53 protein-coding genes (2 of these 53 cut by a window edge) are annotated in these 56,193 nt (G+C 63.7%); 12 read left to right on the top strand and 41 right to left on the bottom strand.

Annotation, left to right across the window (positions count from 1 at the left end; translation table 11 throughout):
* The 7 genes in view from mads8 to mads1 are tightly spaced (at most 28 nt apart) and all read right to left on the bottom strand, a layout consistent with a single transcriptional unit that may run on beyond the window.
* A protein-coding gene (gene mads8, locus F1599_RS20585) for a methylation-associated defense system ATP-binding protein MAD8 (RefSeq protein WP_150084277.1) crosses the window boundary here: on the bottom strand, positions 1 to 2,239 show its 5' end (the start). The gene continues 3,221 nt to the left of window position 1, outside the view; only the first 2,239 of its 5,460 coding nucleotides appear in the window; the start codon lies at positions 2,237 to 2,239; its stop codon lies beyond the left edge, outside the window.
* The gene (gene mads7, locus F1599_RS20590; RefSeq protein WP_134235662.1) at positions 2,236 to 3,879 is read right to left on the bottom strand and encodes a methylation-associated defense system protein MAD7; all 1,644 of its coding nucleotides are present in this window, start codon (positions 3,877 to 3,879) and stop codon (positions 2,236 to 2,238) included. Before mads7 ends, mads8 begins: the two co-directional genes overlap by 4 nt.
* 5 nt (positions 3,880 to 3,884) lie before the next feature.
* Positions 3,885 to 8,021, bottom strand: coding sequence for a methylation-associated defense system protein kinase MAD6 (gene mads6 / locus F1599_RS20595; protein WP_150084279.1), 4,137 nt, complete (start codon positions 8,019 to 8,021; stop codon positions 3,885 to 3,887).
* Entirely contained in the window at positions 8,021 to 9,436 is a 1,416-nt protein-coding gene (gene mads5, locus F1599_RS20600) for a methylation-associated defense system restriction endonuclease subunit S MAD5 (RefSeq protein ID WP_150084280.1), read from the bottom strand. Before mads5 ends, mads6 begins: the two co-directional genes overlap by 1 nt.
* Positions 9,433 to 11,454 (bottom strand): methylation-associated defense system DNA methyltransferase MAD2, encoded by a 2,022-nt coding sequence (gene mads2, locus F1599_RS20605; RefSeq protein WP_150084282.1) that lies wholly within the window; start codon positions 11,452 to 11,454, stop codon positions 9,433 to 9,435. The genes mads5 and mads2 (F1599_RS20605) overlap by 4 nt, the downstream gene beginning before the upstream one ends.
* On the bottom strand, positions 11,451 to 13,454 hold the full coding sequence (mads2, locus tag F1599_RS20610; protein ID WP_024889607.1) for a methylation-associated defense system DNA methyltransferase MAD2: 2,004 nt from the start codon (positions 13,452 to 13,454) through the stop codon (positions 11,451 to 11,453). The genes mads2 (F1599_RS20605) and mads2 (F1599_RS20610) overlap by 4 nt, the downstream gene beginning before the upstream one ends.
* 28 nt (positions 13,455 to 13,482) lie before the next feature.
* Positions 13,483 to 13,734: a methylation-associated defense system helix-turn-helix domain-containing protein MAD1 gene (gene mads1 / locus F1599_RS20615; protein WP_223819789.1), complete on the bottom strand. Its 252-nt coding sequence runs from the start codon at positions 13,732 to 13,734 to the stop codon at positions 13,483 to 13,485.
* Positions 13,735 to 13,845: 111 nt separating this feature from the next.
* Between mads1 and F1599_RS26635 the strand changes: the two genes are divergently transcribed.
* The 3 genes from F1599_RS26635 to F1599_RS20630 all read left to right on the top strand — a co-directional run bounded on the left by F1599_RS26635 (position 13,846) and on the right by F1599_RS20630 (position 17,428).
* Positions 13,846 to 14,196, top strand: coding sequence for a helix-turn-helix domain-containing protein (locus F1599_RS26635; protein ID WP_024889609.1), 351 nt, complete (start codon positions 13,846 to 13,848; stop codon positions 14,194 to 14,196).
* Between the two features lie 93 nt (positions 14,197 to 14,289).
* Positions 14,290 to 16,023 carry an ATP-dependent nuclease gene (locus F1599_RS20625; RefSeq protein WP_150084284.1) on the top strand — a complete coding sequence of 578 codons (1,734 nt, stop codon included), beginning with the start codon at positions 14,290 to 14,292 and terminating at the stop codon, positions 16,021 to 16,023.
* A complete protein-coding gene (locus tag F1599_RS20630) occupies positions 16,010 to 17,428 on the top strand; it encodes a UvrD-helicase domain-containing protein (protein ID WP_150084285.1) in 1,419 nt (472 codons plus the stop codon). The genes F1599_RS20625 and F1599_RS20630 overlap by 14 nt, the downstream gene beginning before the upstream one ends.
* On the opposite strand, the gene F1599_RS20635 is transcribed toward F1599_RS20630, so the two are convergent.
* The 9 genes from F1599_RS20635 to F1599_RS20670 form a co-directional block, all read right to left on the bottom strand.
* Positions 17,425 to 18,174 (bottom strand): TIGR03747 family integrating conjugative element membrane protein, encoded by a 750-nt coding sequence (locus tag F1599_RS20635; protein ID WP_150084287.1) that lies wholly within the window; start codon positions 18,172 to 18,174, stop codon positions 17,425 to 17,427. The two genes, F1599_RS20630 and F1599_RS20635, sit on opposite strands and share 4 nt — an antisense overlap.
* A complete protein-coding gene (traD, locus tag F1599_RS20640; RefSeq protein WP_150084289.1) occupies positions 18,171 to 20,327 on the bottom strand; it encodes a type IV conjugative transfer system coupling protein TraD in 2,157 nt (718 codons plus the stop codon). The genes F1599_RS20635 and traD overlap by 4 nt, the downstream gene beginning before the upstream one ends.
* 10 nt (positions 20,328 to 20,337) lie before the next feature.
* Positions 20,338 to 20,889, bottom strand: a complete 552-nt coding sequence (locus tag F1599_RS20645; protein ID WP_058875860.1) for an integrating conjugative element protein — start codon at positions 20,887 to 20,889, stop codon at positions 20,338 to 20,340.
* Complete coding sequence (locus tag F1599_RS20650) at positions 20,886 to 21,464, bottom strand: transglycosylase SLT domain-containing protein (protein ID WP_058875861.1); 579 nt, start codon at positions 21,462 to 21,464, stop codon at positions 20,886 to 20,888. Before F1599_RS20650 ends, F1599_RS20645 begins: the two co-directional genes overlap by 4 nt.
* Positions 21,449 to 22,138: a TIGR03759 family integrating conjugative element protein gene (locus F1599_RS20655; RefSeq protein ID WP_395896791.1), complete on the bottom strand. Its 690-nt coding sequence runs from the start codon at positions 22,136 to 22,138 to the stop codon at positions 21,449 to 21,451. The genes F1599_RS20650 and F1599_RS20655 overlap by 16 nt, the downstream gene beginning before the upstream one ends.
* 71 nt (positions 22,139 to 22,209) lie before the next feature.
* Positions 22,210 to 22,857: a hypothetical protein gene (locus tag F1599_RS20660; RefSeq protein ID WP_150084292.1), complete on the bottom strand. Its 648-nt coding sequence runs from the start codon at positions 22,855 to 22,857 to the stop codon at positions 22,210 to 22,212.
* Positions 22,854 to 23,438, bottom strand: coding sequence for a PFGI-1 class ICE element type IV pilus protein PilL2 (gene pilL2 / locus F1599_RS20665; RefSeq protein ID WP_150084294.1), 585 nt, complete (start codon positions 23,436 to 23,438; stop codon positions 22,854 to 22,856). Before pilL2 ends, F1599_RS20660 begins: the two co-directional genes overlap by 4 nt.
* Positions 23,390 to 23,569 carry a hypothetical protein gene (locus F1599_RS25995; protein ID WP_190286419.1) on the bottom strand — a complete coding sequence of 60 codons (180 nt, stop codon included), beginning with the start codon at positions 23,567 to 23,569 and terminating at the stop codon, positions 23,390 to 23,392. The genes pilL2 and F1599_RS25995 overlap by 49 nt, the downstream gene beginning before the upstream one ends.
* 48 nt (positions 23,570 to 23,617) lie before the next feature.
* Positions 23,618 to 24,214: a helix-turn-helix domain-containing protein gene (locus F1599_RS20670; protein ID WP_150084296.1), complete on the bottom strand. Its 597-nt coding sequence runs from the start codon at positions 24,212 to 24,214 to the stop codon at positions 23,618 to 23,620.
* A gap of 111 nt (positions 24,215 to 24,325) precedes the next feature.
* On the opposite strand from F1599_RS20670, the gene panE reads away from it, so the two are divergent.
* Positions 24,326 to 25,252, top strand: a complete 927-nt coding sequence (gene panE, locus F1599_RS20675) for a 2-dehydropantoate 2-reductase (RefSeq protein ID WP_150084298.1) — start codon at positions 24,326 to 24,328, stop codon at positions 25,250 to 25,252.
* 93 nt (positions 25,253 to 25,345) lie between these two features.
* On the opposite strand, the gene F1599_RS20680 is transcribed toward panE, so the two are convergent.
* From F1599_RS20680 to F1599_RS20700, 5 genes are all read right to left on the bottom strand, one after another.
* Positions 25,346 to 27,616, bottom strand: coding sequence for a helicase-related protein (locus tag F1599_RS20680; protein ID WP_176392681.1), 2,271 nt, complete (start codon positions 27,614 to 27,616; stop codon positions 25,346 to 25,348).
* A 99-nt stretch (positions 27,617 to 27,715) separates the two neighbouring features.
* On the bottom strand, positions 27,716 to 28,021 hold the full coding sequence (locus F1599_RS20685; RefSeq protein WP_019486119.1) for a hypothetical protein: 306 nt from the start codon (positions 28,019 to 28,021) through the stop codon (positions 27,716 to 27,718).
* A 102-nt stretch (positions 28,022 to 28,123) separates the two neighbouring features.
* Positions 28,124 to 29,233: a DUF6094 domain-containing protein gene (locus F1599_RS20690; protein WP_150084517.1), complete on the bottom strand. Its 1,110-nt coding sequence runs from the start codon at positions 29,231 to 29,233 to the stop codon at positions 28,124 to 28,126.
* A gap of 78 nt (positions 29,234 to 29,311) precedes the next feature.
* Entirely contained in the window at positions 29,312 to 29,962 is a 651-nt protein-coding gene (locus F1599_RS20695) for a hypothetical protein (RefSeq protein WP_150084300.1), read from the bottom strand.
* 430 nt (positions 29,963 to 30,392) lie between these two features.
* A complete protein-coding gene (locus tag F1599_RS20700; RefSeq protein ID WP_150084302.1) occupies positions 30,393 to 30,674 on the bottom strand; it encodes a hypothetical protein in 282 nt (93 codons plus the stop codon).
* A 158-nt stretch (positions 30,675 to 30,832) separates the two neighbouring features.
* Between F1599_RS20700 and F1599_RS20705 the strand changes: the two genes are divergently transcribed.
* Positions 30,833 to 32,503 carry a hypothetical protein gene (locus F1599_RS20705; RefSeq protein WP_150084303.1) on the top strand — a complete coding sequence of 557 codons (1,671 nt, stop codon included), beginning with the start codon at positions 30,833 to 30,835 and terminating at the stop codon, positions 32,501 to 32,503.
* Between the two features lie 410 nt (positions 32,504 to 32,913).
* Here the strand turns inward: F1599_RS20705 and F1599_RS20710 are convergent, their stop codons facing one another.
* The 12 genes from F1599_RS20710 to F1599_RS20770 form a co-directional block, all read right to left on the bottom strand.
* Positions 32,914 to 33,741 carry a DUF932 domain-containing protein gene (locus F1599_RS20710; protein WP_095377276.1) on the bottom strand — a complete coding sequence of 276 codons (828 nt, stop codon included), beginning with the start codon at positions 33,739 to 33,741 and terminating at the stop codon, positions 32,914 to 32,916.
* A 90-nt stretch (positions 33,742 to 33,831) separates the two neighbouring features.
* Complete coding sequence (locus F1599_RS20715; RefSeq protein ID WP_095377275.1) at positions 33,832 to 34,443, bottom strand: DUF3275 family protein; 612 nt, start codon at positions 34,441 to 34,443, stop codon at positions 33,832 to 33,834.
* A gap of 55 nt (positions 34,444 to 34,498) precedes the next feature.
* Positions 34,499 to 35,050 carry an STY4534 family ICE replication protein gene (locus tag F1599_RS20720; RefSeq protein WP_150084305.1) on the bottom strand — a complete coding sequence of 184 codons (552 nt, stop codon included), beginning with the start codon at positions 35,048 to 35,050 and terminating at the stop codon, positions 34,499 to 34,501.
* 344 nt (positions 35,051 to 35,394) lie between these two features.
* Positions 35,395 to 35,760, bottom strand: a complete 366-nt coding sequence (locus F1599_RS20725) for a DUF3085 domain-containing protein (protein WP_150084307.1) — start codon at positions 35,758 to 35,760, stop codon at positions 35,395 to 35,397.
* Between the two features lie 65 nt (positions 35,761 to 35,825).
* Entirely contained in the window at positions 35,826 to 36,623 is a 798-nt protein-coding gene (locus F1599_RS20730; RefSeq protein WP_150084309.1) for a GTPase, read from the bottom strand.
* Positions 36,624 to 36,913: 290 nt separating this feature from the next.
* A complete protein-coding gene (locus F1599_RS20735; RefSeq protein ID WP_116824695.1) occupies positions 36,914 to 37,627 on the bottom strand; it encodes a DUF5983 family protein in 714 nt (237 codons plus the stop codon).
* A 250-nt stretch (positions 37,628 to 37,877) separates the two neighbouring features.
* The gene (locus F1599_RS20740) at positions 37,878 to 38,270 is read right to left on the bottom strand and encodes a hypothetical protein (RefSeq protein WP_003141051.1); all 393 of its coding nucleotides are present in this window, start codon (positions 38,268 to 38,270) and stop codon (positions 37,878 to 37,880) included.
* 25 nt (positions 38,271 to 38,295) lie between these two features.
* A complete protein-coding gene (locus tag F1599_RS20745) occupies positions 38,296 to 38,532 on the bottom strand; it encodes a hypothetical protein (RefSeq protein WP_016446173.1) in 237 nt (78 codons plus the stop codon).
* A gap of 777 nt (positions 38,533 to 39,309) precedes the next feature.
* Positions 39,310 to 41,325: a DNA topoisomerase III gene (locus tag F1599_RS20755; protein ID WP_150084311.1), complete on the bottom strand. Its 2,016-nt coding sequence runs from the start codon at positions 41,323 to 41,325 to the stop codon at positions 39,310 to 39,312.
* Between the two features lie 294 nt (positions 41,326 to 41,619).
* Complete coding sequence (locus F1599_RS20760) at positions 41,620 to 42,000, bottom strand: single-stranded DNA-binding protein (protein ID WP_134553408.1); 381 nt, start codon at positions 41,998 to 42,000, stop codon at positions 41,620 to 41,622.
* Positions 41,997 to 42,545 carry a DUF3158 family protein gene (locus F1599_RS20765; RefSeq protein ID WP_124136598.1) on the bottom strand — a complete coding sequence of 183 codons (549 nt, stop codon included), beginning with the start codon at positions 42,543 to 42,545 and terminating at the stop codon, positions 41,997 to 41,999. Before F1599_RS20765 ends, F1599_RS20760 begins: the two co-directional genes overlap by 4 nt.
* Positions 42,542 to 43,330: a PFL_4669 family integrating conjugative element protein gene (locus tag F1599_RS20770; RefSeq protein ID WP_108080538.1), complete on the bottom strand. Its 789-nt coding sequence runs from the start codon at positions 43,328 to 43,330 to the stop codon at positions 42,542 to 42,544. Before F1599_RS20770 ends, F1599_RS20765 begins: the two co-directional genes overlap by 4 nt.
* A 237-nt stretch (positions 43,331 to 43,567) precedes the next feature.
* Here F1599_RS20770 and F1599_RS20775 point away from each other — a divergent pair, with 237 nt between their 5' ends.
* Positions 43,568 to 44,785, top strand: coding sequence for a phospholipase D family protein (locus tag F1599_RS20775; protein ID WP_150084313.1), 1,218 nt, complete (start codon positions 43,568 to 43,570; stop codon positions 44,783 to 44,785).
* Positions 44,786 to 44,836: 51 nt separating this feature from the next.
* Here F1599_RS20775 and F1599_RS20780 read toward each other — a convergent pair whose 3' ends face one another.
* The 7 genes from F1599_RS20780 to F1599_RS20810 form a co-directional block, all read right to left on the bottom strand.
* Entirely contained in the window at positions 44,837 to 46,030 is a 1,194-nt protein-coding gene (locus tag F1599_RS20780) for an STY4528 family pathogenicity island replication protein (protein ID WP_134552249.1), read from the bottom strand.
* A 3-nt stretch (positions 46,031 to 46,033) separates the two neighbouring features.
* Positions 46,034 to 46,594, bottom strand: coding sequence for a DUF2857 domain-containing protein (locus F1599_RS20785; RefSeq protein ID WP_029578160.1), 561 nt, complete (start codon positions 46,592 to 46,594; stop codon positions 46,034 to 46,036).
* A gap of 17 nt (positions 46,595 to 46,611) precedes the next feature.
* The gene (locus tag F1599_RS20790) at positions 46,612 to 48,249 is read right to left on the bottom strand and encodes a ParB family protein (RefSeq protein WP_032963678.1); all 1,638 of its coding nucleotides are present in this window, start codon (positions 48,247 to 48,249) and stop codon (positions 46,612 to 46,614) included.
* On the bottom strand, positions 48,242 to 48,490 hold the full coding sequence (locus F1599_RS20795) for a hypothetical protein (protein ID WP_024889634.1): 249 nt from the start codon (positions 48,488 to 48,490) through the stop codon (positions 48,242 to 48,244). Before F1599_RS20795 ends, F1599_RS20790 begins: the two co-directional genes overlap by 8 nt.
* Entirely contained in the window at positions 48,474 to 49,340 is an 867-nt protein-coding gene (locus F1599_RS20800) for a ParA family protein (protein ID WP_024889635.1), read from the bottom strand. Before F1599_RS20800 ends, F1599_RS20795 begins: the two co-directional genes overlap by 17 nt.
* Positions 49,341 to 49,380: 40 nt before the next feature.
* The gene (locus F1599_RS20805) at positions 49,381 to 49,599 is read right to left on the bottom strand and encodes an AlpA family transcriptional regulator (protein ID WP_150084315.1); all 219 of its coding nucleotides are present in this window, start codon (positions 49,597 to 49,599) and stop codon (positions 49,381 to 49,383) included.
* Between the two features lie 110 nt (positions 49,600 to 49,709).
* Positions 49,710 to 50,471 carry a hypothetical protein gene (locus F1599_RS20810; RefSeq protein ID WP_150084317.1) on the bottom strand — a complete coding sequence of 254 codons (762 nt, stop codon included), beginning with the start codon at positions 50,469 to 50,471 and terminating at the stop codon, positions 49,710 to 49,712.
* A 645-nt stretch (positions 50,472 to 51,116) separates the two neighbouring features.
* Between F1599_RS20810 and F1599_RS20815 the strand changes: the two genes are divergently transcribed.
* From F1599_RS20815 to arsH, 5 genes are read left to right on the top strand one after another with little or no spacing between them, the layout of a single operon-like run.
* Complete coding sequence (locus F1599_RS20815) at positions 51,117 to 51,440, top strand: ArsR/SmtB family transcription factor (RefSeq protein WP_032958199.1); 324 nt, start codon at positions 51,117 to 51,119, stop codon at positions 51,438 to 51,440.
* 4 nt (positions 51,441 to 51,444) lie between these two features.
* Entirely contained in the window at positions 51,445 to 51,942 is a 498-nt protein-coding gene (locus F1599_RS20820; protein WP_150084319.1) for an arsenate reductase ArsC, read from the top strand.
* A 7-nt stretch (positions 51,943 to 51,949) separates the two neighbouring features.
* The gene (arsB, locus tag F1599_RS20825; RefSeq protein ID WP_041104364.1) at positions 51,950 to 53,035 is read left to right on the top strand and encodes an ACR3 family arsenite efflux transporter; all 1,086 of its coding nucleotides are present in this window, start codon (positions 51,950 to 51,952) and stop codon (positions 53,033 to 53,035) included.
* A gap of 13 nt (positions 53,036 to 53,048) precedes the next feature.
* Positions 53,049 to 53,471 carry an arsenate reductase (glutaredoxin) gene (arsC, locus tag F1599_RS20830; RefSeq protein ID WP_150084321.1) on the top strand — a complete coding sequence of 141 codons (423 nt, stop codon included), beginning with the start codon at positions 53,049 to 53,051 and terminating at the stop codon, positions 53,469 to 53,471.
* Positions 53,464 to 54,186 (top strand): arsenical resistance protein ArsH, encoded by a 723-nt coding sequence (gene arsH / locus F1599_RS20835; protein ID WP_032958192.1) that lies wholly within the window; start codon positions 53,464 to 53,466, stop codon positions 54,184 to 54,186. The genes arsC and arsH overlap by 8 nt, the downstream gene beginning before the upstream one ends.
* A gap of 643 nt (positions 54,187 to 54,829) precedes the next feature.
* Here the strand turns inward: arsH and F1599_RS20840 are convergent.
* Positions 54,830 to 55,762, bottom strand: a complete 933-nt coding sequence (locus F1599_RS20840) for a LysR family transcriptional regulator (RefSeq protein WP_150084323.1) — start codon at positions 55,760 to 55,762, stop codon at positions 54,830 to 54,832.
* A gap of 133 nt (positions 55,763 to 55,895) precedes the next feature.
* Here F1599_RS20840 and F1599_RS20845 point away from each other — a divergent pair, with 133 nt between their 5' ends.
* Positions 55,896 to 56,193: the 5' portion of a (R)-mandelonitrile lyase gene (locus F1599_RS20845; RefSeq protein ID WP_150084325.1), read on the top strand. Its footprint extends 191 nt past the window's final position; only the first 298 of its 489 coding nucleotides appear in the window; its start codon is at positions 55,896 to 55,898; its stop codon lies beyond the right edge, outside the window.

Genomic DNA, 56,193 nt, shown 5'->3' on the forward strand with positions numbered 1-56,193 from the left:
CAGAGGGCTCGGCCAAGCCGAGCGCTGAACAGATTTCCGCCATCAGACCACGGGAATTTTCCTCGGTCGTCGGGGCGTAGAGCGCCCAGAAAGCATTCAGGTTGTCCACCGGAGTGAAGATGCGGCCATCCTCGACGGGAATACCGACCGGATAGGCAGAGGGCACAAGGCCATCCAACAGCGCGGAACGGACGTGAGGAATGTGATCCTTTCCGCCTGACTTGATCTTCTCAATCCAATCCTTACCCAGGGCGACCCAACTGCTCAGCCACAAGGCACGAAGCGGATGGGTTGGGGAGACCAAAACAGCCTCCCGGTGCCTTCCACCGAAGTCGGTCAAGATGACATGAATGGAATCGACGGCCAGCACATTTTTGAGCGCTTGCAAGTGTTGCTGACGCTCGGCACCAGAAGTCGTCTCGGCCTGACGGATGAGGTTCCTGACCAAGTCAAGGTAGCTTTCAGCATACGCGAGGCATTCCCTTTCCGAGTCGCGGAACGAAAGCCCCTGCATGATCAGCTCGGCAGTGTCTTTGCGCACTGCTGCAAAAAACTCTTCGCGGGCAGCCAAGAAGGAAGCCATCGCGGCGGAAGATGGCAGCGTGAGTCCAACCTCGGAAGGCGGCTCGGCGGTATCCAGATTGATCTGCATTCGCCAGCCTGACGGGTGCTTAGGCTCCGCCAAGACGCGCTGCTCGATGGTTTTGAGCATACGCGAAAGCGGAATCTGAACCGCGCCCTCACGACCGAATTTTGCGTGTAGGGTTTCCTGGCGAGAGGTCTTCTTGGAACGACCGCCCTCGGCCCAGGCGACACCACTGATGGCGATATCATCGGGATCGCGTTCATCGCCCAGGGCAGTCAGTTGCAGCCGGAAACGCGCATGCTCCAGGCTCTGCTCAATGGGTATGGCGCGTTGCGGTGGTTCTTCCTCGATGTTGCCACCGGGCAGGACGTAGAAAGGTTCGCTCTCGTAGGAACGTCTTGCGCCCTCGGAGGCGGAATCCGCTTCCAGCGGAATCGGATCGCCATCGGCCGTCCAAGGCATTACACGGATGAAATGCCATCCTTCCTCGAATTCGATCTTATTGAGCTTGGCCAAGTTGGTCGTGCATTGCAGACGGTTCGGCGTCCAGGCCTTGACTTTCTTAGATTTTCCAACCGGGCCGTCATTCTGCGAAATGATCTGAACCGTAAAATGATCAAGCCCGCTTACCTTGCCGGGGTGAGGGCTAACCTCGAACACCACGTTCATTTTGCGGCGGTCGTTCGGCACCAGAACCTGTTGCCCGATGAGGCCGGAGAGTTGGTCGTCGGTCTCATCCTCCTGAACGACTGGCAAGTCGGTCTCCAGTACTGTCAGCAGGACCTTGTCCAGCGAAAGCTCTTCCTGGAACGTCCATTTATCGAATGAAATGCTCCACCAGCTCTTGTCGGTCGCGATGGGCGGCGTCCAGGATTCGGGCTCCTGGACTTCGTATTTTTCAAAATAGGTGAATAGTCGCGACTCCAATGCCTTGTCGCTGAGTCCCAGATCGGCGATACGACCACGAACCGACTTGTGCGAGGCCATCAGACTGCGGACGCTGCCGAGGTTACGGCGAATCTTGCCATTGACCATGCCGGGATCGGCAAAGAGCTTGAAGTCTGGAATCAACGTCAATTCATACAGGCTGGCCCCGAGGGTTTCTCCATCAATCCCGTTTTCGAGCGCAGTGAGCAGGTACCGCACGCGGGAAACATGGTCGGCAAACAGCCACTCCTCGTCGGTGAGGATGCCCAGAAGATCGCGAGCATGGCCAACCAGCGTTGTCGGGAGCCGATCAAGCAGCGAGTCGATAAGGTCCTCGTAGATACCGGCGAAGGTCAGCTCCTCGAAGGTCGCCACACCGAAAGAGTCCTCGGCGCTGGTGCGAAGCGAAGTCGGTATGAAGACCAGCAACGGCTGACGCAGCTCGCCGTTCGCGTCCGGGTTGCGCAACTCCACCAGTTTGGTGGAAGTGACTCGGAAGGGCTGGCCCTCCTGATCATGGCTGCCGAGGATAAAGATATTTCCGTCGGGTCGGGTTCGACGTAGTTCCTTGCAGACCGACTCCATTACCTCGTCATCGAGATCGGTGACCCGCATGCAGTGGCCTGGGCCACGGTCACCCAGGATCGCTTCGATACGGGGGCACAGCAGACAAGCGACCGCCGCATTCAACTTGTCCTGGGAAAGCTTGGTGAACGCATTACTCATGCGTGCCTCCCGTTTTTATCTGTTCCGTCATTTCTCTCAATCGCATAGCGGGGCGATACCTTCTGGGTCACGTAGGCATCCGACAGGTCCTCGTAGAACCCGATTTCACGCAGGCGACGCTTGAAGGCTTCGAGGTTGAGGCGCAGGGCGCGTCTGTCGAGGATGCTGCTGTTGGCCTGTGCTCCTTCCGGCAGCCGGTCGATGTGAAGGCCGTAGCGGCTTCTCAAAAAGGCCAGCAACTCTTCGATGCGAACCTCGCGGGTCACGAAACGCCCGTCATCCTGAGTGAGCACAGCCACCTGAAGGAGCACCTCAAGAAGCTTGCTTCCCAGCACAAACCGCCGAGGACTTCCCTTGGTTCGGGATTGGGCCAACAGGCCGTTCTCCTTGTTCTTCAGCAGCAGTGAGTCCAGGCACTCAGTGATGTACTGGCGGTGATACTTGCCGCGATATGCCATCAGGATTTCTATGAAGGATTCGAACTCGCCAAGGCCCATGGCGGTGACGTCCCGGATCTCCGGATCGATGTCCTCGTTTCCAGAGGCCGACTCCTCGATCAGGCTGGCCAGGCGGAACTTGAAGTAGGCTTGCCGCTCGGCGTCGTGCTCGGGCTTCAGTAGAGAAACCAGATCGCCGACGGTAAACACGCCGGCCCCTGGAGCGGTCAGCTTGCCCGTCTTCTTGCTCAGGTATTCCGCCATCTCATCGAGCTTCTTGACGACGAAATTGGCCTGCACAAAGGCAGGAATCTGGCGATAGAGCCGGTCAGTGGACTTGCGAGCCAGCTCGACCATATGCGGATTATTGACGTCCCCCATATCCACGACCAGCGCCACGGGATCAGGTGAACTCGCCAGCGCATTGTCCGAGCGCTGCTTCACCAGCTTGGGCAGTATCTGCAACAGCTTGAGGTGGTAGAGCGCCAGATGGAATGCCATCAGGGTTTTGAGGTAATCCACCAGCACCGAGCGAGGAATATGGGGCTCATAGGCCAATAGCCGCAGAATGTCGTCGGCCATGGTGTCGGCCTGATCGATTAGAAGTGGTGGAAAGCGCTCGGGCTCCTTGGAGTCCTGTGTGTCCTGAGTAACTTGAGAATCGAAGCGAAGTAGCGCTTGGGTTTCTACATCGACGACCGTGCCGGATTCATGCCTACCGGTTACATGGTCAATCCCAGGGAAAAAGAAGCGTTTTAGCGTGTCTCGGGCGGCCTGGCCCTTGCCTTTGCGGGCATAGTAGAGCATCCAATAAATCTGCTCGGCTGCCCCATAGTCACGGCAGTGCTTCGAATTTCGAAATTTGTAGGTCTCTCCATGAAGCGGGCGCGGAGAGGCGACAGCTTGATTCGACTTGCCCCGATTTACCACATCAAGAAGTTCGGTCTCTACCCACTTGTGGACAATGGAGGGATGTTCGTCAAATCCCTCAAAATACTGCTTAACCTCTTCGGACAGCATCATTTCATCTGCAAATTCTTCTGGCTGCAAAATATTTGCGCGTGGCGGTTTGCGACTGCCATAGCCATTGAATTTGAGGCGAGGAAATAGCATGGTCAGCACACGATCCATTTCTGTGTGCTGCCAATGCAAATAACTGACCTTAGGTGTTCTGAATTCCTTGTCTCTACCCTTGATTGACATGATATTCAGCCCCCTTTTTCAGAAACACCCAATGCCAATACGCCATCCTCTTTTCTGTTTATCTGGTAGAACCGGAGCCCATTCTCCGTCAGCAGAACTTCTTGATAGAGTGCAGCAGATAACAGGTTCTTGAATACCGCCAGACTTAACAGGAAACCTTCCTGCTCCTCGATGCTGGGACGGTAGCCGTTGTTGAGCCGCATCAGCATTTCATAGATGTCGAGGTTGATGCGCAGGCTGGCCTTGTGCCCGTCGCCGGAGTCGTAAAGCAGCACCAGCGCCTGAGACAGGTATTCAAGGAAAGGGTGAGCCGCTGTTTCCTGCGCGGTGCGGAGCGTGAAATGGTCGCCGCCAAAGAGACGGTAACTGCGGATGGTGCCCTTATCCACTTGGCGAACACGCAGCGCCAACTGGTTGCCCAAACGCGCCGGATCGCTCAGACCTTCGCCCCGGTTGATGGCTCGAAGAATGGCCGTAACCTCATCTGTGCTTTTTGCTCCCGGCTGCTCAATGGCATCCAGGAAGGGATCGATGCTTCCATATGGCAGCATCTCCTTCCAGCCGGTGTCGCGTCGCTCAAAGAAATGGCGACGGCGCATATGCGATAAATAATTGCGGTGCTTGGCGATCAGTCGAGCACGGTTCTTCGACGAGTAATCGCGAGGCAGATTGCGGAACAGCGTCGCCACAAGTTCATCGTCGTACCCAGCCCGCTCCGCGAACGAGAAGCGGCTCATGGCCTTGGTCTTGGGATTGAGGAAGCCAAGCTCGCGGTCCAGATCGGGATTGCTGACTTCGGCGACGTCAATTTCGCGCAGCAAGGCAATCAGCCGGTCATTGGATCCTTCCGCCCCACCAAGCCACGAGTTGAAATAGAAACCGTCAAGGATGCGATTCTGGGTTTCTTCACCGCCGTTCTGATAGAGGTGGTGAATGCCGTCGCAATCCTGGGTGCCTACCAGCATGAAGGCCAGCGCCGAACGAAGGTCGCGCATGGTGATGTGCAGTCGGCCGCGCAGGTGCGTAATGGTGTAGAGCATCTTCAGGCGCTCGATCACCTTGGGACCGGCAACCGGGTCCTGGAAGGTCCGGGCGTTGTGATAGGCGTAGCATTTGCCCTTGAGATCGCACTTGTCGCATGCCTGCCAGTATTCCTGCTGGGTCATGCGGGCGATCAGCCGCTCCAGAATCGAAGGTTGACCTTCCTCGGGTTCGGCGACCACCGAGCGCAGGTTGAGGTTGATAACCGCGATACCGCCTTCCGGAGCAGCTCCGGCCAAGCCCTGCTGGATCTGCTTGGCAAGCAACGGGAACTCTTCTTCATGCTCAAGGAAGAAGTCGACCAGCCGTCCCTCGTTGATGGCGATTAGGCGGGTCTGATTCTCGGGCCAGTCGGAGGCATCCTTGCCCGCGAAGGGAGCGAAGAACTTCTGAAGCACGGCATCGTTGCGCTCGTCGCCTTCATCCTGGCTCCCGTCGTAGTTGCTTTGGTAGGTATGCCCCTTGAGCTGGAACACAGCCCCGTTCGCGCCGCGCTGTATCTGTGCGCCCTTGCTCTCGGCAAAGGCCTCGAACTGCTGAATGAAGGCCGTCTTGCCGTCGCCGGCGTTACCGCTGATGATGACCAAACGGAACTCGCCCTTGAGCAGCGCGGGCTTGAGCTTTTCGTCCAGATAAGTCGACACGTAGGTGGCCTTGCCAACTTCGTCGAGGCCACGGGTGCCTGCGTTGGACACCTGGCTCTGGCTATAGAGCGTCAGCAGGTGGGTGACAAAGGGGTTGGTGTTTGGCTTGGTCGGCTCGAAACCCAGCTTGGACACCACCTTGGGTCCGGCACCAATCTCGCCGGTCGTCAGCACCGAGCGCAGGCGCTTGACCTCGGCCAGGGCAATCAGGAACTCCTCCGCCGACGCAAAACGGTCCTTGCGCTCAGGCGCGATCATTTTCGCCAGCACATTGACCAGCGACGAGCTGAGGTCGGCGCAGCCTTTGAACTGCTTGGGGTCCCTGGGCTGAGTCTTGATCGGCGGCGTGGGATCGTCGAATGGATACTTGCCGGTCAGGCACTCATAGAAGGAGATGCCCAAGGCATAGAGGTCACGATCCATTCGATCCGAAGCATCCGGCTCGGAGGAGTAGTCGTAATCCGGCGGCAGGTAACGGCGCGTGCCGCCACCTCCTTGAACCTCATCGTTCTCGGAGACCGCGACGTTGAAATCGATGATACGGACGCCTTTGTCCGTCCAAAGCAGATTGGAGGGCTTGACGTCCTGATGGTAAACGCCGTGCTTGTGGAGATGGGCCAGCCCCTCGGCTGCCTCGCGCACGATGCGCACGGCATCATCCAGCGACAACGCCTCGGCATCGATCAGATCGGAAACATCCAAACCTTCCACATACTCGAAGACAATGTAAGGCGTCTGCTTGGCGTCGGCCATGCGATCCGCCCAGATCACCTTCACCACATGCGGATGTTCGGGGAGATTGGTCAGGGTCTTGTACTCGCGGCGCAGCCGTTCGTACACGCTGCGACGGTCCTTGGTCACCAGTTTGATGACGCGCACCACATCGCCCAGGGAATCGAACACCTTGTAGGCGACGCCGAAGCCGCCGCTGCCCAACTTCTTCTGAATGCGGAAGCGATCCGCCAGGATGAAATCCTGCGGCAAGTTCATCAGGTTATCTGGGAGCTGTGGCACAACCACGGCCGGGCCACTCACATCCGGGCCTGAGTCGTTCTTGGCCTCTGGCAGAATCAGATCATCCAGGGCCTTGCGAGCGATGGCTGCGCTCGTGTGCCGTTCCTCCGGGTCAAACTCGCAGAACTTCTGCAACCACTCGTCGATCCCCTTGGGCAGGTCCGGCTTGTGCTCCGAGGGCTTGATGGGGAACTTGCCGTCGGCCTCCATCATCTGGTCGACGCTTTCAAAGGGCAGCTCGCCGGTCAGCAGTTCAAAAAAGATCAGCCCGGCGGCATAGAGGTCGGAGGCAATGCTGGCCTGGGTCGGGTCCTTAAAGCACTCTGGAGCCTGGTAGGTAGCATCCAGATCATCCACCACCTGATCGGCGATGGTAGAGGTGCGGTTCTTGCCCACCCTGGCGAAATCGAAATCGGTTACCCGGGCCTGGCCGCCCTTGGTCAGCAGAATGGCGTCCGGGGTCAGGTTGCGGTGGATCACCTCATGCCGGTGCGCATGGTCCAGGGCCGACAGCACGTCGCGCATCACTTGGAGCCTCTGATCGAAGGTCAGCGCCATCGAGACCTTGTTGATGTGCAGGCGCAGGGCCTGGCCAGGCAGATCCTCAGTGACCAGCACCACCTTGTCTTCATCGTCGGAGACGAATAGATCCTTCACCGCCAGCACATTGGCGTGGGTCGGCATGTGCGCCACGGCGCGATAGGCGTTGCTGATCTTCTTGAACTCTTCCTTGCGGGCAGCCTCGTCCTGGTACGGGTCGGCCAGGTAGACCCGCAGGCGGGCCATGCCGCCGCTCTTGCCCAACAGGTTGTGTTTGGCGCGGTACTCGGTGTAGCGGTCGGTGCCGCCGAGCTTCTCTTCCACTTGCCAGTCTCGGAACACCAGCGCCGCGCTCTTGGGCTTGGCGTTGCCGGTGATCGCCTTGGCGATCTGGGAATGGAAGCGGGTGATGTTATCCAGCCGGTTGTCGGGAATGCGGCTCGCGTCGCGGAAGTATTTCAGGCAGTGCTTGAAGTCAGTCACGTCCGGGCTGTCGATGCCCGCCTGATCGAACACGGCGGCGTCATCGGCAGTGAGCAACACGGCGGCATGGACATGAGCCTTGCGCAGCTCGATCTGTCCGGGATTGCTATCGCGGATGAAGCTGGCCATCACCTTCGCGTGGTGACGAAGCTTCGCGAGGGGCGAGTGAAACGGTTGCCGCCCCTGCGGATACCACTTGGAGCCATACACATCGATGTTGCCCCGCGTCCCTTTGACATCCACCAGATACACCGCGTGAGGCGCGAGGATGGCGATGTCGATTTCGAACACCTCCTGCCCTTGGCGCATCTCGAAGTTGTGGAAGATCAGCCAGCCATCGGGAAGATGATCCCGAAGGAAGCCGATGGCCTGGCGTTCAGATTCGTTCGCGGGTTGCCCGATGGGTATGACCTTCGCCATTAGCGACCTCCCTCCTCAATGGTGCGCTCGACGAGGGAGCGGGCTTGGTCTTCCAGCTCTATAGCCTTTTCCCTTGCCTCATATGCTGCGATAACAAGGTCATTACAGCGCTTCCTGATATCACTGGACGGATAAGGGATGGGAAGTGAGGGGAGCATCGAGTAATGGTGGTCTTGAAGCTTGCTGCCCACCGAAATAGAACGGAGCATCCTGAAGGCAGACTCGGAACGCATGAAGGCAAAGAGCGCACCACGCTCAATTTCTTTCTCATTGCCGATGACACGCAAGATGTCCTCTGAGTACGCATTTTCGGTCAACTTGCCGTGAATGAATGAAGCACGGCAATAAAGTTCGCTTTCCCCTAGAGTTCCCCTTGCTGCAACCAAAATCGATCCGCTTTCCACCAGCACATCATTTGGCACAAATTTTCTCGCGATCCAACGCCCTTCTGGGCGAAGCCAAAAAAGTTCTTTTTGCCCGACCAACCTGTAAGCATATTCAGGATCTGCATCGATGCGATTAAAGCGGCTACCGCGCTTGAGCGTCCCAGGAACGCACAATTCCCCCAGCGGCTTCCATGGGCCTTGCTTAATGAGTTCGCAAAGACGCTGGAAACGGGGATTGAAATTTAATGCCCGTAAAGTCTGGACTCCAGCAGTCGCTGCAAAGCCCAGATCCGATCCCCAAGAATGCCACTCGCTTGCAGTGATATCCTTCAAACCAACAGAATCGAAGTAGAGCTCCGTTGCCTCAGTTAAATTGGCCTGGTAGTTAGCGAGCAGAGCAGCAGACTGCTCAACAAGGTTATGAGCCTCCTGTTCGATAGTTTCGCCAAGGCGGGGAACCAAGAGGTCAGAAAAATGCTTTGGTTCAAGGTGAGTAATTACCGAACCGTATTTCCCAGAAACAACAAAGGGCACTCCGAATCTCGTACAAAGATATGCATTCAGGTACCCCGAAGGTATTCGCTTCGGGTCAGCAACGATTTTCAGGATATCTTGGTTTGACCAAACGCCATTCATGTCTGAGCGTGCATAGATGGTCCTACCCACCGTTCCGGAACACGTAATTAACGTCATCCCCTCATGCACTCGCAAGTAGTTGAGTTTCCTGGATTGAGCGTCCTTCTTGCTCAGAAGAGGCAATCGGCTCAAATCAGCCTGCATCATGAAAGTGGTCGTTAAAAACGGAACACCGTGTTGCGCATCATCGACATAATTCCTTTCGAACTGAGGGCCGTTGTAAATTCCCCCATCGTGACCTGCTGTCAAATCGGGAAGTACATCAGTTTTGTGTTTCTTTAGGAGCTCGCGAATTTCTACCGCACCAGCCATATAGGGACCGCAGTCGAGCCGCCGCCCATTGTTTTCCAACCAAGTGCTTGGAATCGCTTTCACTTGGAACTTTCTGCTCATAACGTCACCTCGCCGGTCGCACGGAATTCCTTGTATTTCTCTGCCACCAGCGGCAGTTCGTCATGAATACGTGGTGCTCGTTTTATGGAACGCCGAACCTCAACTTGGCCGCCATTACGCACTCGCTCAATAGTGCTCTCTTCAAAGATCAGCACTTCACCATCAGGGGCGCGTTGAAACAGCTTCCCCCGAGTATCTTCTCCAGCCCGATCCACCACGGCCATGAAGACCTTGTATTCGGGGTGTTCGGTATTGATGAGCTCTTCCTGGCTGCGGCGGCGCAGTACCAGGAGACTGGGCAAGGCGGGCGTCAGGCCATATTCCTTCACCGTGACCTTGAACGGCTCCACCGGCAGGTCAACCGAGGCCAAGACCTCGCAGTGGCGGAGAATCCACCAGCGCACGTACTCGTCGCTGGGATTGCCCAGCAAGCCATCGGGCAACAGGATGCCCACGCGGCCGGTGCCGGGCTTCACCCATTGCAGGGCGCGTTCGATAAACAGCACTTCGGGCGGCACACCGCCGATGTTTAGATTGCCGGTGTTGCGGAATCCACCTTCTTCGTCGCGCTCCCAGTTGTTGCCCAGGTCGTAGCGCTCCAGGATGGAGGTGTCGCTCACGGTGTCTTGGGTGGAGAACCAGGGGTTAAGCAGGACGATATCCATATCTCCTAGGTTCCGGCTCATCGCGCGACAAGCATCCTCAACACCGTCAAGATCCCCGTCCGGGAAGGTGCGAGCATCGATGCGGAACACACGACCGGGATTGCCGGTGGTGAACAGCAGGTTCATGCGGCTGGCCACGGCCAGGAAGGGATCGATGTCACAGCCCAGGGCATTGCTGGCCGCCCAGGCGGCGGTTTCGTTTTGCGCCTGGCGGATCTGTTCGTTGGTGGCCTCTTCAGGCGTGGTGCCCACGGCCGCCAGTTTTTTCTTGAAGATGTGCGCGGCGGTCATGGCCAGGAAGGTGCCGGTGCCGCTGGAGCAGTCCATGATGCGTTCACCGGGTTGCGGGTCGAGCATCTCCACCGCCATTTCGGCCACGTTGAGCGGCGTGGGGTAGCGGCCCTCGCGGCCGTCCATCACGCTGCGGGCAACCGCACGGAAGGCCCCGGTACGGTAACGGGGCTGGGTTTCGCTCAGGGAGTAACGGGCCAGCTCCATGACCACGCGGGCGGTCTCGTGGGGTTCCAGCGTCAGATCCCAGCCACGGGTCAGCAGGTTCGGTTGCCAGGCCTTGGCGGCGGCAATGGATTCGGTGATGCGCTGGGCAATGGCCTGTTGGCCCGCCTCGGTGAAAGGCTCGTCACCCCTGATCCAGAACTTGCGCTCACCGGTGGGCAGGGTCTCGTCATGGATCTTGGCCAGCATCAGCACGGCCAACTGCTTGAAGGAATCCTTGTGATCGAGACCAAGATTCCGGTTCAGATATTGACGGCAGCGCATCAGGGCGTCTTCCAGATCTTCCGCTTCGGCGCTGACCTGAATGACACCGCCGGTGCGATCGAGATCGGAGGTGCGTTCGCCCGGAACCGGCCAGACACCCAGCGGTTTGGGCCGGACTTCAAAACGGGTGCGCTCGACCTGGAACAGGAACTCTTCTTGACCGTTGGTCCACATGCCCAGCGTCGCGCCCGGGATCAGTTCCAGCAGCTCCTTGAGCTCGCGCAGGTCGGCGTCGGCCTCGGCAATGGAGCGGAGCTTGTCTCGCTTTTTCTGATTTTTGCAGACGATGATCCGCTGCAGGTTGTCGTTATTGTGCTCGGCATCGGGGCGGAAAATCGCGATGTCGATGCGCTTGCGCCCCTGGCCGGGGATCTGCGGGTTGTAGTTGACCTCCAGATCGTTTCGGTCAAAGCCATAGCTCTCGATGAGCTGGCGCAGAACTTTCTGCACCAGCAGCTTCTTGGCCGAGGCGCTTTCCTTGTTGCCGGTCAGGATGTCGATGAAAAAGTTATCCGGGCCGCTCTCTTCGGCAGCATCCTGCGGGGTCTCGATGATGTCGTCTTGATCGCTCACCCGTTCTGCTCCTTGAGAAATTCGCGGTACTTCTCAGCGATGACCGGCAGATCGTTGTCCTCGATCTTTTCACTGCGGGTCAGGGTCCGTTCCACGAAGCGCCCGCCGATACGGATGCGCTCGATATGCTGCTTGGGCTCGACAATCTCTTCGCCGTCCGGGGTGCGCTTGTAGAGTTTGTTACCACGGCGGTCGAAGCCAACCTTGTCGGCAACGGCCATGAAGACTGGGTATTCCTCGGCACGACCTAGGGCCTCGCGATGCTTCTCCTGGTCGTCCTTGCGGCGCAGGAACAGCAAGCTGGTGAGGATGTTGACGTTGGCTTCGGCAATGAAGGCTTCTACCGGCAGGTCGACGGAAGCAAGCACCTGCGTTTCGCGCATGATCCACCAGCGGATGTATTCCGCGGCCGGATTGCCGAGAACTCCGTCGGGAAGAACGATGCCCATGCGGCCGGTTCCCGGCTTGAGCCACTTGATGCAGCGCTCGATAAAGAGAATTTCGGGGGCAACGCTGCCCTTGAGGACGCCGGTGTTGCGGAACCCGCCTTCGCCGTCCGGCTCCCAGCCATGAGCCAGCTCGTACTGCTCCAGAATGTGCTTGTCCGTAATCGGGATGTCGGAGCCGAAGGGAGGGTTGGTGGCGATGATATCCACCGACGCCAGCGGGATCTCCTTCTTGACGCTGGGCAGGTCGGCTAGATGCCCCAGCGGAAACTCCAATGAGTTGATGTTGTAGATATGTCCACGGCCATCGCCCGCCAGCACCATGTTCATCTGAGCGGCGCGGATCAGGAACGGGTCGAAGTCGGTGCCGAAGACATTGGCGGCGGCATACTCTTTCAGCCGTTCGTGGATGTTCAGGAACTCGGTGGTGTTCTCGTTTCCGGCCTGGATGTTTTGCTCTTCGCGGAACTTCTTCAGCATGTGCCCCAAGGTCGCGACCAAGAAGCCGCCCGTGCCACAGGCCGGGTCCAGCAGAGTCTCGGTCTCTTTGGGGTCGAGCATCTCAATGACCAGCTTCACGACGCCTCTAGGAGTGAAATACTGGCCCCGGTCGCCACGCAGGTTAACGCCAACTAGCTCCTGGTAGGCCACGCCCTTGGCATCGACGTCAGTTCGGGTGAAGTCGTACTTGGCCAGTTCCGAAACGATAAAGGCCAGCGCCCGGTCGGAGAGAGTGATCTCCTCGTTGCCTCGGAAAATATTCTTGTACTGCTTCTTTACCTCGGTGAAGAGCTCCTCGATCCGGACGCGGATGGCTTTGCGCCCTTGTGGCTCGAACTGCTCCTTGGGTCCAGCCCAGAAACGGCGCTGCCAGGCCTGCCGCTGCTTGGCACGCAGGTTCTCGTCGTGCATCTTGCAGAATATTAGGTACAGGAATTGCCAGAAGGCGGCGTCCTTGGGCATGCCCTCGTTGCCATGAATGAAGTTGTGGCAACGCCGGAAGGTGATCTTCAGCATCTCGTTGTCGGCGACACGGGTATGGGCATCGGAGATGACCTCCTTAGTGCCGACCGACTCTTCGGCCATCGGCCAGTCGCCGATGGGGTTGCACTTGGTTTCGAAGCGCTTTTGCTCTTTCTCGACAAAGAAGAACTCCAGGCCGTTGGTCCACAAGCCGTACTGAACGGCATCGACCTCGCGCATGATGGTTTCGATCTCTTCGAGGTCTTTGGCGGCCTGCTCGTAATCGCGGATGCGCATGGCATTTTTGCCGACGTTCGGTTCTTGGCGGCAAATCACTGCGCGGCTGAGATTCTCAATTGTGTGGTCCTTGCCGTGGTGGAAGATGGCCACATCCACCTTCTTGCGCCCGCCAATGGAGAAATCCAGCTCCATGTCTTCCGGAGAGAATCCGTATTCATGGATCAGGGCACGAACTACCCGCTGCCGAACGAGCTCTTTCTTTGTTTCCTTGATCTGTCTGCCGGAAACGTAGTCGAGCGTGTATCCAGCTGGGATGGTGTTCTCGGCCTGCTTGTTCTTCTTTCTGCTCATATAAAAACTCCGCTCACCGAGGCTGGGGTCATTTCTGGTCTTCCTCGCCGAAATCATGGGTTGTGTGTTTCTGCTGCTCTATCCATGTATCGATGTCCTTTCGGGCGAATCGCCACTGACCTCGCACCTTGAACGCAGGTAGTTCTCCAGCCTGGGCCATGGAGTAGACCGTCTTCTCGCCGACCTTTAAGAGCGTGGCGACCTCTTTAACCGTGAACACTTCTTCCCCAAGCATCTGTTCGCTCCTGAAAAGTGACGACGTGGGCAGATTGGCCGGCATGGTCCTGGCCCAAGATCGGCAGGAAAGAGCAAACTTTACCAAACAATGGAGTAGTCTACTAAGCGTGTTAAATGTTGCACAACACTAAACACCTGAGGTAGGATGCGCGGTATGAGTAGCTTTGGAGAGACGATTCGCGACCTTCGGGTGGCACAGAGCCTTGGCTTACGCGAGGCGGCAGGCTTAGTCGGCATTTCGCCCGCCTACTTGAGCCGTATCGAGCGTGGTAAGGAGTCTCCGCCTAGGCCTGAGGTCATCAAAGCTCTAGCGAAGGTGCTGGCGGCAGATCCCGACGTGTTGTTCCGCCTATCGCCTTCGACTGACCCTGAAGTCGTCGACTACTTGCACACGCAGCCTGAAGCGATGGCTTTAGTGCGATACCTCAAGGAGGCGTCATTGCCCGCAGAGGACGTCGCAAAGTTGTTGGAGCTTGCCGAGTCGCTGTCTCGCCCTACCAAGTAGAGAACTGGGCAGGAGGCCTGCAGCAGGCGGCCCGAGTGGATAGTGAGGTGTTGCGATTTCAGTGGGAGCGGCTTCAATGCGCGGGGGATAGGCATGGCACGAATCAGAAAAATCCAGATCGCCAACTTCCGCGGCATCCAGCTGCTGACCTGGTGCCCGACGCCTGGCATCAACTGCCTGATCGGCCCGGGCGACAGCGGCAAGTCCACGGTGCTGGACGCGATCGACCTATGCCTGGGGGCCAGACGCAATGTCCAGTTCTCGGATGCTGACTTCTTCGGCCTGGACATCACAACCCCAATCAGCATCACGCTGACGCTCGGCGACCTCGATGACAGCATGAGGACGCTGGAGGGCTTTGGTGCATTCCTGCGCGGATACCACGCCAACACTGGCGTCGTCGAAGACGAGCCCTCTGCCGGCGCGGAGGTTGTGCTCTGCCTGAACCTGACGGTCGCCAGTGACCTGGAGCCCTCGTGGACCCTCGTCTCCGACCGCGCCGCACAGCAAGGCATCGTCAAGACGCTCGCATGGAAGGATCGCGTCGCCCTGGCGCCCACTCGTATCGGCGCGCTGGCGGACTTCAACCTGGGATGGCAGCGCGGCTCGGTACTGAACCGCATCTCGGAAGAGCGAGCCGACGCGTCGGCCGCCCTCGTCAAGGCCGCCAGAGATGCGCGGAGTGCCTTCGGAGACCAGGCCGAACAACAGTTGGGAGAAGCGCTGGGGATCGTCACCGCCACTGCTCAGGAGCTGGGCGTCAACATCGGCGCTAAGGCCAAGGCGCTGCTGGATTCGCATTCGGTGTCGTTCGGTGGCGGCACCATCTCCCTGCACAACGAAAGCGGCATCCCGCTTCGCAGCCTGGGCGTCGGGTCCACGCGTCTGCTTGTCGCTGGCCTACAGCGCAAGGCGGCCGGTCAGGCGTCGATCGTGCTCTCGGACGAACTGGAGTACGGGCTGGAGCCGCACCGCATCGCGAGGTTCTTGGGCTCCCTCGGCGCCAAGGAGGCCGCTGCTCCGCTTCAGGTGTTCCTCACCACCCACTCACCCGTGGCGCTGAGAGAACTGTCTGGCGGCCAGCTCTTCGTGTTGCGCCGCGGCCCCCTCGGCCATGAGGCTCGCCTGGTCGGCGCCGACAATGACATCCAGAGCACGATCCGCCTCTACCCCGAGGCCTTCCTGGCTGGCTCCGTGGTCGTGTGCGAGGGAGCCAGCGAGATAGGCCTGCTGCGCGGGCTGGACTTATACAGGCTTGACCAGGGGAATGCGTCACTGGCTGCATTGGGCGTGGCCCTCGTCGACTGCGGTGGCGGGGAGCCGGATCGACCGTATGCCCGCGCCGCAGCGTTCCAGTCTCTGGGCTACCGGGTGATGGTGCTGCGCGACGACGACAAGAAGCCCACTCCTGCGGTCGAGCAGGCTTTTGTCGAGAACGGTGGCACCGTCGTCGCCTACCGCGCGGGCCGGGCGCTGGAGGACGAGCTGTTCGGCAGTCTCACGCCGGCTGCCTGCCAGAGGCTGATCGGCTACGCCAACGAATTGCATGGCGACCTGATCGTCGAACACCTGCGCACTGTCTCGAACAACACGCTCACCTTCCAGCAGATCTGGGACGAAATCCAGAACACCGGCCTCCTGTCGGCCGAACGCAGGGCCATCCTTGGTCAGGCGGCGCGCATCCGAAAGGCTGGCTGGTTCAAGCAAATCTCGTGGATGGAGGACGTGGCGAGGACCATCGTTGCACCTGACCTGCATCTTTGCGATCAGGGATTCCGCGCTCTGATGGACCAGGTATTCGGGTGGGCCACTGATGGACCACGTTGAAATCGACCTTCGTGCAATCCAACGCGGAACCGTCACCGCACCGGCCGGCTGCGGCAAGACACAGCTGATTGCCCACGCGCTTGCCGGTCATCGGGGCAACAAGCCCATTCTCGTGCTGACACACACGAATGCCGGGGTCGCGGCCTTGCGTGGCCGGCTGGACCGCGCCGGTGTGCCAGCCAGCGCCTATCGATTGAGCACGATCGATGGCTGGGCCATCCGGCTCATCTCGACCTTTCCGGGCCGCAGCGCCCACGATCCGGAGATTCTGCGGCTGACTGCACCTGCGCGGGACTACCCGGCAATCCGCGACGCCGCCTGGAAGCTCCTGCAGGCCGGGCACGTCAGTGAGGTGCTGAAAGCCTCGTATGCGCACCTGATCGTGGATGAGTACCAGGATTGTTCGGTGCCTCAGCACTACATCGTCTATTTCCTCTCGTTGATCTTGCCGACCTGCGTGCTGGGCGACCCCATGCAGGCGATCTTCGGGTTCCGGGGCAATGCACTGGCCGATTGGAACCAGCACGTGTGCGCGCATTTTCCTGTCGTCGGGGAACTGGCAACGCCCTGGCGATGGCGCAACGCCGGCGCGGAAGCGCTGGGACAATGGTTGCTGGAGGCTCGCCGGTTGTTTGCGACGGGGCAGTCGGTGGACCTGCGTAGTGGGCCACCGGAGCATGTGACCTGGATGCAGGCCTTACCACCCAACGACCATGCCCAGCGCCTAGCCGCTGCGAGGACGGCATCGCCAACCGCTGACGGGCGCGTGCTCATCATCGCCGATAGCCGCAACCGAGCAGCACAGCAGAACTTTGCGAGCCAGACGCCGGGCGCTTCGACGGTCGAGGCCGTCGATCTGCAAGACCTCATCGCCTTCGCTAGCAACTTTGATGCGGGGGCACCGAATGCTCTCGCGCAGTTACTGGCGCTGGCGCAGAGCGTCATGACCAATGTGGGCGTGGCGGAGTTGACGCGGCGCCTGGAGTCGTTGGCAAAGGGAACTGCAAGGAATCCTCCGAACGAGGCAGAAAGCCGCGCACTGGCGTTCGGGCGCGCGCCCTCTCTCGCTGCGGCCGCCGCGCTGTTGTCGGAACTGCGGGCACTGCCGAACGTACGTGTGCATCGGCCGGCCATCCTCTACGGGGTGCTTAAGGCGCTCCGGGAAGCCTCGTCGGGGGCCGTCCCTCTGGCAGAAGCGGCCCGGCGCGTGCGGGAAGAGAACCGGCTGTTGGGGCGCCCGCTACCAAAACGCGCCGTCGGCAGCACGCTGTTGCTCAAGGGGCTGGAAGCCGAAGTCGCGGTGCTGCTTAATATCGAGGGTATGAGCGCACAGAACCTTTACGTCGCCATGACCCGTGGGTCGATGAAGGTCGTAGTGTGTAGTCCTGGTCCAACAGTCGGCTAAATGTACTTCTTGAAGCTTGCCGCCACGATGTTCACCGCCAGTCCCAGCAGAAACGCTGCAGGCAGCAGAATCATCAAAGGGTGCAATGACACTGGCAACGCCAGGTAGGTCACCCACGGCAACACCGCCAGCGGCATCAAGGCCGCCTTCGCCCGGTGATAGACGAAGCCCGATTCCCGCCCCGCGCCGAACTTGCGGATGTCGCGGCGAACCAGTCCATCGATCAAGCCGACGAAGGCCGCGAGCAGGAACAGCGGCAGCGTGAGCACCAAGACCAGCAGGCGGACGATAAACGTCAGAACGGTGAAGCCGGCGGCAATCAGATAGCGCTCGGTCCAGACATAGACCTGGGCGAGGTAATAGCGGAAGTCTCGGTGCGCGCCTGGGCTGGGTGCGCTGGCCTGCGCCGAGGCGTCGCGCGTCCAGTCCAGCAAGCCCGTCTTCACGAAAACCCACTCGTAGGTGCCCTCCACCAGCCAGCGCGCGGTGCGTCCCGGCTCCTGCACGACGGCACTCCGGGTGAAATGGGTGGAGAGCTGGTTCAGTTCGTAGTCGAGCATGCCCTGCGCGTGGCGCCAGCCCTGGTCGGGCCAGAACAGGTGCATGCCGACGCATTCGATGACGATGGACAGCAGCAGCGAGGCGACCAACACGCCGAACAGGCGCCATGGCAGCGTGACCACGCTGGCGACCAGGCTGCGCTGGCGTGCCTGCTGTCGCTCGGCGGTCGCGGCGGGCTCTTTCACGATGGCGCCTCTTCATCCGGCGTGCCTTCTTGCACTTCCTCGGCCAGATCCGCTGGCAACGCGTCGTCGTGCGACCGGGGCAGCCCGTTGCCCTCCCACCATTCCCCCGCCTCGGCGTAGTGCTGGCGCATGTAGCCGGCCAGTTGTTGCAGGTCCCGGGGCATGGCTTCGTCCGGATCGGGCGCAGGCAACGGCATGCGGACCTTCCACAGGTTACCGCCTTCGATGAGGGCGAAACACTGCCCCTTGGGCAGGCCGACCACGTGCGCAGGCTCGATGAGTGGCACGCTCGACGTGCTGATGCGGTCCTGCGCGTTGCTGGTGAAGTCGGTCGGACCGTGGATGTCGGAACTGTCGGTGGCGCCGCTGACCAGCGTGGTGGTATAGACCTCCACCTTCGGCAGTTGTCGTGTCAGCAGTTCGGCGGTGGCGGTCTCGCGCACCCGCAGCATGAACAGGTTGTTGAAGTTGCCGATGACCTGGCCGGCCTTGGCGCGATTGCCGATGCGCGCCTCGATGTCCGAGAGCGTCTGCGTATAGGCCGTGACCTGCATGCCTGCACCGCCACCCTTGTTGATGAGCGGGATGAACTCATCGCCCATCAGTTCGTTGAACTCGTCCGCATGGACATTGATGGCGACCTTGGCATTGGCCGATGCTCCAGGCAAGCCATCGTCGATGCCGTGCTTGTAGATGTGCCCCGCTACCGACACCAGGTCGCTGAACATGCTGTTGCCGACGGCCGCCGCCACTTCGGCGTCGGACAGCGCATCCAGCCCCACATAGACCACGGCACGCTTCCTGATGATCTGCATCCAGTCGAAGATCGGGCGCGGGTCAGACAGGTCGGAATAGTTCGGCGCGAGCAGTTGCGCGATCTTGCCGGTGGTGAGCTTCTCCAGCAGCGGCAACAGCGAAGCGACGATCTTGTCGAAGTAAGTGCGGTCGTAGCGCACCGCAGAGCGCAGGCCGTCGAGCACCGCGTCATAGGTTCGCGTCTGCGACAGGTACTGCTCCAGTGCCACCACCCGCTTCTCTCGCCCGACCATGTGGCGCGGGATGGTCTTGTCGTTGAGGCGTCCTTCGAGTTGGACGATCACCTCCCAGGCCTTGGGCTCGGTTCGGGCGAAGAAGTGCTGGGCGTACTCGATGAACAGCGCGTCGATGTTGACGACGTGGCGCTGGATCAGCAGGTAGTCTGGCCGCTGCCCCAGTTCCACTAGGGCACGCGCGATGATGTTGACGAAGCGCCAGGCGAACTCTCGGAACGCGGCGCTGTTGCCCTCGCCGGAAAGCTGCCCCGCAATGCGGGTGGCGACTTCCGAGATGCGCCCGAACCGGCCCACAGCGTTGTAGCGTGCCGAGATGTCGGGCCAGCCCAAGTGGAACACGTACATCTCGCCCTCGCGTCCGGCGCGCCTGGCCTCGACATACATGCGCTTGAGCAGGTCGGCATCGCCCTTGGGATCGAAGACGATCACCACCTCATGCTCGCCATGGATCTTGCGACGGATGTCCTGGGTGATGAACAGTTCGGCCAGGCGCGTCTTGCCCACGCGCGTGGTACCGAGCACCAGGGTGTGGCCCACACGCTCGCCCAGCGGCAGGGTGACGTCGGTCTCGTGCGGCTCGATGCCATGCAGACGCGGCATGCCCCCCACTGGCGGCAACGGCCGGACCGGGTTGAGCGGGCTGTCCCAGGCCAATGCCCGCGCCAGCCTAGGCAGCGGCGGCGGCGCGAACTCCAGCCGCTCCTCCAGGCGGCGCGCCAGGCGGTAGAACGTCGTCGGTTCGGCGTAGCGCCGGAACTCGGGCTTGTAGGTCTGCGTTAGCCGATGGGTGTGTCGTTGCTCCCAGCGGAAGCCACGCCCAACGAACAGACGGTACTGGCTCACTGGCACGTCACGGCTCGTCATCACGTAGCGAGGCAGACGACGGATGTGGCGGCGGTACCGCAGGATGGCCCAGGCGTCGCGCAGGCGAATCGCGCCGAAGGCCAGGAAGGCCAGCGCGCTGCCGAGGCCGAGTACCGGATTCAACGCGAGCGACCACGGTGCCACCACGCACACCACCGCGGCGCCTGCGCATACGGCAACGGTGTATAGCTCCACCGCTGGCCGCAGCAGGACTTCGACGGCGTGCGGCTGGGCCATCGGGCAGTTCTCACTGTTCGATGCCGGTGGCGGTCACCAGCACCGGGTAGTGGCGCAGCCCCAGGCGCTCGGCCAGTTCGTCCCCGGACGCCGGTGCCAGCATCAGCCCGGGCGCCAGGGCACGCAGTGACGCCAGTGCCTGCGGTGACTCGACCTGGACCACCAACCCCACGGCCCCGAGCTCGCGCAGCGCCGGGGCACGCTGGCGCAGCCAGGCATGGGAGCGCTGGTCATCACCAACCAGGAACATCGGCGTGAACCCCGGCGCCTGGATCGCCCGGGGAGCCACATCGCCAGGGGCCAAATGGGCAGAACGCACCGGCAGCATGGCCGCCTCGCCAGAAGGCCCTTCGGGCAGGCGTGGCATCTCGATCCTGGGAGATGGCCTGCTTCCGGTGCGCGGTTGCAGGTCCAGGGCCTGGTAATAAGGCAGCGCGGAGGCACCGCCATGATCCTCGACGACGATCAAGGGCGGCGATTGTGCGAAAGCGGCTGGCACGGACACGAGCGGCAGCAAGCCGATCAGCCACCGCGTAGCCGGACGGAAGATTCGAGGCTTCATGGCAGGGTTCTCCGGGTATCCGAGCCCCGCGCTGGCTCGCCCAGTACGCGGGCCAAGTGGCGGCCAACACTCTGGCGGTAGCGCGCAGCGGGTGCGCCACCAGCGGGACGGTGGTAGCGGCCGATCGTGATCAGCCAGTCCTGGCCCGGCGCGTGCTGCTCGCGCAGGATCTGCGCGGCCAGCGCCAGGTTCCGATAGGGATCGAGCAGTTCGCAGGGGTGGTCGTAGCGGTGACGCTGGTAGCCCAGGTTGATCTGGCCCAGGCCGGCGTCGATGCGGGTGCGCGGCACGTCGCGCAATGCCTGGTGCAGGCCGGCGCAGGCCTCGGTACGGGTGGCGAATCGACGCGATGCCCCGGCCACGTTGAGCGTCCAGGGCCAGGGCACGAGGCGGTCGTGGTACCGGGTGCCACTCTCCTGCAAGGCCACCGCGTACAACACCGCCGCCGGAATGCCCGCACGCTGTGCCGCGAACTGGTAGGCCGGCGGCGGAACCTCCCCGGCCTTCGCCTGGCCGAGTGCCCAGCAAGCCAGCAGCAGGAGCGCGAGACGCGCGAGGCCTACTGTCGCTGCCATTGGCCGCCGACCTGGCGCACGACGGCGGGCAGTTCGCCCTGCAGGCCGAGGGACAGCCAGCGGCCACCGTCGTGGTTGAGGGTGATGTGCCGTGCGCGCACTTTCGTCGGGTCGATACGGGCCCGGCGTGCCCAATCACGGATGCGTGCGTCGTCGGCGCGACTGCCGACGACATAGACATCGAACTCGACGCCCGACGCCTGCAGCCGCTGCACGGCCTGGTCGCAGGCGGTACAGCCATCCTTCACGAAGACGGCGGTTCGGTCGGTGCCTGATGCGATGGTGGTGCCCGCGCCGGTCGGCTTGGCACCGGGTAGGTTGACCCTCGCCATGCCCGGCGCGATCCGTTGCCAGGCGGCGTCGTAGGCACGCTGGTAGGCCAGCGTCTTCTCGACCCGCCGGGCTTCAGCCCGAACCTGCAATTCCGCGTAGCGGCGGCGCTCTTCGTCGGAACGTGCTTCGATACCGAGGGCCGTGAGCGGGTCGAGGCTGGGCGAGTAGACGCCCAGCGGCCCCTGCATCAACTCGCGATAGCGCGTCCATTCATCCGTGCGCAGCCCCCAGTCCTGCGCCCGCTGTTCGTCGCTGCGAGCGATGGCCGCAGGAGCTTCACGGCTCGGCGCCGTCCTGGCCGCGGTGGTTGCGCCGGTGGGCTGCGCGAGCGCCGCCTGCATGGCGGAGGCGGCCAGCAATGCAACCAGCAACGTCGGGGTCAAGTGGCGCGGGACCATCGGTGTGGGCCTCCTTATCGGGGCGGGATGGGCAGCCTGCGGATCTCGTCTCCCTGCCGGAAGACGGCGCCATCGCGCTCGATCCCGCCCAGTCGCCAGCCACCCTCCGACTCTCCGGCGCGCAGCAGGCGGACATCGGTCAGCCCGGTGCCATCGGCAGGCATCACCGACACGAAGTGTTCTCCCGCACGCAGTTCCACTCCGATCAGGCGGAATGAAGGCTCAACAGGCTTGGGTTGGGCCGCCACAGGTTGGGATGGCCGTGGTGCGGGCAGCTTGGGCTGGCGCGAGACCGGGCGGGCTTCCAGTCGCGCGACGCGGGTTTCCAATGCGTGCAGCGCATCGGTGGCGGCGTATTGGGCCTGCGCCAGCTCGATCGCCGCCAGCCGCTGGTCCAACGCCGCGGTGTCCTGCTCGTAGCGCGCCTGCGGCAAGGCGGCGGGCTGAGTGTGGCGTTGTTCGATCCGATGCGAGAGGCCGTCCAGTCGGGATTCGAGCAGGGACACCTGCGCGGTGGGCGCGAAGGCCTGGGTCTGTTCCGCCAGCCCGGACAAGGCCATGTGATCCACCAGCACCACCGCGCTGACGAGCAACAACCAGGTTGCGGCCGCGACCCGCAGCAGCGTCGTGCGCTGGCCCGTCGCCGAGTCCCGGATGGTCATGGCGAAACCTCCCGGATCAGCGGAGGGGGCTCCGCCGAACGGTTGATTTCCGGTGGCTTGGGCTCGTGCGGCGTATGAGCCTCCCTGAGCCTGCGGATGAAGCACACCTTCCGCTCGCCCTCGTCGACCTGCAGATCCCAGGCGGGGCCGGCCAGGGTCAAGAGCGCGTCGCGCAGCAGGACCGGGCCGAGCCGGTAGTGAGCCGCCGGCAGCGGCAAGGCCAGCAGATCGGCGGACTGCTCATCGCACAGCCGGTAGCCGGAACGCAGGACGAGGTGCCGGAGGGCATCCCCGACGGTGGCGCCCAGCGTGCCGGGGATCTCCACATCCACCACTTGTAGCAACAGGTCGTGCTGGGCCGCCGTCGGCGCGAGTTCAACCAGGGTGTAGCGGCCATACCGCGTCACCGGCACGAACTCCATCACGGCTTCGGGCGCGATGTCGGTGACTTTGGATGCGGGCGTCGGTGGCACGGCGTTCGTCATCGCGCAGCCGCTGGCCATGGCGGCCAGGAGCAAGCCGGGCAAACGGATCAGATGGCTGCGTCCGGCGATATGGAAGGGCTGGCGGGATGGGCGCATGGATCGGTGTCCTGAAACAACGAGCCATTACCATCGCCGTGCAGGCCCTTTGTCACAGCAAACAAAGCGAATCCGTCGGCTCCCGATTTGCCGAAAGCAATGCCGGCAACCACGCGGTTGCTGGGATGCATGTCGGGATCATGCCGCGGCGAATGGTCGTGCCGGGGCGATCTCGCCGCCTAACGCCGCGTCCGATCGTTGATCACGATATAGAAGACAGCCGGCTCGCCGCCTTCATTGCGGAACTCATGCACGCAATCCGAAGGAAAGAACAACGTATCTCCGGCAGCGACGTCGAAGCGCCTTCCGTCGATGACCACGGTAAGCGCCCCCTCATGCACGACGAGAAACTCCTCCACGCCCGCATGGTGCGGGGGGAACTCGACGGACTTGCCCGGAGGCAACACGTTGAAGGCCAGATCGACCGCGCCATCCTCGAACAGCGGCGAAAGAGAACGGCGTTCAAAGCCGGAAGCGGGGTCGTGATAGACCGCCTGGCGCTCCCTGCCATGCAGCCTGGGCTGGCGCGCATGGAATCCCCCCAGGAGTTGAGACAGGCTGACCTGCAGTGCGGCGGCAAGCTTGCCCAGCACCGTGGCAGTGGGAACCGAGGCGCCACGTTCGATCTTGGAGATCATCGCGCGGCTCACGCCCGACAACGCCCCGAGCCGATCAAGGGTGAGCTGCGCCTCCAGACGCAGACGTCGAAGATTGGCTGGGAGCGCTTCGGCGCGCTCACCTTGCGGCCTGGTCGGGGGAGCGGAGGAGTTCGGCATGGGCCGCGATCAAGTCAGGATGAATGCGTGGGGTCCCGATGGCGCTGAAATCGATCGCGCCACGAATTTCTACTATAGTAGAAATTCTCAAATTCAAACAGGAGCATGGCCATGCGTCTTCTGGTGCTGGGTGCAGGTGGGATCGGGGGCTATTTCGGCGGGCGTCTGGCCGCGGCCGGCGTGGACGTGCGTTTCCTGGTCCGGCCGAGACGCGCCGCACAACTCGCCGAGACCGGGCTCGTCATCAAGAGCCCTTTGGGTGACCTGACCCTTACCGTGAAAACAGTCGTCGAGGCACCGCCGTCCGTGGATGTCGTGCTGCTGGCCTGCAAGGCCTACGATCTTGAGGGCGCGATGGCCGCCATCGCGCCGGCCATCGGCCCCTCGACATGCATCGTTCCGCTGCTCAATGGGGTGCGGCATCTGGATCACCTGGATGCGCGCTTCGGCGCCAAGCGCGTTCTGGGCGGCCTGTGCCACATCGGTGTTGCGCTCGGCCCGGCCGGTGAAATCCAGCATCTCAACACGCTGCAGCGCCTCGCCCTCGGTGCACGCACCCACAGCCAGCAGGACGCGGCGCAGGCGCTGCATGAATTGGTGGAGCGCGGCGGTTTCGCACCGGTGTTGAGCCAAGACATCCTGCAGGAGATGTGGGAGAAGTTCGTATTCCTCACGACCTATGCCGGCATGACCACGCTGATGCGCGCGCCCGTTGGCGCAATCGTGCAGGCACAAGATGGCGAAGCGCTGGTGCGCCAGATGCTTGGCGAATGCGTGGCGACCGCCGCCGCCTCAGGGTACATCCCATCGCAGGACGCCTATGCCCGCATGTTCACAACGTTGTCCGAGCGCGGGTCCACCGGCACCGCATCAATGCTGCGCGATCTGCAACGTGGTGGCCCCACCGAGCATGAGCACATCATTGGGGACATGCTGCGTCGTGCGCATGAAGCTCGACTGGATGCGCCGCTGCTGAGGGTGAGCCTTGCACACATGCAGGCCTACGAGGCGACCCGCATGGCCCATGGCGGTGGATGAGGCCCTGTCTTCCGCTTCCCGGATCGATGTCACCGTCTGGATGACCAAAAAAGAACGGCTCCCGGAGGAGCCGTTGAAGTGAAGCAGTGAGGTTCAGCACACCAACTGTCGTGCCAGCGCGACTTCCACCGAGTCTCCGTCCTGATTCAGGACATCAAGCCCGGACTCCGGCACGTCGCCCGACGTGCTTTGCGACACCATGATCTTCCGGGCCATCAACCCCAGGCAGGTCATCTGCGAGGAGTTGGCGTAGCCCAGGTAGATCACGCGCACCGGCTGCTTCTGGCCGATGCGCCATGAGCGCCGGGCGGCCTGCTGCAGCGAATACACGTTGTAGCCGGACTGGAGGAATACGATGGTCGGGAACTCCAGCAGGTCCAGGCCGGTTTTCACCAGCTCGGGATTGGTGATGAGCACGTCGATGCCACGGTCCAACTGCTCGGCGATCCAGTCCTCGCGGCGGGAAGCATCCACGCTCGCGCGCAGTACCGCCACCTTGAAGCCTTCCTGCTCCAGCAGCACCCTCAAGCGCGACGTGGTGTCGCGCGTGCCGGTGTAGACCGAATAGACCAGGGTCTTGCGACCCTCTGCCTTCTCCCGCTTGCAGATCTCGATCAGCTCGCGTTCCTTAGGCATCACTTCCAGCTCGTTGAACTGAGCCGGCACGAACGCCAAGGTGCTGCGCGTGCGCGGATGCACCACCGTCTCCGACCGGAAGCAGCAGTCCGGCCAGGCCAGCAGCACGTTGAGGACCACACCGAGCAGCGTCGTGTCGCGCTTCGCCAGGGCCTGCTTCAGCTCCTGGGTCAGGCGACCCGCCAGATCGCGGTAGGCCGCGGCTTGCGCCGTGTCCATCGCGACTTCGCGGAACTCCTCGTCGTAGGGCGGCAGCACGTTGCCACCGATGTCCTTCAACTTGAGGAAGACCGTGAACGGCAGGACGCAACGCAGCACGCCCTTGGGACCGAAACCCGGCGCCTTGACCGTGCGCACCGATACCTTGGTGCCTTTGGCCGTCTTGTGCGCCGTGCCGGTGCTCTCGGAGTAGATGTCCTTCAAGACACCGTGATCGCGCATGAACGCCATCGCGGCCGACGTCATGCTGCCGCTCTTCGTCGGCCGGTAGCCGTCTTCGATCATCCGCCCCGGCAGGGCTCGGAACAGCAGGTGGAACAGGTCGTCGCCGTAGCCGCCCATCAGTGTGCCGGTGAGCAGCAGCGTCTTGCGCGCCTTGGCCGCCAACACCCCCATGGCCTGGCCCTGTGCGGAGCCGCCGTTCTTGTACTCGTGTGCCTCGTCGGCGATGAGCAGGTCGAACGTGCCTTGGGGAAGCTGCCTCTTGATGAACTCGGACGGCTGGTAGCCGCCCTCGCCGAAGCCGAACTCCATGTTGGCCATCGCGCGTTCCATGCGATGGGCTTGCCGGTCCGAGAAGACCAGCTCGCCGTTGCCATCCATCAGGTTGATGAACTCGTGGATGTTGTCCCCGAGCATCGACGCGAGGAAGGCGTCACCGAACTTCTGCATCAGCTTCTGCGCGGTGACTTCGCCTATGGTAGGAATGCGCTTCAGTGCCTTGAGCACGGTCGAGGACTGGTCGCTGGCGGACAGGCCTCTGGGACGGATCAACGACCACAGCGGTGCACGGCAGTGGCTGCACTTGCGGCGGGACTCCTCGGCTTCGAGTTCGACCGGGTTGATCGGCTCGCCGTCGAGGTCGGTGATGACATGCCCGCAATCCGGGCAGGCCCCCACGTCGCCGTGAGGCGTGCGCCGCCGAACGAAGACAGGTTTCCAGTGGAACCCCATCCGCATCCGCACGCGGCCCAGGACGAAGAACTCCTGGCCCTGGGCCGGCACGCCCAACTGCTCGCGCAGTTTCAGCAGCTTGACCAGCGTGTCCGGGCCGTTGAGCACCCAGACCTTGGCACCGGCCACCGTCTCCTGAATCTCGCGCCGCCACTTGTAGACCAGGTGGGGTGGCGAGAGCACCAGGGTACGGCGGTAGCCTTCGGCGTTGAGCACGGCTGCGGTGGCAATACCCACCGTCGTCTTGCCGCAGCCCATCTCGCCATTGACGATCGCGGCACGTTCGCCGCGGTCGACCAACAGCTCGGTGACGGCGTGGACCACATCGGCTTGCGCCGGGAACAGCTTGCGCTTCAGCGCGGCGAGGATCAATTGCCGATGCACCCGCACTTGGCCGGTGTAGACCGGAGGATTGGCGCGGTTGAGCGAGTCGAGCAACTCGTCGCCGAACTCGGACACGAAGTCCTGCAGGCTGAGCGTGAGGGGTGAAGCGGCCGCTTCGAGGAGGTCGCGCTGCACAGCGGTTTCGGGAACGGTTTCGAGATCGAGGGACATGGTGATGCTCCAGAGCAATGGGGCATGCACCTCCCCCACGGGGCGGTGACATGCCCCTGGGTGGGAAGAAAGAAGCGGCGCGAGGCCGCTGGATGTGGATCAGTATTCGCTGGGCAACAGCAGCGTGGTGACGCTGCGATCCCATTCGGTGATGATCCAGAGCTTCAGGTCGCGCGTGACCTGGTAGGACGAGAACAGACGATCCTCGCCGGACTTCAGCGCGGCATCGTTCTGCCGTTGATCGCTGTCGTCCAGGTCGCCCCAGTCGCCATGAAGATGGCGGCGCAGGTACGCGCTGGGATTGAGCCGGCCCTGTCGGACCAGCTCGTCGACGCCGGCGGTCATGACCACTTGCCCGGGCGAAAAGCGCGCTTGTGATGCGAGGTTGAGGATTGCGAGTGCCATGGTGGTTTCTCCTTCTGGAAGAAGGGGCCACGGCACCCCATCGGGGGCAACGTGACCCCGGTGGGTGGATGAAAGCGACGGCGAACCGTCAGGGAACAGGGATCAGCGGATGGTCAGCACTTCGCCCCACGTGGGCGAGCCCAGCGTCAAGTCCCATGCACGAATGACCGGCACGAACTTGTCGGTGAGGATGCGCGTCTCGGCCACGGAGCCGTCGTCGCGTTCGGTGTATTCCGTCTGGAGGGTCTTCTCCTTGTGGGTATCACCTTTGACGACGAGCACGCGCCCGCTCTTGGACTTCACTACGCCGGAGATCGCGCCTGCGGCCAAGGCCAAGGCGAGATGCCAGTGCGACAAGGCCCGCGCGGGCGGACGCAGCGATTGCTGCGCGGCGCCCAGGTGCGTATCGAGCGCCGGCCAGAGACCTTGCAGCCGGCCGACTTCATCGGCGAACTGCTCGGGCTCCATCGTCACGCGATAGAAGTGCTCCGGCTCGGCCGGGCTGGCAGGGACGGTGTACGGCAGGAACGGCCATTCGGGCGGCAGCTCCTCGGCTTCGGCGTCACCCTGTCCGATCTGCAGCAGCAGACCGCGCAAGGACTTGGCCGACTCCGACGCCTGGTCGCGTTGACGAATCCTGCGACCGAAGATCACCACCTGCTTGAACTGCGTTTCCACCGCACGGTAGATGCGCAGGTCGGCGAAGTGGCGCGTCAGCCATCCGACCAGCTCGGCATCGAGCACGTAGGACGGCACGATGAAGATCAGCACGCCGCCGTACTGCAGCAGCGGCAGCGCGCGCTGATAGAAGAGCTTCTCCAGCCGCGCACGGCCCTGGCCCTGATAGCCGATGTTGCCGTTCACGTCCTTGCTCAGGTCGCCATACGGCGGGTTCAGCCACAGCAGCCCGAAGGACTGGCGCGAGATCAGCGTGTCCATCAGGTCACCTTGGATGCAGCGATCGACCAGTTGCCGTGCGTGGCGGGCGCGCTCGGCGTCGTACTCGACGGCGAAGGCCTGGACCTGCTCGCGCCCGAGGGCGTGAGCGGCTTCGGCGATCGCCACGCCTTCGCCGGCGCAGGGATCGAGGATGGACATGGCGCCGGGAGACGGCGCCAGTGCGGACAAGGCCCGCTCCAGCGTCGGTTCGTCGGTGGGGAAGTAGCCGTTACGGATGAAATTGCGCGCCAGGCGCGGAAACATGAGTGTCATGGATTTCTCCTGGTGATGGATGAGGGAAGGCGGGCACGCGCGGCGGGCACGCGCGGCGCGCATGCCCGTGGGGATGGCTCACGCCACACGCCGAAGCGGTGCGTTCGCGGCCAGTTCGTACTGCGTGGCGCCGAGGGTGCCGTTGCGGATCAGCTCGCCCAACGCCTTCGTCAGCGCCGGGACATCGAGGGCCAGCCGATGGCCTTCCAGCGGCCCGAGGGCCAAGGGAAGACCGGTCAGCATCCGCCGTGTCTGCAACAGCTCCAGCACGGTGTCGCGCCAGTGGTCGAGCAGTGGCAGCGGGCAGGTGTCCTGCACCAGGGTCCACAGCCGGTCGAGCCGGTGAGCGGAATCCCTGGGCAGCAGCGCCAGCGCGCTGGCGTTGGCCTTGTCTGGCTTCACGCAGCGACGATCGAACAGCCACACATTCGTCAGCGAACCGAACAGCGTTCGCCGATAGGCGCGGGTGATGCGCTTTTCCAGGTTCTCGACGTTGCCGACGAAGACCTGGATGGATGCGCCCTGCTCGGTGATGACGTGGAACTGATCCAGTCCCTGTTCATCCCGGCCGAGGGTCAGGCGGGCGAGGAACTCCTGAACGGCGGTGTCGCGCGCCCAGATCGAGAGAAAGACGAGATTGCCCTGCTCGTCACCGACGTAACCGTCGGCCATGAGGTCGGGGCATTCGTCGATGCGGTACAGCGTCTTGGAAGGATGGGTGACAGGCATGCTGTGGTCCTCGAAGGAATCGGAGACAGCACCGCCCGCCGGGGCAATTGCTGCCCCAAGGGGTGGAAGAAAGCGCCGGGAACGGCTTGGCGAAGAGAACGACCTGTGCATCGCAACGCACCGTAGCCTCAAAGGTCTTGGCTACCTGGGCATGTTGTCGGCAACGCCGACGGACATGAGGGCAGATTGCTTCAGGTGATCAATGGGCCGTAGCGAAAAACCGCTTTGCAGTGTGCCCTTGTTCACCTGCTTGGCCCCGATACCCTGAGGAGGGCGCTGGCCAGCAATGCCCTCTCCTCAGTTCGCGGTAGCGCGGTTCGGCAACCCGGGCGAGACGAAGGCAGATCGCCAGAAGCGGACAGTCGCCGACGTTGCAGTCTAAACTGCCGGTAACTGCCGCTAGGAGGCACTTTGGCGTGAGCCGCGAGTGTTATGCCCCACCGAAGCCGGCTGCTCCTAAGTAATTTTTCGCAAGCGATTCGGCCTCCTCGGCTGCGCGAACGATGCTGATCTGGTCGTTCTGGACCTTTTGCTTCACCCGCATGTAGGTATTGAAGCTATCCCAGGTTTCGCCGGCTGCGTCAAGCTCATTTTCAACAATCGCCTTCACGACCTGCGGATCGCGATAGCGCTCTTGCAGACGATTAAAGGCTCGCACTTCCAGCGCTTCACCGGCAGTGCCGGAAACTGTTTTGACAACGTTCGTGAGCATATGTTTACTCCTTATGTAGGTAGGGTCGGCGCGGTATCGTCGCCGGCCCTGCATTTGCATTTGCTTCATCTGGTTGGATGACGCGTCGACGTCGGGGCGTCGACAATGCGATATTTGCCGCTCACGCCGTTCTGCTCCACCGGAAATCACGGAAACCGATGCTCATCCCCACGCCATCAGGCTACGCACGCTTGCCGACCTTCTCCGCCGTCATTGACGGCTTGGCCTCTGGCCTTGGGATTGCACGAAACAAAGAGGATGCGCTCGCCAGCCTCGGCTCGTTTGGTGGCCGGATCGACACCTATAGTGGCTCGACCCACCGTTCTGGCCTCCAAGACCGGCTCTTGGATCTGCTCGCGGGCTCGAACGAAGCGCTCCGAAGCCTTGTACAAGCCCGGCTGCTCGACGCCGAAACGGCACTGACCGATGCCAGGTCTATCCCACTGGTCACTGAGGCGACGGAGGCAGAAGGGCTGCGGCGCTTCATTGAGGTCTGGGCGGCCCCATGGATTGCTCAGATGCTTGATGCTGCCCGCCAGCACCCTGAGTCGGTGTTAGACAGCGCTCGGCAGCTGCTTGAAGCGCATGCCGCTTCACTCACGGGTGACGCCATGAGTTATTTAGCTACCTGGAAGGCTTCGGTCAAGCGAGCGATTCCTGAGGGCGTGAACGCCCCCGAGTTCCGATCGACGCTCGCCAGACTGGATCAGCGCTCTCAGCGCAAGCACTCGTCCATCGAGCAGGACCTCGCCAACCTGCGCGTTGAAATGCAGAGCAGCTACTCCTCTTCGCAGGAACTTGACGCCGCGGTTGACGCGGTTCGCCGGCTGTACCTCGCAGGCATGGCGACGATGCGGCTGTGCGCTATGGCCGCCGAGATTATTCCAGAGCGCGATCTTGTTGCGCTAGCTGCCGGTAAGTTGCTTGCAGGCCGGGACAGGGACGGGGTCTCCCCAGAGGAAGCACAGCAAAACCGCATTCGCATGTACTGGGGCTACCTCGACCCTGATTTGAATCTATTAAAGGAGTACCACCAGCTTGGCGCTCAGGTGAACGATCTGGACGAAGCGAATTTCGACAAGTTGCGTGCGGATTCGCACGCGGTCGCCTCGTCGGGCTTGTTGATGTTTGTCATCGACTACGCAGAGGGGCGCTGTCACCTTCACCATGGCCGCAATGAATTAGCACAGCAGTGCTTACATCGGGTTGTTGCGAGAGCTGACGGCCGACAACTTGGCAAAATCGCTGCGGACGCTGCGAGCATCCTAATCGCGCTGCGACTCGCTGGGCCTGGCCCGTTCATGTTCGAGGCACTAAATCCCCTGCTGCGCGTGCGAATTGACAACATGCCGCAGTCGATGGAGATGTGCATCGACTCTATTCCGACACCCTTCTCGGACTGGTCCCCCCGCCCCGAACCAAGCTTCTATGACTCGCACGTGATGGGGTGCGTGGCCTTCTTCAACGAAATTACTCACGCACCAAGTGTGTCTGCGATCTGTAATCCTCTGCAGCGCTTTGATGCAAGCTTGCAGAACCTGATCACCCAATCCCGCCAGGCTGGCGCTAGGCTGTCGGAGGTGGGACGGAAGCGACCGGCCATTGTTGGCACATCCGTCAAGCCGTATCAGCTGCTCAGGGACCACCTTTATTACCGCAATGCGCTCTTCGGGTGGAGTCCATCAGACCTGCCTGGTATGGATGCCTATGCGATGCTGCGGGCGCCCGATCAGCTTCGTCTCCTCCGCTTCGTGGATCCGGAGCAGTTCCAACTTGACCTGCAAGCGCATGGTTTAGGCCCATGGCGGCATTCTGATGATCCGCCGTAACGTCGCGAGCTCTTCGAAACGATGTCTACGCCGCTACATGTAAGCAATACTGCCTTTCGGGGCGCAAGTTCGATTCAGGCCTCACGTGCCGGTCAAATCGCGTGGCTAGACGAAGTGACCGGCGTTGAAGCGACGGGCTGGAAGCCACATGCCGATGCCGTCACACGCCGTCAGCGGTCATAAACGTGCTCGGGATCACGACGAGCCTATTGGCCTCGCCAACTGCTGCAGCCCCCCTCGAGATCGTCAGTTGGCTAGAGAGAGCAAGTGACCGATAACGCCCTGCAAAGCAGACGCTGGCCGGTGACGCTCGAATGGAAGCAACGGGTCATTTTGAGATCGTAAGCCCACCTCGCAGATCAGCGAAGGAAAAGGCGGACCATGCCGCGATGGGCACGATCCGCTGGGGGTCAGGCTTTCAGCTTGCGCAGGCCTTCCGCGAGCAGCCAGAGCGCCCGGTTGAGCCGGACGTTCTGATCGATGCCCTGGACGGGGCGCGTGCGCTGCTGGCGCCCGTTGGCGCTGCGACCAGTCAGGCCGCCTTTGACGAGATTCTCCTGGACCCGGTTGAACGTGGACCACAGGTCCGCGTGGTTGTCGTCGAAACGACGGGGACGCAGGATCTGGCTTTCCGTGATCGGCAGGGTCTTGCCGGGTTCGTCGTACTTGAGGACCAGGGCCGATCTGGCGAAGACCTCGGCCTCGCCGTCGTCGAGTGTGATGGCACGCATGGCGTCGCGCGAGTCCTGCACCTGCTCGAACCCATGCAGCACCTCGTAGGCGCCCTCGATCACGTGATCGGTGACGTTGCCCTTGTGAGGTACGCGCACGTCGGCGAACGTGTCGCCGCACACCAGGCCGTTCTGGCAGACGAAGCGGAACATGCCCGCCAGCATCTGGTAGCTGCTGGTGCCATCGTGCGAGTTGAGCAGAATGATCTCATTGGCCTCGGTGCCGTTGATCTGGCTGGCGTGGCGAAGCCGCAGCATGTGCTTGGTGTAATCGCGGCGGTCCTCCTGGCGCACACGGGTCTGGCACACCATGAACGGCTGGAAGCCTTCCTTGCGCAGTTCGGTCAGCACTGCCGCCGTGGGGATATAGCTGTACCGCCCGGAGCGGCTTTCGTGCGGGGTGTCCGCGAAGATGGAGGGTGCGACGGTGCGAATCTGGTCATCGGACAGCGGGTGATTCGACCGCAGCACTGGGGAGCGATAAGCGAAGCGGGATGAGAGTTGCATGACGATCTCCTTGGATGAGAGACCGGAGCCCCGCCCCACCGGGGAGGAACCCCGGTGGGTGGTGGAACGCCGCTGGCGCGGCGGTTGGAGTCAGGCCGTGGCGAGATGCCAGTCTTGGGACAGTGGAGCGAACTCGTAGCCCAAGGCACCGAGACGGTCGCGCTGCTGACGCAGGAAGCGGCGATCGACGGTGGCGTCGAGCTTGACGATCTCGCCCAGCGGCCAGAGCGCACCGAAGAGCGCGACGTCGTCCGCCTCGGCCGAGGCCTCGGGGGATGCGGCGGCCGGCTCGCTGCCGAACGGCGTGGTATCGACCAGGGGATCGCGCGGACTGCGCGACTTCGCCTTCGGCTTGACCGGGGGCGATGCCGGCGCGGGCGCCTGCGCTTCCTCGTCGATGGGATCGACTTCCTGCGGACTCAGCCGGCGGGCTTCGTCGCGGCTCAGGGCGTCGATGTTGGACAGCGTCATCCCGCCCAGATGGGCGCGGATCTCGATGACCATGCGGCCGTTGGCGTTGTACGTGGAGGGGCGAATCTCGACGATGGCGAAATCACCGTCGTACTTGCCCTCGCGGTACTGATCGAGTTCGGCGTTCTTCACGACGAACTCGCCGATCGAGGTCGCCAGGCGGCCGACGTTGAAGTCGCCGTTCCTGCCGTGGATGGTCTTGATGGCCAGTTGGCCGGGAATGGTGATCATGAAGGTCTCCTGCGGACGAAGAGAAGACAAGGCCCCGGGGATGGGGCCTTGCGGATCAGAACGACTCGGCAACGGCCAATGCGGGGGCATCGGCAGCGTCGTCGGCAGCATCGGCGACGGGCCTGGAAGGCTCCGGTGCCGAGGCTTGCTGCGCGGCGGGCGCGTCGGACGTCACAGGGACTTCCGGGTCCCGCTCGTCGGTCTCGGTCGGCTTGGGCTCGGCCTTGTAGACGAGCTTGCCGTCGACCTTGATCCAACTGACGAACAGCAGGCGGGCCTTGAGGCTCACCCCCTGCTCGCCGGCACGCTTGCCCTTGGAGTAGGTGAAGGTGTCGGTCCACAGGTCGCCCATGCGGAAGCCAATCATCACCTTCTTCTCGGCGTCGACCGCCTGAATGCAGCGGCGCACCAGGTGCTGCGCTTCCGAACCCGATACGCGCGTGTCGAAACGCACATACGAGACGTCGTCGCTGGGACCGTTCAGGGCTGCGATGTCGCAGGCCAGGAACGCATCGCCTTTCTTGGGCTTCACTTCGCGGATGCGATTGAGGTACCCGAGGCCGGTGATGTGCAGATCGAAGTAGGATTTTTCGTTGGAAGTGGTCATGGTGAATCTCCTGGGAACAATGAGGCGGAGACACACCCGACCCAAGGCGGGGAAGGTGTGGAACCCCCGCGTGGGTTGATGGAACAGCTTGGTGGCATCGCCATCGAGAACCGATGGCCGTTCGCGCATGGATGCCGGTGCGAACTGGGGTGATCAACGCGGTCGGAACCGCGTCGCAGCCTTGAAGATCGTGGCTGCCTGGGCATGTCGCTGACGGACGTCAGCGGAACATGGCCGGAAGCGTGGCGCCGGGATGGCGCGCAGGCGAGCGGCAATCGGCACTCGCGGCTGTCCACATTGCCGGGAAGAAAGAGGCTCCCGGAGCGGGGGCCAGGGATGGGCGGTCAGCTACCGCTGGGCGTGGGAGGAACCGCCTGCAGCGACAGGTGTGTCGTGGTAGCGGACACGTCGAGGTCGTCCTCGCTGCGCAGGATGCGCGCAAACACGCCCTCCTGCGGATCGAAGAACTCGCCAAAGTCATCGCCGCCGAACTCGGCACGCGCCAGTTCCCACCAGTCGTCGAAGCCATCGACATCCGGGTTGCAGCCGGCGGCATAGGCGATGGTCTTCTGGCGACCATCGGGTCGGCGCTCGCCGCGCTCGGCCAGGAAGTACACGCCCTGATCCTTGACCAGGATGACGCGGCATTGATTCGCCACCGCTTCGGCGAGCACGGGCCGCAGCTCCGTGCCTTTGAATCGAACAGTCATGGGTGTGATCTCCAGGGGGCAGGAAAAGAAGCTTCCCGCCGCGAGGGCGGGAAGCTGCTGAGAGGTCAGTGCCGGACAGCCTTGCGACTCGACAGGCACTGCACGCGGATGCGCCTCCAGCTCCCGTCGTCAATCAGCCGTTCCAGCGTCTCGCCGAGGGTGTCGAAGAACACCTCATCGACCCGTTCGACCAGCTCGCCGTCGCGGCGCAGCTCCACCGCGTAGAGGTCGAGGCCACGCTCATACAGCACGGTGACGCGACCCTGGAACTTCATCGTGTCGACGGTGAAGCCGATGGCCGGTGGCGTGCGGATGATGTCGGCAGGCAGCGGATCGACCCAGGTGATGTCCCGCGCACCGGCATCCACCAACAGGTGGGTGATGCGCCGGAAACCATCGGGAGCGGGCAACTGCTCCAGTTGGACGATCAGTTCCTGCAGCTCGGGGCAGCGCGGCTCGGGGATCGGCAGCTTCGCCGGTGCGGAACCGAGCACGAACCGCTTCACCGTGTAGGGCTGGCCGTCGGCGGTGAACTCGGTCTGCTCCTCGGGCGTGTCCGCCCGCTGACCGTCGAAGCGGCGTCTGACATAGGGTTCGACCTGCACCTTGGCGCCCTCGTCGGGCACTTCGGTCACGAGCGTACGATCGAGCACCGCGAACTCGGCTCGTCCCGTCTTGACGACGATGGCCTCGTCGGTGGTGGCGATGACCTTGCCCTCGAAAGGCTTCGGGTCGATGTGAAAGCCCAGCGTCGAAACCTTGGGCTGGCCGTCGAAGATGTTGAATTTGAACGAACGGACGTTGGAAGGCACATGACCGACAACGAGCGTCGGCATCTGTGCGCGGATGGCTTGGGTATCCATGGGGAGACTCCTTGTGGCAACCAAGGGACTCCCGCCCGCAAGGGAGGTCTGTCCCTTGAGGGTGAGGTGGATGGACGCGGGTGCGCCCGGAGAACGAAGCAACCAGCACGGCGAACCGCGCCGCAGTCTTGAAGGTCTCGACTGCCTGGGCATGCTGCCGGCAACGCCAGCGAACATGCGGCCAGCGTGCGGCACATGGCGGCGACCGTCCGTTGGGAATCGGCAATGCGCCGGCACCGCGTTCCGCGAAAAAGAAGAGCCCCGACGTGGGGGCTCGAATGGGTTGCGGGTTACTCGTCGTCGTAGAGCGTCAGCCCGTCCAGCACGGGCGCGTCGGCATCGAACACCAACATGCGAACGTCGGCGAGCGCAGCCAGGTGCAACACTTCCACGAGGGACTCCGGCACGCCCTTGGCCCGGTGCTCCTGCCGCAGCTCTTCGGCGGTGATGCCCTCGACATGCTGCAGGTTCGCATCCGTCCAGGGCGTGGCGATCAGCTTCACGCCGACCGCCGGGCTGTAGGGAATGCGGAAGGCCACGAACAGGAAACCGCTCGGCGTGGCGATGTCCGCCAGTTCGGCGAGGAAGCGACCGGCCTCCTCGGTGATGTGCGCCGAACTGATTTCCCAGGCACGGCTGTAGAACCCGGTCTCGAAGCGCAGGCGGCGTACCACCTCGCGCGCGGCTTCCTCGGAGTAGGTATCGCCGACGTGCAGCGGCTGGCCGGCTTCTTCGGCCATGACGGCGTAGACGAGGTTTCGGGCGATACCGTGGCTGGGGCACTGCGCGTCCAGCTCGGGCGGCACGTTCTGGCCCTCGGTGATCAGCGCGAAGTCGTCGCAGAAGACGCAGGCATGGCGCTCGACCTGGCTGTCCGGCAGGTGCGACTGCGAGACGTGCAGCGGCAGATAGCTCAGCGGGCAGTCGTCGTAGGAAATCGCCAGCAGCCGCTGCACGGACAGGCCATCGTAGCCGCGGGCGAAGGGATTGTTGGAATGGGACATGGGATTCCTCCAGCAGAGGATGGCCGAGGCAATCCCCTGCCGGGGATTGAACCCCAGCGAGTGGATGAAGTGGCAACCGGTTAGCCGGCCGCGGCGTCGGGCCGCCCTGGTGGCGGGCGGTGCAGGTCAGTGGAAGATGGTGATTCGGGACATGGCCGCTCCTGCGAAAAGAAGGAGGGACATGGCCCCGAACGAGGACGCATGTCCCTCGTGGGGTGGGATGAAAAGACGGTGGGTTGCCAGGCGCGGCTCACCAGCCGTTGTAGTGCAGCGTGAGGTCAGCGATGACCTGGCGCCGTTCCAGATCGAGGCCGCCGAAGTCGGACAGCCCCTCGAAGCCGCAACGCTTGAGCATCGCGCCGCCCTCGCGGGAGTTGTAGAAGCTCACCATCGCGGACAGGAACATGCGTTGACCGCTGCTCAGCACGCCCAGGGCGTCGTTGAGCATCAGCATGTTGGGCCGCAGGTCCCACTTGGTGGTGGCACGCTGCAGACCTTCGCGTGTGCCGTCGCCGAACCACTCGTGGCCGGCGATCTGCGCGCCGCGCTTCCAGGCCTCGAAGAAGGCCTGCGGTGCAGCGTCGAAGTGCGCCTGTTCCAGCGCCATCTGATCGAGCACGTCTTCGGGTAAAGACAGATTCATGAGAGAACTCCTTGAAGGGTGGGAATCAGGGGTGAGCGCGCTGTGTCCAGGCATGGGTATCCAGGGCGCGCTGTGCTGCGAGGTGGGTCGGGAAATACTCGACGGACTCCCGCGATACCGGTCCTTCGTCGTCTTGTGTGCCGATGTAGTGGCCGGCCGCGCTGCGCAGCACCTGTAGCGGCAAACGCTTGCCGGTCCAGGTCAGCGCCAGCGCACCACTGCGCACTGCGGTTGCAGAGGAAGATGCGGAAGGTTCAGACATGCCGTGCTCCTTGGTGGGTCGGGGAGCACGCATCCCGCAGGGGATGGGGTTCCCCTCGGGTGGTTGAGAAAAGTGCATCGTCGCCAGGCCGGCGAGCGTCCGCGGTGGGCGATGCGAAGCGGACTGGATCGGTCGACGCGGCGAACCGCGTTGCAGTCTTGAAGACCGGGACTGCCAGGGCATGCCGCTGACGACTGTCAGCAACGCATGGCGTGAGGATGGGCGCGCAGCATGGCTGTCGTCGCAAGGAAAACCGAATCGCGGACGGCCCGCTTTAGGCAGGCCCGCGTCACGGGACAAGGCAAGGACCAGGGCGCCGAAGGCCACGCGGACCTTCGGCTGGAGAGGAAGGAAAACCACCTGTGGGCTGCGTCAGCGCGGGCCGTCGTCAAAGCCGTTCGCTGCGTCAGCAATCGCACCCGGCCCGTTTCGTGGCTGGGGCCGGAAACCTTTGGCACGCATACGCGCACAAAGGGAGCCCGTTGTTCCGCCGGCGGGCACCGGCACGGAATACCCTCAGCCCAAGGGGCCTCCTCACGGCTCGCGCGGCGGCAAGGCGTCAGGAAGCCCCTCATGACGGAGGCAAGGCACACCGATCAAGGGAATGGCGGCGGGCGCGATTCGTGGAGCAATGACCTTCTCGCCCGTCGCCCGATGGCGGGCAGACGGGGCGCGCACACCGTTGCAGAAGGAGACGCGCGCTTTGGAGTCCCGCGCGGTGCGGGACGTTTGCCTCGCCGCCAGTGAAGTGGCCGGCGCGGCAGGGGGAAGCGAGGATCAGGACACCTTGGAGGCAGCGCGCCGCTTGCGCGGTGCGCTGCGCCGGCCCGTCGGGGACTCGATCGGCAACGTGCCCTTGCAGTCCGGGTAGCGCGAGCAGGACCAGAACGCGCCGCTCTTGCCCGTGCGCTGCTGCATCGGTGCGCCGCACTGCGGGCAGGCCGGCGCCGGCGGCAGCTTGAGCGAGAGCGTTGCGCCGCGATACTGCTGCACGAGCTGGCCGACCCACACGGACTGCTTCTCGATGAAGGTGTCCAGCGCCATCTGGCCGGCCTCGATCATGTCGAGCGCCTGCTCCCACACCGCCGTGGTGCCGGGGTCGGCGATGGCCGAGGGCACCGCGTCGATGAGCGTGAATGCCGCGTCGGAAGCGCGGACGGCGCGGCCTTTCTTGACCAGGTAGCCGCGACCGATCAGACCGTTGATGATGTTGGCGCGTGTCGCCTCGGTGCCGATGCCGGTGGTATCGCGCAGCTTCTGTTTCAGGCGCGGGTCGGTCACGAACTTGGCGACGGTCTTCATGGCCTTGATCAGCTCGCCCTGCGTGTAGGGTTTGGGCGGCAGCGTCTTCAGCGCCTTGAGATCCACCTTTCCGACCGGGCAGGACAGGCCCGCATGCAGGGCGGGCAGCACCTGGCTGCGCTGCGCATCCTCGCCACCGGCATCGTCCGGCCCCGGCGTCGCCAGCACCTCACGCCAGCCGATGACGGCGATCTGCTTGCCCACGGCCACCAGCGACTGACTGCCGCACGAGAACTGCGCCACCGTCCGGTCGAACTCATGGTGCGGGAGGAACTGCGCGAGGTAATGGGCGCGGATCAGCCGGTAGACGGCCAGCTCCTTCTCGTTCATGGCCGACAGGTTGGCGGGCTCCAGCGTCGGGATGATGCCGTGGTGAGCCGATACCTTGCCGTCGTTCCACGCACGCGAACGCTGTTGGCGATCCAGGCGCTCGATCAGCGGCCGCAGGCTGGGGTCGGTCTTGACCAGGCTGTCGAGTACGGTCGGCACCTCGGCCAGCATGCTCTCGGGCAGGTAGCCCGAATCGGAGCGCGGGTACGTTGTCGCCTTGTGCGTCTCGTACAGCGCCTGGGCAATGTCCAGCGTCTCCTGCACGTCGAGGCCCAACTGCTTGGAGCACACCTCCTGCAGCGTGCCCAGGTCGAACGGCAGCGGCGGTGCCTCGCGCACGCGCTCGGTGTCCACTGACACGACCTGCGCATCGCGTGCGGCGCGAATGCAATCCGCAGCCTGCTGCGCCACCGGCTGCTGAAGGCAGCGACCCGCTGCATCCGTGCTGCCTTCGGGCGGTATCCAGCTCGCGGTGAAGGACCGGCCGGCATGGGATAGCAGCACGTCCACGGCCCAATACGGCACAGAGACGAAGCGCGCGATCTCGCGATCACGATCCACCACCAACTTCAGCGTCGGCGTCTGCACGCGCCCCACCGACAGCACGCCGGTGTAGCCGGCCTGCCGACCTAGAAGCGTAAACAGCCGGCTCAGGTTCATGCCGATCAGCCAGTCGGCACGCGAGCGGGCCAGGGCCGAGTAGTACAGCGGCAGCGTCTCGGCGGACGGCTTGAGCGCACCCAGCGCCTTGCGGATGGACGCATCGTTGAGCGCCGACAGCCACAGACGCTGAATCGGCCCGCAGTAGCCGCATAGCTCGATGATCTCACGGGCGATCATCTCGCCCTCGCGGTCGGCGTCGGTCGCAATCACCAGCTCGCCCGCCTTGGCGACGAGCTGCTGCACGACCTTGAATTGCGCTGCGGTCGCCGCCTTGGGCTCGACACGCCAACGCTCAGGAAGAATGGGCAGTTGCTCGATGGCCCAGCGCTTGTATTGCTCACCGTAGCCTTCGGGTGGAACCGCCTCCACCAGATGACCGATGCACCAGGTCACGACGACACCCGCGCCGCTGTAGCAGCCATTACCGCGTTGACTGGCACCCAGCACACGGGCGATGTCCTTGCCCTGGGACGGCTTCTCGCACAGGAACACGCGCATGAAGCCTCCTTGGAAATGTGCGGTTCATCGGATGGGCGTCAGCTTGGCGGGGCCAGGAGATGCCGTCAGCAAGGAAGCTGATTGGTGCAGACACCGCTTTGTGATCGGCAGGCGGTCCGTTGCCGCAGCGGTGCGCATAGACCGCAGGAGCTGGCACAGCAAGAGCGTCGTTTCGGGAGCGCGGCTGGGACGCTGTGGACGACCTTGGAACTATCCCCTGGGGATAGCTCGCTGGTGCATCGCGGGCGTATGACGGTTGCTACAGCCGCCCTCGGGGGAACGGCGATGGGCGAATTACTGTCCGCCGGCCGGCTTGGCGCTGAGCGCCACCGACTCGATGCGGTACGGCAGGATGCCCACGCGCCGCGCCTCGACCTTGAAAGTCACGCGCTCGTTCTCGTCGGCGTCCTCCCATTCGTCGCGCACGGTGCGGCCCTCGACCAGCACCCGCATGCCTTTCTGGTACAGCGTCTTCCAGTGCTCGGCGTCGCGGTGCCACAGCTCCACGGGCGCCCAATAGCCGCCGCGGTCTTCGTAGCCGTCCTTCGTCGGCACTGGATTGTCGAAGTAGACGTTCAGGCGCAGCAGCCGGCGCGGCTCGTCGTTGCCGTTCGGAAATTCGCGGTAGTCCGGCGCAGAACCGATGTTGCCCTCGCCGACGAAGTGCGTGCTCATGGTGACTCCTTGGTGGTGGGTGGAACGGACGCGGTATGCCCGTGGACGCGCCGCAGGTAAGCCGCTTCGGCCTGCGCGGCCTTGTTGGCGCATTCCAGGGCTTGGCGAGCGATGCTGTGGGTCAGGCTGATCTGCATGTTCAGCACGATGCGCTGCAGTTCGATCGCGTACAGCTCGTCGATCAGCGAGGCCGGCGTCGCGGGGTTGGCCAGCAGGGCCTCCCACAACGCCACGCCCATGGAGGAACGGTCGAGGTTGCGCCAGCGCAGGAAGGTCGTCCCTGCGCCAGTGGCCTGCTGGGCCAGTTGCACGTCGAGCAGGCTGAAGGGATAGGCGCGCGCCTGGGGCAGCACGCGCCGCTGCGCCAGGCCAATCACGCCGTCGCGCAGCGCTGCGCACTGGCTGGCCCAGGTCTCCAGACTCCCCTTACCCTTAAAGGGCTGTAAAAGGCCTTTTAGGTAGCCTGCGTGTTCCAGCCGCTGGAAGTCCGCCTGTTCCAGCGCCACGAAGCGCGTGGAGTGGCTGATGGGGGGCGATGCTGTCATGCGCCAGCACCCTCATTGCCCGTCGCACCATCGGCTGCGCCACCCGTGGGAGCCGGCGTATCGGGCTTGATGGCGGGCGCAGCAGGCGGCGTGCCGGGCTTGGTCGTCCGCCGCGCGATGGGTGGCGCGAAACGCGAGCGGCGCGTGCCTTCCAGCACGTCCTGCGGCAGCTCGCCGAACTTCTCCAGCGCCGCTCGCGCCGCGGCGTTCTTCGCCGCGAAGTCGTCGCGCGTCGTGCCCGAGTAGCGGTACTGCTGGGCCAGTGAGAACAGGCTGCGCAGCGCGTGCGCACCATCATTGAGCCAGCGCTCCAAGGTGCTGCGGTCGATCAGCGCCGTGTGGTGCGCCAGGATGAGTTTGCGTGCCAGGTCGTCGTAGTCGGCCAGCAGGTACACCGCCATGAAGCCGAGCTGGGCGTTCACGAACAGCGGCAGCTTAACCGGCTGCATGTTCATGTTCTCGCCCAGGGACAGCGCCGCTGGCACGTCGGCCAAGGCCTGATCCACCTGTTCGCGCAGGGTCTGCAGACGGGTCTTGGTGTCGGCGAGCTTGTCCTCGATCCGCAGCATCCACCAGTCCGAGTAGGGGTCGTCCTGCTCGGCGCCGCGCTTCATCTTGTTCATGGCGCCGATGAAGCCGTTGAGACCGATGATGCCTGGGCGCCCCTCGGTCGGCGCGCGGCCGTGCCAGATGCGCGAGGCGTGGTGCGTGTGCAGCGTCAGCGACATCGCGCTGCGCAGCGATCCGAGATTCAGTTGCAGGGGTTCTGTGCGTTCGTTGGCCATGGGAGCGACTCGCGGTGAAGGGGCGAGTCGCCAGCATCGGCATCGGCCGGAAGGCCGTCAGTCAACAAACCGCAGCCCATGCGCGCCCGGTTTGTTCCGCACGGAAGGCTGTGTGTGCCGGCTATCCCCTGGGGATAGGTCTTGAGCCACCAATGCTTGATGTCGGGGCTTGAACCATGACAATGACTGGGGGCGCATCGCACCTGGGGTTGCTGCGCAGAAGAACGAGGGGAAAACATGCAGGATGGGAAAGCCGTTCAGTTGCTGTTGAACGAGGAAGAGCACGGGCACGGCCACGTGGTCGAGAAGCTGCTGAAGCGGGCGGAACGCCTGGAATGCCTGGTGGCGTTCGCGAAGACCTCGGCCCTCGGCGACTTGTTGAAGCCCTTGCGCAAGGCGCTGGAAAGCGGATTGAAGGCCAGGTTTGCGATAGGTCTGGACTTCTACCTGACCGAACCCGAAGCACTCCGACAGCTCTTTGCGCTCGCCGAGAAGCACGCGCTCGTCCTGTACCTCAGCAACGCCAGCGACACCTTCCACCCGAAGATCTACGCCTTCCAGAATGGCAAGCAATGCTCGGTGATCGTCGGCTCGGCCAACCTCACCCACGGAGGCTTCTACGGAAACTACGAGGCATCGGCCCTCATCGACGACGCGAGCGGCGCGCTGATGGCATCTGTCACGCGACACCTCGATGCGCTGGTCGCGGACAGGATTCTCGTGCCAGCGACCAAGCCCCGGATTGATGCCTACGAGCGGGAATACATCATCCACGACACTTGCCGGAAGGTGGCCAAGAAGCGCGCGCAGAAGGCGAGCCGAACCAAGGGGTCGGACTTCACGATCCTGGCCGACCTCCTGGAGCTGATGAAAAGCGACGATTCAGCGCATGGATTCACTGCGCAGAAGAACGGCCGCAAGGGAAACCTGCGCCAGGCAAGACGCAGGCTGGCAGAGCTGGCGGCCCTGAGCAGCAATGCCAGGCGGGACTTTCCGAGTAACTACGACGCGCTGATCGGCCTGTTCCATTCCGGCGGGCTGCACCGCAGCAAGAGCCGGATCGCCAACCACCCAGGGCAGTTCGTGGCCGCAGTGGCGGACATCCTTGACCGGCGCAACCTCTCGCCTGCCGAAGCGTTTACCGTTCTACATGGACATTTCGGCGCCATCACCGGAGCAGGCATCAACCTGCTGACTGAGATTCTGCACGCGCTGGACAACAAGCGGTTCGCCGTGATGAACCAGAACGCGGTGTCGGGACTGGCGCTCGCCGGCATCCGGGACTACCCACTGCATCCAACCAAGCAGAACGTCAGTGCGGAAAGCTACGCAAGGTACTGCGGGCATGCCGATACGGTCAGACGATCGTTGGGCCTGGACGACTTCACGGAGCTGGATGCACTGTTCAACTACGCCTATTGGCGGGAAACGGAAGAAGACGAAGCCGCGACCTGACCGGATCACCCCACGGAAGGCGACCTGTTCCGTCTATCCCCTGGGGATAGCTCAGGGATCGCGCAAGGCTGAACGCAGCCGTGCGAGGTAGGCGCGCGCCACCTCGGGGTCGGCTGGGCGGGAGGCCGAAGGCGACGACGATGACGCGGGCCCCGCAGCTCGCGGCGCGAGCGGCGCTGCTGCGTCGGTGCCCGCCCACGCCTTGAACTCTCCGCGGATCGCCTTCTGGATGATGCCGAACAGGTAGCCGGCCGGGTTGCGCACCGCGCTGTTGTGGCAGCGTGCCGCCCACTCGTCGAGAACGGCCTGCCGCTGCGCTTCGTCCACCTGCTGCAGCGCCACCAGCGCGCCGGCCTGCTGTTCGTCCTTCAAGCGCAGGAAACGCTCCGGCAGCCGCAGGTTCTGCAAGGCCCTCGCGCGCGGTACTGTACGTACTTCATTTATACGATCATTACGTACTGTACGGTCCTCCTTCGGAATCCGAAGAGAGCCATCCGGCGCGGGTTTCGGCCCTGCTTCGGATTCCGAAGACGGGCGTGCGCCATTCCGAAGCAGGGCTTCCTGGCCTTCTTCGGATTCGTGGTCCGCTCCCTCCTGTGGATAACCTGGCGTCGTCCAGCCATGCCGCACCATGCGCTGCGCGAGCACCTGCAAGCGGGTCGGCAGCGTGCGCCCGCTGAGCAGCGGGTCTTCAGCGATCTCCCGCAGCGTGTTCATGCCCACGACCTGCACCGCCTTCGCCGCGTGCGTGAGCGCTTGGCTCACCAGGCCCAGATAGTCGGGGTCGAGCTGCATCGCCTCGAAGGGCGACAGCGGTTCGTCGTGCAGCACGTAGAGGTTCCCCTGGATGCGGCCGGTCTTGGGATCGCGCCGCCGCCGCACCAGGCTGAGCCAGCGCGTCAGCCGCAGCAGCGTCAAGGCGCGCGCCACGGTCTCGTGCGAGGCTTGCGCCGCACAGGGCATGGACGCCAGATAGGGGCGGAGTTGGTCGTAGGTGGGAAAGGCGGTCACGCCGTCGTCGTTGAGCTGCAGGCGGAACACCTGCCAGGCATTGCGCTCCAGCGGCGTCAGGCGCCGGTCGAGGAACAGCGCGCGCGGCACGCTCTCGTGCCGGTTGCCGCTGTAGAGGAAACCGTCGGCGGCCGGCGCCGTTCCCTGCGCTGGCTGCAGGTGCTGCAGGGCCTCGTCGAAGAGCGCGGACAGCGCAACGGGGCCTTCGCGCCGTGGTGCGCCGCCCGTGGTCATGGCCTACACCAGCCCCTGGTCGATCCAGTTCCGTATCGCCGCCCACACCACCGACATCGGCAGGCTCAACGCCTCGGCCAGGTCCATGGTCAGCGCCAGCATCGCCATGTCGTCGGACAGGGCGATATGGCGCTCGGTGACGCCGGCCTTCCAGCGCTCCCACAAGGTCACGTCCTGTGCCTCGTCGAGCACCGGATGCCGGCCCTTGCGCTTGGGCAGCCCAAGGATGTCGCGGCGCAGCGCCACTTCCTGATGCGTGAGGCCGTAGAACTTGCTGACCATCTCCGTGCTCGCTCCCAGGCGCAGCATGCGGTCCACCGTGGCGATCTCCCGCTCCACGTCGTGCATCTGGCTCAGCAGCCGCTTCAACACATCCCGGTTCACCGACACCGAACACCACGATACCGTGGCATTCACCAGCATGCTCACGAGTTCGGGGTGCTTCAGCGCATCCAGCTCTTCCTCGCCGAAGCCCATGGCCTTGCAGCGGCGCAACTGGCCGTTGCGCAAGTCATGCAGGGCCTGGGCGATCACGGCTTGGTTGAGTGGGTGCGGTGCCGACATGCGGAAGCCTCCTGCGCTCAGGAATCCTGGCTCGCTACGCCGGCTTCCAGATCCAGCAGCCGGCGCGCCAGGCGCAGCAGACGGAACAGCTTCACCAGCGCAGCATCGCTCAGGCGTGTAGCCGAGCCGCCATGGCCATGCAGCAGCGCAGCCAGCTCGTCGGCCAGCCGCGCGCGGTCCACTCCGTTCGCGGAGGGCGGCGCCGCACTCAGCACATGCAGCAGGGTCAGCACCGCCCGCGCGAACGCCGGCAGCGCCTTCGCCTGGCCCACAACCGGCGCCGCGCAGACGAAGCCGATGCCGCCGACGCTGGCCTCGATGTGGTCGGCGACCGCCGCTTCCTCGCCGATTTCGCGCGCGAACTGCGCGATGTGCACACGCAGGCGATCCGGCACGTCCAAGCTCGGCTCGATGTACCAGACGTCCGAGATGGGATAGAGCCCGCCCGCCTGCACGGGGATCGCACGCAGCGCATCGGCCTCGAAGTCGGGCAGCTTGTCGCCGAGCTGGTCGGCGACCATCCGCTGGATGGACTGCAGGCGCTCGGTGGTCGGTGCCGGTGTCACGATGTGCCCTTGCAGGCGCTCGTCGCGTTGTCCGTGCTGGTCCTGCGGCGCTTCGGGCGATGCAGGCGGTGGCGCTGCTGACGCCGCAGGCGAGACCGGCGTGGTGTCGCGCGGACCGGACGACACGGGTGGCTGCTGAGGCGCGGAGACCGGTGCGGAAGGAGCAGCAGGCACGACAGGCGCCGGTTCGCTGGTCAGCGCACGCTGGCGGCTTTCGCTGTCGTCGATCTCCAGCGCCAGCGTGTCGTAGTCCGCCTCCAGCAGCTCGGCCATCTGGCCCACCAGTTCGTCCTGCACCCGCTGTGGCGAGAAGTCGTCCGGTTGTGTGTCGAACTGCGTCAGCACGTCCTGAAACAAGGTGGCGAAGTCCACGGCCACGGTGCGGCCCAGCGCACGCCGCTCCCAGGTGCGCTCGCACGCCTTGCGCAGCACCGCGAGCCGGTCCACCTGATGCCGGCCCAGTCCGCCGTACAACAGCGTCGGGATCGCCGGCAGCAGGTAGCGCACCGCATCGTTCATGCGGCTGATGTGCGACTGCGGCACCGGATAACCGTCGGCAGTCAGCCGCCGCGCGAGTTCGCTCTGCGACAGTGCCTGGCCGCTTTCCTGCTCGTAGAACTCGCGCGCCTTCTCGATGCCCAACGCCCGCTCGATGAAGGTCAGCCCGCCACGCAGCTCGTTCTCGGCCAGATGCCCGGTCAGCGCCACGATTTCGCCGCGCGCCGGCCACGGGCGGAACAGGCACGCGATGCGGAAGAAGCGTTCTTCCTTGGTTTCGCTCCACAATTCGCGCAGGATCGCCAGCCGCGTATTGCCACCGTTCCTGATGATGTAGTGCGCCTCGCCCGGCCGGCGCGTGATCGCGGGCGGTGCGTCCAGCCCGCGCTCGCGGATCGAGGTCTTGATTTCCTCGTAGGCCGGGTTGCGCGTCACGCGTGGGTCATGTTCATAGGGGCGCAGCTCGTCCAGCGTCACCACCATCGGTGTGTCGGCGATGGGGTCGGTCAACGCCGCGGCCGAAGGACCGTTGCGTTCGAAGCCCTTGGCCAGCAGCTTGGTGGCCATGTCCTGCGGCGTCGGATCAGCCATCGCTGCTCTCCCGAGATGCCGTCAGTGCCTGTCGATCGGCGCGGCGAAGCTGCGCGCGTGCGTTGCGGCTGGCGCGGTGATCGCTCGCAGTCGAGCTGGTATAGATCGCGGCGCAGCCGGGCTTGGTGAACATCAGGTGCCCGCCGCGCGTGCGTTTCACGTGCCAACCTTCGCCCAGCGCGAACTCGATCAGCGCGCGTAGCCGCGCATGGCCGCGGGCCAGTTCATGCGCGATCGCCATGACTGGCTCCTCCTGCGCGGCCTCTGCCGGTAACGCATGCAAAGCGCTCCCGCCATGCCGGGAACAGCTCGCCAGCCAGCGCACGCATCGTCTCCAACGCCGCAGGCGCAGTACGGCCCACTGGTTGCCGGTATTCGACGCGATGCACTGGCAGCCCCCGTGTTGCGGCACGTGGGTAGGCTTCAATGGCCGGGACGTCGGTGCTCAGGACCTGTATGCCAGCGTGCGCCTGGAACACTTGTCGCAGGGCCTGCTGGATCAGTCGGGCGTTCGACGAAACCGGATGCACACGGTTGATGAGCAAGCGCAGCGGTGGCGGCTCGATGCCGAGGTGCCGATACGGAGCGATGTCCTCGATCAGTTGCAGCGTGCCGCGCCTCAGCTCACGCGCCGCCAGGATTTCCGGCGTCACCGGTGACAGCGCCAGACTGGAGGCCAGTACCGCCATTTCCAGCAGCACACTGCGCGCTCCCTGGGTATCGATCAGCAGCAGGTCGTAGTGCGACGCCAGCGCGGGGAGCAGGTGACGCAGGCGCAGCCGACCGTCGGGTGCGTGCAGCAGCAGTGTGTTCAGTTCGCCGCGATGGTCGTTCGACACCACCAGGTCGAGACCCGCCACAGCGGTCTGCGAAGCCAATTGCTCGATACGCTGCTCATTGAAGGCCAGCATCTCATAGATGCCGGCAGGCGCATGCGTGCCGAGCGTGAAGTAGCTCGACAAGGTGGGCTGTACGTCCAGGTCCAGCAGCAGCACGCGCAGTCCCGCATCGGCGATGAAGCCGCCCAGGTTCGCTGCGGTGGTCGTCTTGCCGACGCCACCCTTGGTCGAAATGATGGATACCACCTGCATGGTGCGACTCCTCGTGGAAGGGATTCCGGGGGGCGCGGGCTCACGCCCGCTCCCTGAGTCGATCGGTGATCCACTGATCGATCTCCACCGAATCCCATCCGATGGCGCGTACCCCGAGGCGCAGGGGCTTAGGAAACTTGCCCTCCTTGATCAGGTTGTAGATGTGGGCGCGTTTGAAGCCGGTCTTGGCCTCGACTTCCGCGCGGCGCAGGATGCGGTGTTCGTTCGGCGTCGCGGTGGCGATGGTCTGGGCAATCACGAGGGACACTCCTTGGCGCTGTGTAGCGGCGGTGATGGAAGTGCCCCGTATTCAATAGCGCGGTTCCCGCGCGGTCACCGCAAGTGCAGACACGCCGTCTGCACTTGCAGTCAGCGGTCCTGGGTAGCGAGATGACGCTTGGCTGCCGAAAACTTCGCCCACAGCGTTCGCTCGCTGATTCCGGATTTGTCGCCGTAGTGGGCAACCAGCGCACTGATGACCGATTCCAGCGTCTCGAAGGACGAATAGGGAACGCCATTGGGCGACTTGCCCAACAGCAGGGTCAGAAGGCCGCCAACGATGTTCAGGTAGGTGGACTCACTGCGGGCGCCCGGCATCCCGGAGCGCTTCTCGCGTTCCGCGCGTGCCTGGTGCTCCTGGCTGAGCGTCTGGAACTGGGCATAGAGCGCATCCCAGGCCTGCACCCTGTCGGCAAGCTGGAGCTTCAACGCCTCGCGATCCATGATCAGTGCCTGCACGGCATCGACACTGACGGCCGGATGCAGGTGGCGCTCGAAGGCATCGAACAAAAAGGCCGGTCGCTGGTCGGGATAGAAGCGGATCATCCAGGCCTTCAGGTCGACATGGCGGATCGTGAGGCCGGGGTCATCAAGCAAGGCGGGGTCGTTGCTCGTGATGCCATCCTTGCCGTAGGGAAGGTCGAGATGCACCAGTGCGTCGTAGATCCGTTCCGCGTTCAGGCGAAGCTGTGGCCAGCGCGCCAGTGCAGCGTGCTCCGGCAGCCGGTTCATCCCCTCGGCGACATCGAGGATACGGCGCTCGAAGCGTGACAGCCCCGCCCACTGGATGGCCGCCTCGATCGGACGATAGAAGACCTTGGCTTGGGCGCCGGAAGAAGATGACTTTCTCATGGGCTACTCCCTGGTGAACGGGTTCAGGACATCGGCTTTTCTCGTGGTCTGGTCGACGCCATCCCACACCTTCGCGGCGCGGAGCGGTGGCGACTTGGCTTGTGGAAAGGTTGTAGTGACGGCGAATGGCTGCAATGCTCACCCCAGCAACCAGTCGATGTGGCACCTTCTCCACCAACACCGAGCCTCTGCGTGGCGGTATGCTTCAAGATGTTTCTCGCCCATGACGGGGAGGCTTGGTAGTGAGGTTTTGCTACAGATGCCATCGCGGCGAAAGACGCATTCAGTCTCTGCGCCCTCATGTCTGGGCATCACCCGCATGTCGGACGCCGATGGTCTTTCAGCAGACGCGGTTCGGGTGGCACCGGGCGCGGCGATGCCGCCGCGACGGGCAACGATGAAGCATCACGCCAGACGGTACGGGTCTTCTTTCAGATCAACAAAGAATGACGGGCGAATGTCATCGATTCGCCGGCAAGTCATAGAGCGGCAAGCGTTCCATTGCGGGCGGGGTCAATGCCGAATGGCTGCGATTCAGCACGAAGCGCGGGGCGCGGCCCGCGAACCCGGCGGCGGAACGCCGAGACGCTGGGCGGTTTGCCTTGCATTCGCTCATTAATTCAATAAATGTTGTAATATCGAACTATGAAAGAAGATCAAGCCGTTTGCGCCCTGAGTGCCCTGGCCCATGCCCAGCGCCTGCGCGTGTTCCGCGCCCTGGTCATCGCCGGCCCCGAAGGGCGGACGCCCAGCGTGCTGGCCGAGCAACTGGACGTGGCCCGCAACACGCTGTCCTTTCACCTGAAGGAGCTGGCCCATGCCGGCCTCGTCACCATCGAGCAGCAGGGCCGCAACCTCATCTATCGCGCCGACTTTTTCCAGATGAACGGACTGCTCGGCTACCTGACCGAACACTGCTGCCAGGGCGGCGTGTGCGAGGTCACCGAATCCTCCCACTGCGACTGCTGATGCCATGACCACCGACACCACCTACAACGCACTGTTCATCTGCACGGGCAACTCGGCCCGTTCGATCCTCGCCGAAGGCATCCTCAACGGACTGGGCAAGGGGCGCTTTCACGCGTACTCGGCGGGCAGCCACCCCAAGGGAGAGGTGCATCCGCTGGCACTCGCTACGCTGGAGCGGCTGCACATGCCGACGGCAGGCTACCGCAGCAAGAGCTGGGACGAGTTCGTGGCACCGGGCGCTCCGGTATTCGATTTCATCTTCACCGTCTGCGACAACGCCGCCGGCGAGGCGTGCCCGCTCTGGCCCGGCAAGCCGGTGTCCGCTCATTGGGGCGTGCCCGATCCCGCAGCGGTCGAAGGCTCCCAAGAGCAACAAGTCAAGGCCTTCAAGGACGCCGCATTGACCCTGCGCCGCCGCATCGAGCTGTTCCTGTCGCTGCCGCTGCAGCGCCTGGACGCCATGTCCTTGCAGCACGAACTGCGCGACATCGGCAAGCAGTGAGGCGCCCATGACCGCAGCGACTGAAACGGCCCGCTCCATGCCGGCCACCCCGACCATGAGTGTGTTCGAACGCTATCTGACGGTGTGGGTTCTCCTGTGCATCGTTGTTGGCATTGCGCTGGGCCAATTCGCGTCCGGCGTGTTCCAGGCCATCGGCCATATGGAAGTGGCCCAGGTCAACCTGCCGGTGGGCCTGCTGATCTGGGTCATGATCATTCCCATGCTGCTCAAGGTGGACTTCGGCGCGCTGGGCCAGGTCAAGCAGCACTGGCGTGGCATCGGCGTCACGCTGTTCATCAATTGGGCGGTCAAGCCGTTCTCAATGGCGCTGCTGGCGTGGGTCTTCATCCGCCACGTCTTCGCCGATGCGCTGCCCGCCGACCAGCTCGACAGCTATGTCGCCGGCCTGATACTGCTGGCCGCCGCGCCCTGCACGGCCATGGTCTTCGTCTGGAGCCGGCTCACGGGCGGCGATCCGGTGTTCACGCTGTCGCAGGTGGCGCTGAACGACACCATCATGGTGTTCGCCTTTGCCCCCATCGTCGGCCTGCTGCTGGGCCTGTCGGCCATCACCGTGCCGTGGGATACGCTGCTGGTGTCGGTGGCGCTCTACATCGTCATCCCCGTCATCCTCGCGCAGGTCTGGCGTCGCGCCTTACTGCGGCGAGGCCAGGCCGCGTTCGATCGCGCCCTGGAGCGTATCGGCCCACTGTCCATCGCGGCGCTGCTGCTCACGCTGGTGCTGTTGTTCGCCTTCCAGGGCCAGGCCATACTGCAGCAGCCGCTGGTCATCGCCATGCTGGCCGTGCCGATCCTCATCCAGGTGTTCTTCAACTCCGGGCTGGCCTACTGGCTCAATCGCAAGGTGGGTGAGAAGCACAACATCGCCTGTCCTTCGGCACTGATCGGCGCGTCCAACTTCTTCGAGCTGGCCGTGGCGGCAGCTATCAGCCTGTTCGGCTTCCAGTCAGGCGCAGCGCTGGCCACCGTGGTCGGCGTGCTGATCGAAGTGCCCGTCATGCTGCTGGTCGTGCGTGTCGTCAACCGGTCTCGCGGCTGGTACGAAGGCGACCCGAACCCATCAACCCGATAACCACGACATGCCCATGAGCACCATCACGATCTACCACAATCCCGCCTGCGGCACGTCGCGCAACACGCTGGCGCTGATCCGCAACAGCGGCGAAGAGCCCGCGGTTATCGAGTACCTGAAGACGCCACCCGATCGCGCCACGCTGGTCAAGCTGCTGGCCGATGCGGGCCTTGGCGTGCGCAACGTGCTGCGCGAAAAAGGCACCCCCTATGCCGAACTCGGCCTGGGCGATCCGAAGTGGACGGATGAGCAGCTGCTCAATTTCATCGAGCAGCACCCCATTCTCATCAACCGACCCATCGTGGTCACGCCGCTGGGCACGCGCCTGTGCCGCCCTTCGGAAACAGTACTGGACATCCTGCCGCAGCCCCAGCGCGGCGCGTTCAACAAGGAAGACGGTGAGCCGGTGATCGACGCGGAGGGCCGCCGTGTCTGAAGCGCGACTTGACCTGCCCAACATCGACACAACGCTGTTTCAGGAACCGGATATAGCGCGGCTGCTGCCGCCCGAGCGCGGCAGCCATGCACCGCGCTTTCTGCTGCTCTATGGCTCGCTGCGGGAACGCTCATACAGCCGACTTTCCGCCGAGGAAGCCGCGCGCATCCTGCGCGCGCTCGGCGGCGAGACGCGCATGTTCAACCCCTCCGGCCTGCCGCTGGTGGATGATGCGCCGGGTGATCACCCCAAGGTCCAGGAACTGCATGCGCTCACGCAATGGGCCGAAGGCATGGTGTGGTGCTCGCCCGAGCGCCACGGCGCCATGACCGGCCTGATGAAGACCCAAATCGACTGGATTCCACTGTCGGTCGGCGCGGTGCGCCCGACCCAGGGCAAGACGCTGGCCGTGATGCAGGTCTCGGGCGGCTCGCAGTCCTTCAACGCCGTGAACCAGATGCGCGTGCTGGGCCGTTGGATGCGCATGCTGACCATCCCCAACCAGTCCTCGGTTGCCAAGGCGTACCAGGAGTTCGACGAGGGCGGGCGCATGAAGCCCTCGGCCTACTACGACCGCATCGTGGACGTGATGGAGGAGCTGATGAAGTTCACACTGCTCACGCGCGACGCGGCGCCGTACCTGGTGGATCGCTACAGCGAGCGCAAGGAGAGCGCCGAGGCGCTGTCCTTGCGCATGAAGCAAAGGGCTATTTGATGGGAGTGCCCAGCACCTCAGAGCGCAGCAGCGCCTGGCAGTTTTTCTATGGTTTTCCTGCGGTTGGGGCTGGCCAGCATCGCCAGCCGTACAAGCGCTCTCCGCTCATGACGACGAGAACGCCGTGCTACGGTGCAGGGAACTGAAACACCGGGCTCGTCCTGCACACACTGCACACCCTCGGCTTTCGGCGAAAGAGAAGCACGAGGCCCACAAGGGATGGAGGCGTCAGCGTGCAAAGCCGAATGGAGGGCCGATCATGTTCGCCTCGTCGAATACGAAGGAGCACAACGCGCCGAACACCTGACGTTTTCCAGATGAAATCGCTGCCGATCTGGAGGACGTTGGTATGGCGTACGCCCCAAACATCGGAGCAGCGAAACACAGTCTCGGCCCACAGGCGCATCTGAACATGACCCTGGTGGCTGTGCATGGACGTTGCTGGGCGATGGCAGACGATCCCGGGTTGCCGGGCACGTGGGGCTGGTACATAATCTGGTCTAATTCCGTGGCGCTCACGGAAGAAACCCGTTATCAATCAACGGGTTGAGTGCGGCGTGATGTTCCCATCGCCCGCTCCACCCTCCCCTGCAGTCCATCCCCTGGTCCGATCCGAAAGCGCTGTCCGTAAGCATGCGAACGGTCAAGGCCGCGCTCGTCTTGCGCTACGGTCCGCGGGCGGTTTCCCCGAATACCGCAGCGTCTCGATCAGCAAGGTCATCGCCCGCGACGAATGCCGGCGGCTCGGGTAGTAGAGGTGGTAGCCAGGAAAAACCGGGCACCAGTCCTCGAGCAATGGCACCAGGTCGCCCCGCTCGACGTGGGGCAGGATCATGTTTTCCGGAACGAAGGCCAGTCCCATGCCGGCCAGGGCGGCGGTCACCATCTGGTCGCTGTCGTTGGCCACGAATTGCCCATCCACGCGGATATTCAGTTCGCGCTTGCCCTTCCTGAACTCCCAGGCATACAGCCCGCCGTAGGTCGGCAAATACAGATTGATGCAGCGATGCCCGGTCAGCTCCTGCGGCGTCCTGGGGTGTGGCTTGCCGGCAAGGTAGGCGGGCGAGCCGACGACGGCGAAGCGCACGTCGGGACCGATGCGCACCGCGACCATGTCTTGCGCGACCAGGTCGCCCAATCGCACGCCCATGTCATAGCGGTCGGCGGCGATGTCCGACAGCCCGTTATCGAGGATCAGTTCGACGCGGACATCGGGATACGTCCGCATGAAATCACCCAGACGCGGCCACAGCACCGAATTGGCGGCGTGCTCGGTGGCGGTGATGCGAATGGTCCCGCGCGGCTGGTCGCGCAATTCCGCGATGGCGCCCAGCTCGGCCTCGACCTCCTCGAGGCGAGGCGCCACGGTCGCCAGCAGGCGCTCGCTGGCCTCGGTGGCCGAGACGCTGCGCGTCGTGCGAGACAACAGACGGACGCCGAGCCGTGCCTCCAGGCCCCGGACCGCCTGGCTCAGAGCCGACTGCGATACGCCCAGTTGCGCCGCCGCACGGGTAAAGCTGCGCGCACGCGCGACGGCGATAAAGGCGGCGAGATCGTCGAAGGTCGTGCGCGGCATTGATAAGCCCTCCTTATAACCGCGTGCGAATCTAGCATCTTTTTCGGTCAACGGCAGTCGCGTAAAGTCGGCGCGGACGGTGGCGGACGCCTGAGCGGTGGCGCCCGTCGATCAATGACCGAGGAGCATCGCAATGAAGAGATCCCTGACACGAACGGCCCTGTGCGCCGCCGCGCTGCAGGCCGCGGTCGCCGGCGCGGCCGAGCCGAAGGCGGCGGACGGGCAGCGCATCACCCGCGTCGGCAGCCAGGCCTCGGCCGCCGGTCCGGCCGAGTACTTCACGGGGCGCGCGCGTATCGACCCGCTATGGCCAGCCGGCGACGACATCCATGCCTCCGGCGCAATGGTGACCTTCGAGCCCGGCGCGCGCTCGGCCTGGCACACGCATCCGGCCGGCCAGCGCCTGGTGGTGGTCTCGGGTGTCGGGCTGA

It is taken from the genome of Cupriavidus cauae, assembly GCF_008632125.1.
Taxonomy (GTDB): domain Bacteria; phylum Pseudomonadota; class Gammaproteobacteria; order Burkholderiales; family Burkholderiaceae; genus Cupriavidus; species Cupriavidus cauae.

Bases quoted from the DNA above. Each gene is read 5' to 3' on its own strand.
- F1599_RS20770 (WP_108080538.1), bottom strand. From the start codon at position 43,330: ATGGCCAACGAACGCACAGAACCCCTGCAACTGAATCTCGGATCGCTG.
- F1599_RS20730 (WP_150084309.1), bottom strand. From the start codon at position 36,623: ATGGATACCCAAGCCATCCGCGCACAGATGCCGACGCTCGTTGTCGGT.
- F1599_RS26635 (WP_024889609.1), top strand. From the start codon at position 13,846: ATGAGTAGCTTTGGAGAGACGATTCGCGACCTTCGGGTGGCACAGAGC.
- traD (WP_150084289.1), bottom strand. From the start codon at position 20,327: ATGGCCCAGCCGCACGCCGTCGAAGTCCTGCTGCGGCCAGCGGTGGAG.
- F1599_RS20745 (WP_016446173.1), bottom strand. From the start codon at position 38,532: ATGTCTGAACCTTCCGCATCTTCCTCTGCAACCGCAGTGCGCAGTGGT.
- F1599_RS20775 (WP_150084313.1), top strand. From the start codon at position 43,568: ATGCAGGATGGGAAAGCCGTTCAGTTGCTGTTGAACGAGGAAGAGCAC.
- mads5 (WP_150084280.1), bottom strand. From the start codon at position 9,436: ATGAGCAGAAAGTTCCAAGTGAAAGCGATTCCAAGCACTTGGTTGGAA.
- F1599_RS20810 (WP_150084317.1), bottom strand. From the start codon at position 50,471: ATGAGAAAGTCATCTTCTTCCGGCGCCCAAGCCAAGGTCTTCTATCGT.
- F1599_RS20700 (WP_150084302.1), bottom strand. From the start codon at position 30,674: ATGCTCACGAACGTTGTCAAAACAGTTTCCGGCACTGCCGGTGAAGCG.
- mads7 (WP_134235662.1), bottom strand. From the start codon at position 3,879: ATGTCAATCAAGGGTAGAGACAAGGAATTCAGAACACCTAAGGTCAGT.
- F1599_RS20780 (WP_134552249.1), bottom strand. From the start codon at position 46,030: ATGACCACGGGCGGCGCACCACGGCGCGAAGGCCCCGTTGCGCTGTCC.
- F1599_RS20715 (WP_095377275.1), bottom strand. From the start codon at position 34,443: ATGATCACCATTCCCGGCCAACTGGCCATCAAGACCATCCACGGCAGG.
- F1599_RS20795 (WP_024889634.1), bottom strand. From the start codon at position 48,490: ATGGCGATCGCGCATGAACTGGCCCGCGGCCATGCGCGGCTACGCGCG.
- F1599_RS20760 (WP_134553408.1), bottom strand. From the start codon at position 42,000: ATGAGCACGCACTTCGTCGGCGAGGGCAACATCGGTTCTGCGCCGGAC.
- mads1 (WP_223819789.1), bottom strand. From the start codon at position 13,734: ATGCCGGCCAATCTGCCCACGTCGTCACTTTTCAGGAGCGAACAGATG.
- arsC (WP_150084321.1), top strand. From the start codon at position 53,049: ATGAGCACCATCACGATCTACCACAATCCCGCCTGCGGCACGTCGCGC.
- F1599_RS20625 (WP_150084284.1), top strand. From the start codon at position 14,290: ATGGCACGAATCAGAAAAATCCAGATCGCCAACTTCCGCGGCATCCAG.
- pilL2 (WP_150084294.1), bottom strand. From the start codon at position 23,438: ATGCGCCCATCCCGCCAGCCCTTCCATATCGCCGGACGCAGCCATCTG.
- F1599_RS20790 (WP_032963678.1), bottom strand. From the start codon at position 48,249: ATGGCTGATCCGACGCCGCAGGACATGGCCACCAAGCTGCTGGCCAAG.
- F1599_RS20680 (WP_176392681.1), bottom strand. From the start codon at position 27,616: ATGTCCCTCGATCTCGAAACCGTTCCCGAAACCGCTGTGCAGCGCGAC.
- F1599_RS25995 (WP_190286419.1), bottom strand. From the start codon at position 23,569: ATGCATCCCAGCAACCGCGTGGTTGCCGGCATTGCTTTCGGCAAATCG.
- F1599_RS20720 (WP_150084305.1), bottom strand. From the start codon at position 35,050: ATGACCACTTCCAACGAAAAATCCTACTTCGATCTGCACATCACCGGC.
- F1599_RS20840 (WP_150084323.1), bottom strand. From the start codon at position 55,762: ATGCCGCGCACGACCTTCGACGATCTCGCCGCCTTTATCGCCGTCGCG.
- arsB (WP_041104364.1), top strand. From the start codon at position 51,950: ATGACCGCAGCGACTGAAACGGCCCGCTCCATGCCGGCCACCCCGACC.
- F1599_RS20765 (WP_124136598.1), bottom strand. From the start codon at position 42,545: ATGACAGCATCGCCCCCCATCAGCCACTCCACGCGCTTCGTGGCGCTG.
- panE (WP_150084298.1), top strand. From the start codon at position 24,326: ATGCGTCTTCTGGTGCTGGGTGCAGGTGGGATCGGGGGCTATTTCGGC.
- F1599_RS20690 (WP_150084517.1), bottom strand. From the start codon at position 29,233: ATGACACTCATGTTTCCGCGCCTGGCGCGCAATTTCATCCGTAACGGC.
- F1599_RS20650 (WP_058875861.1), bottom strand. From the start codon at position 21,464: ATGGCAGCGACAGTAGGCCTCGCGCGTCTCGCGCTCCTGCTGCTGGCT.
- F1599_RS20705 (WP_150084303.1), top strand. From the start codon at position 30,833: ATGCTCATCCCCACGCCATCAGGCTACGCACGCTTGCCGACCTTCTCC.
- mads6 (WP_150084279.1), bottom strand. From the start codon at position 8,021: ATGGCGAAGGTCATACCCATCGGGCAACCCGCGAACGAATCTGAACGC.
- F1599_RS20685 (WP_019486119.1), bottom strand. From the start codon at position 28,021: ATGGCACTCGCAATCCTCAACCTCGCATCACAAGCGCGCTTTTCGCCC.
- F1599_RS20820 (WP_150084319.1), top strand. From the start codon at position 51,445: ATGACCACCGACACCACCTACAACGCACTGTTCATCTGCACGGGCAAC.
- F1599_RS20660 (WP_150084292.1), bottom strand. From the start codon at position 22,857: ATGACCATCCGGGACTCGGCGACGGGCCAGCGCACGACGCTGCTGCGG.
- mads2 (WP_024889607.1), bottom strand. From the start codon at position 13,454: ATGAGCAGAAAGAAGAACAAGCAGGCCGAGAACACCATCCCAGCTGGA.
- F1599_RS20630 (WP_150084285.1), top strand. From the start codon at position 16,010: ATGGACCACGTTGAAATCGACCTTCGTGCAATCCAACGCGGAACCGTC.
- F1599_RS20755 (WP_150084311.1), bottom strand. From the start codon at position 41,325: ATGCGCGTGTTCCTGTGCGAGAAGCCGTCCCAGGGCAAGGACATCGCC.
- F1599_RS20815 (WP_032958199.1), top strand. From the start codon at position 51,117: ATGAAAGAAGATCAAGCCGTTTGCGCCCTGAGTGCCCTGGCCCATGCC.
- F1599_RS20800 (WP_024889635.1), bottom strand. From the start codon at position 49,340: ATGCAGGTGGTATCCATCATTTCGACCAAGGGTGGCGTCGGCAAGACG.
- F1599_RS20695 (WP_150084300.1), bottom strand. From the start codon at position 29,962: ATGCCTGTCACCCATCCTTCCAAGACGCTGTACCGCATCGACGAATGC.
- F1599_RS20645 (WP_058875860.1), bottom strand. From the start codon at position 20,889: ATGAAGCCTCGAATCTTCCGTCCGGCTACGCGGTGGCTGATCGGCTTG.
- F1599_RS20670 (WP_150084296.1), bottom strand. From the start codon at position 24,214: ATGCCGAACTCCTCCGCTCCCCCGACCAGGCCGCAAGGTGAGCGCGCC.
- F1599_RS20735 (WP_116824695.1), bottom strand. From the start codon at position 37,627: ATGTCCCATTCCAACAATCCCTTCGCCCGCGGCTACGATGGCCTGTCC.
- F1599_RS20655 (WP_395896791.1), bottom strand. From the start codon at position 22,138: ATGCAGGCGGCGCTCGCGCAGCCCACCGGCGCAACCACCGCGGCCAGG.
- F1599_RS20710 (WP_095377276.1), bottom strand. From the start codon at position 33,741: ATGCAACTCTCATCCCGCTTCGCTTATCGCTCCCCAGTGCTGCGGTCG.
- F1599_RS20740 (WP_003141051.1), bottom strand. From the start codon at position 38,270: ATGAATCTGTCTTTACCCGAAGACGTGCTCGATCAGATGGCGCTGGAA.
- F1599_RS20785 (WP_029578160.1), bottom strand. From the start codon at position 46,594: ATGTCGGCACCGCACCCACTCAACCAAGCCGTGATCGCCCAGGCCCTG.
- F1599_RS20725 (WP_150084307.1), bottom strand. From the start codon at position 35,760: ATGACTGTTCGATTCAAAGGCACGGAGCTGCGGCCCGTGCTCGCCGAA.